The following is a 49764-nucleotide window of genomic DNA, read 5'->3' as shown; positions in this document are numbered from 1 at the left end:
GTAGACGGCTACGCTCGCGATCCCGGCGTCCCGGCATGCACGGGCAACGCGGACAGCGATCTCGCCTCGGTTGGCGATGAGCACCTTGCGCACGACGGGGCATCTCCTGACTGCTCGGAAATAGCGGTCACCCGTGCTCGGCTTTCGGGAGGAATTTCCTCCGGAACAGCGCGCCGGGCCGCTGAATCATGATTGGCCGGGCCCGTTCCCGCTTTCAAGATGATCGCATTCAGTCTTCGGTCAGGTTCTGCAGGGAGACTGCTGATTTGTTGGCCAACAGCCAGGCGAATGTCACAGCTCCGTCAGGTGCCACAGAAATGGAAAGGGGGTGAGCTCCGGTTCCCGGAACTCACCCCCAGCCGTCCGAGGGGACTGTGCGTGAAATCAGCCTCGCCCGAAGCGGAATCCCACGCCGCGGACCGTGATGATCCAGTCACTGCCTCCGAGTTTGTTGCGGAGGCTGCTGACATGTGTGTCGACGGTCCGCCGGGACCAGGAGTCCCCCCACACCTGCTCCATTATTCGTTTTCGAGAAACAACGGTGCCCGGATGGGACGCCAGGAGATGGAGCAGATCGAACTCCTTGCGCGTGAGATCGATGATCCGGCCGCCGAGGCAGACTTCCCGGGTCCCGGCATCGATGTGCAGGGGGCCGTGCGAGACGACCTTGGCGCTGTTCTGCTGCGGCCGCGCACGACGCATGACGGCCTCCATACGGGCCATGAGTTCACGGAAGCCGTAAGGCTTGACCAGGTAGTCGTCCGCGCCGGCCTGGAGACCGAGGACGCGATCCAGTTCGGTGCCCCACGCGGTGACGGCGATCATGGGGACGTCGCACATCGACCTGATGGAACGGCACACCTCCAGGCCGTCGAGATCGGGAAGTTCCAGGTCGAGCAGGATGATGTCGGCGCCCTCGCATGCCTGGAGAGCCGCTCCTCCCGTCGAGGCGCCGTCCACCTTGTGCCCGTGCCGCCGCAGCCCGTTGGCGAGGGGCTCCCTCTCGTCGGCGTTGCCCTCGACCACGAGGACGCGCCAGGTGGCAGTGGTGTGCTGTGCGGGTAACGACGTCTTTCGCGGTTCCAACGTGTCGGTCGAGTACTGACTCATTACTCTCCCCCTTGCGAGTAGTTCCAGCTCGACGTACATGGCAGGCCACTGCGAGCGAGGCTAAAAACCAGCGCATCAGTTTGTCAAAATAAATCTGGGTAAACTTGCCCGGACCAGGCGCATTGTGAAATCTTGTCCGAGTATGCCGACGTACGTACACACGCTCTTCAGGCCAACGTAGATCGGCCCGCCCGGTGTCCAATATGTAGACAGACCAATGTGCCCGTTCCGGCCACGGCCGCTTTCCGCCGGTAACCCGACCGTGTCGCTGTTCCGGGCGGCAGTTCTGACGTTTCTCTGTACTTGTCGGCCTCTGCGGATGCTTGACGGTGTGTCCGCACCCGGTGCCGTGAGGTTGATACCGTACCGGCCGGTCTGTAATGAGCGGCGGAGGGAAGATCGGCAGAGGGGGAGTGCGACAGCGATCACCGGCGATTTGTTAACGCGCGGCAAACATGCATCGAGCGGCTGTAGACCGAGGGGGGCGGTGTGAAAGAGCTCACGCCTGGGGTGTGGCTGCCGATCGCCATCCGTACGTATTCCGGACGCAGTTGGGATGGGGGGCCCGTGTTCGTATACGGCCGCCGCGTCACACCTGCCCGCTCTGACACCAGAAATGGGCACGAAACAGATGACACAGCAAGCGCGAGCGATCCGGACCCGTACGTCGATTCTGCTGGCAGCGGCAGCCGTGTTCGACGAGCGCGGCTACAGCTCGGCCACGATCACCGAGATCCTCGCGCGGGCCGGTGTGACCAAGGGTGCGCTCTACTTCCACTTCGCCTCGAAGGAGGAGCTTGCGCGCGAGGTGATGGAGGCCCAGTTCAGGGTCGGCCCGCTGCCGCCGCAGCGGACGAAGCTCCAGGAACTGGCGGACCAGGCGCTGCTCTTCGCCCACCAGTTACGCCATGACCCGCTGACGCGGGCGAGTGTCGGGCTCGCGATGGACCGGTGGGGCGAGGGCCTCGACCGGGCCGCACCGTTCCGCTCCTGGATCGACCGGCTCACGGATCTGCTGGCCGAGGCGAGGGCACAAGGGGAACTCCTGCCACACATCGACCCTGCCGACACGGCCGAGATGCTGGCCGGCGCCTTCTCCGGGATTCAGGAGATGTCCCACGTCCTGTGCGAGCGGGCGGATCTGACGCACCGGGTGCTCGTTCTGCTGTGTCATGTGCTGCCGAGCATCTCGCTCCCCGCCGTGCTTCCCACGCTCGACATCGCGGATGACCGGGCGGAACGGCTGCTCGCCTCGTACGAGACGAGCCGGTCCCAGGACCCGCCTTCCGGATCGGCCCCGCACGCTCCGGAGGACACGCCCTGATCCACGGGACGGGCCCTCATCCACGGGACGGGCCCTCATCCACGGGACGCGCCCTGACCGGCCGTTGGTGCTCAGCTCCCCGTCCCGTCGCCGAGCCGGTATCCGAGGCCGCGTACGGTGATGATCCAGTCGCCGTCACCGAGCTTGGTGCGCAGCGTGCTCACATGGGTGTCGACGGTGCGGCTGGAGATCGCCCACTCGTCCGCCCAGACCTTCGAGATCAGGTCCCTCCGGGACACGACCGCATCCGGGGACGAGGCAAGCAGGAAGAGCAGGTCGAACTCCTTGCGGGTCACGTCGATGATCCGCTCGCGCACGCGCACCTGCCGGCTGCGCGGATCGATGTGCAGGGCACCGCGTGACAGGACCGCCGTGCTCGTCCGTGCGGCGGCGCGGCGCATGACCGCATTCATCCGGGCCACGAGCTCGCGGTATCCGTACGGCTTGACCAGGCAGTCGTCCGCACCCGCCTGAAGGCTGAGGACACGGTCGAGTTCCGTGTCCTTGCTGGTGAAGGTGATGATCGGGGTGCCGCCTCTGGCGCGGATCTCCCCGCAGACCTCCACGCCGTCCAGATCGGGCAGGCCCAGGTCGAGGAGGATCAGATCGGCCTGGTCCCAGGTCCTGAGCGCCGCTCGGCCCGAACGGACACGGCTGGCCCGGTGTCCGTTCCTGATCAGTCGGGAGACCAGGGCTTCGGCGGCCTGATCATCGGAGTCGACCACGAGCACACGCATCATCACTCCACGCCCGGAGGCGGTCCGTCGGACACGAGCCGGCGGCACAACACGACTTCGTCATCCGGTCGGCGAACGGAAAGGACGGTGGCCCCAGGCGGAGCCGGCCGCCTGGGACCACCGTCGGGAACGTTCCTACTGACCCGCCGACCGGGAGTGCACGACCCGGTAGGTGTTCCAGTCGTGCGAGGTCGCCAGGGCGGCCACGCGGACGTCGGTCTTCTGCCGTGCGGCGGACCGCTCCGCCTCGGGCAGGTCACGGAAGCGGTCGTACGACTCCTTGTCGTCCCACTGGGAGTAGGAGACGACGAACGTGCCGTCGAGACCGCGGGCGCGCAGACCCCGCAGGACGGTGTGGGTCCGGTAGCCCGGCACCTCGAGCAGCCACTCCTGTGACGGGCCCAGGGCGTCGATCAGGTCGTCCTGGCCCTTCTCCGCCACACCGTAGATCTCGATGACGGTGTAGTCGTCGCGGTCGGGCGAGATCTCGGTCACGCCGCCCAGCGCCGGCGCCTGCTGGGTGAAGGCCACCTCGTTCTGCAGCAGCCGGATCGACGTCGTGATCTCTCGGAAGAGAGGGAGCGTACGGTGCTTGAACTCCTCGCCGGCGTAGCGGGCTTCGAGGTCCTCGGTGGAGCGCCACTGGATGAAGTTGGCCGTGCCGGGCTTGTCCTGGCCGCTGTGGACCGTGCTGGAGATCCAGCCGTCGAAGGCCGCGCTGTCGACGATCTCCCGCATCGCCCCGAGCAGGCTGTCCTGCTTCTCGGGGGCGTCGGTCGAGAACAGGTTGAGGACGGTCAGGTGCTTTCCGTCGGCTGCAATTTTCGGCATTCTCTCTTCTCTTCCGCTTGAGGACATGGAGGAACGGAGGGCCGTTTCCCGAACAGCATCACAAGAACGGATCGTGAGCTGAAGTGCGCTCTGTTCAAGAATTCCGGCAGGTTCGTCAACTCTTCGAGGGCGTCGTCAGATCTTCTGCAACTTCGTCAGATCTGTGACAAGCGGCCTTGGGTGCCCCTCGGAAAGGGCGCCATGCTCGGGCAATGAACTCAGGCCAGTCAACTCCCGGTTCCGGCACGGGCACGCTGCTGGACCGTTATCTGATCGCTCTCGACGACGACAAGCTCGACGACGCGTGGGCGCGAAGCCTGTTCACCGAGGACGCCCGTGTCGAGTTCCCGATGAGCCGGCACGAGGGCATCGTCGGGCTCGCCGATTACCACCGCGACGCACTGGCGGCATTCGAGCGGACGCAGCATCTGAATTCACCCGCGATTGTCGATGTCATGAGCGACGACCGGGCCGTACTGCGTGCCAATCTCGTGTCGACGCACGTCCACCACCCCGGCGCGGCCGCCGAACCGCTCTTCGTGACCGGCACGCTGGTGACCGGTGAGGCCCGGCGTACGCCCGAGGGCTGGCGGCTCGCCGCGCTGTCGTTCCGCGTGGTGTGGATGACCGGCAGCCCACCCGTCACCGGAGGCGCCCGATGACCGTCATGGCAGCCGGCACACCGGACATGAAGTTCGCGATCATGCTGGCCGACATCGCCGTCGTCCTGCTGGTGGGTCTCCTGCTGGGCCGGGCGGTACGGCGGTTGCGCCAGCCCGCGGTGATCGGCGAGATCGCGGCGGGCATCGCCCTCGGCCCGAGCGTGCTGGGCATGCTCCCCGGGGACCTGCCCCATCGGATCTTCCCGGCCGACGTACGCCCGTTTCTGTCGGCGGTCTCCCAAGTCGGCCTCGTCATCTTCATGTTCGTGGTGGGCTGGGAGTTCGAGAAGCGGCTGATCCGCCCGCACGCCGGCCTGGCGGCCGGGGTCTCACTCTCCTCCGTCGCGCTCGCCTTCGGCCTCGGCGTGGCCCTCGCGACCGTGCTCCACCCGCACCATGCGACGGTGGCAGGACATCACATCTCCTTCGTCGCCTTCGCCACCTTCATGGGTACGGCGATGTCGGTGACCGCGTTCCCCGTGCTGGCCCGGATCCTCGCCGACAACAAGCTGCTCGACACCCGGGTCGGCACCCTGTCCCTGGCCAGCGCGGCCATCGACGACGTGCTGGCCTGGTGTCTGCTGGCGTATGTGTCGGCCCTGGTCAGCGCGGACGGCGACTATACGGAGCTGGCACGGATCGGTGCGCTCGGCGTCGGCTACGTCGCGCTGATGCTGCTGGTGGTGCGGCCCCTGGTCGCCCGGCTGGTGTGGCGCTGGGCGAGCACCGAACGCTGGTCGTCGCTGCTGGTGGTCCTGTGCGCCGGTGCGTTCACCTCGGCCTGGCTGACCACCTGGATCGGTATCCACGCCATCTTCGGCGCCTTCCTGTTCGGCTTCGTGATGCCGCGTGAGCCGGTCCGTGTCCTCACCCAGCATCTGCGCAAGCCGCTGGACAACGTGAGCCTTGTGCTGTTGCCGGTGTTCTTCATCGTCACCGGGCTCGGTGTGGACCTCGGCGCCCTGACCGCCGGTGACTACCTCGCGCTGGCGCTGATCATCGCCGTCGCCTGCGCGGGCAAGCTGCTCGGCGCGATCGTACCGGCGCGTCTGTCCCGCCTGTCCTGGCGGGAGGCGAAGGACCTCGGGCTGCTCATGAACACCCGGGGTCTGACCGAACTCATCATCCTCAACGCGGCCGTCAGCCTGGGCGTCCTCGACGGGCGCATGTTCACCATGCTGGTGATCATGGCTCTCGTCACGACGGCGATGGCGGGGCCTCTGCTGTCCCGGCGCGAGGCTCTGACCACGGACCCGACTCCGGAACCCGCGGATCTCATCACCCCGCGTACCTGACGAGACGAGAGGGCTCTCGTGATTCCCGTACAGCACGCATCGCACCAGCAGAAGCCGGTGGACGGCAAGGCGCTGCGCAACGTGTGCGGCAACTTCGCCACCGGCGTCACGGTCATCACCACCGGCGGGCCCGGCAACTCCGCCGGAACCACGGTCAATTCCTTCACCTCCGTCTCGCTCGAACCGCCGCTCGTGCTGTTCTGCCTGCACGAGCGGTCCCGGCTGCGTCCGGTGCTGAAGGACTCGGGCGGGTTCGTCGTCAACTTCCTGACACGTCAACAGGAGCCACTCGCCTGGGCGTTCGCCGGCCGTGAGTCCGCGAAGGTCGAGGAGGTGCCGCACCACCGGTCCTCGGAGGGACTGCCGGTCCTCAGCGGGGCCCTGGCGTTCCTGGGCTGCCGGCTGATGGAGGAGTACGACGGAGGGGACCACTCCATCGTGCTGGGTGAGGTCGTCGAGCTCGGGGTTCCCGCCCGCGACGAGAACCCGCTCATCTTCTACCGGGGCTCCATGCGTGTGCTGGAGGCCCTGACCGCGGACGCAGGCGCAGGTGCGGGTACAAGTACGGGTGCGTCGCGGCGCTGAGCCGCGGTCGTGCCCGTCAGGCTCGCTGGTCCGCGGAGTCGAAGTCGCGGCGCGCCTGTTCGACCTTGGACAGGTTGGACTCGGACCACTCGGCGAGCGTCGCGAAGAGCGGCGCCAGGCTGCGTCCGAGATCGCTGATCTCGTACTCCACCCTGGGGGGAACCTCGGGGTGATAGGTGCGCAGGACGAGACCGTCGCGCTCCATCTGCCGCAGCCTCTGCGTCAGTACCTTCGGCGTGATCGTGGCGATGTTGCGCTGCAGCTCCACGAAGCGCTGCCGGCCGTACTCGTTGAGGGTCCACAGGATCGGCGTGGTCCAGCGGCTGAAGACGATGTCGAGTACCGGTGCGATCGGGCATGCCTGTTCGGACCGTGCCGGTGCCGTGCGCGCGCGGGTGCCGCTCTGGGTGGTCGTACCGCTCATGGGTCCTCCCGGAAGTCGCTTTCCTCTAGGTACCTACTATACCCAGGATGCTAGCGTCCTGACGCGCTCTCCGGTCCGGCTCCGGTTCCGTCCCGGCTCCGCCTCCGGTTCCTCCTGCGATCTCGCTTCCGATTCCGCGAATCCTCCTCATCCACCAGGAGCGACATGTCGATCCCAGAGTCCCTGCACAGCACCGGCCGGGCAGCGGCCACACCGCAGGTGCGCCGTCCCGGGCTCATCCTGGCGTTTCTCTGCCTCGCCGGATTCATGACGTTTCTCGATGTGTCGATCGTGAACGTCGCGCTTCCCACCATCGAGGACGAGCTCAACATCTCCCAGACCCAGCTGCAGTACGTCGTCACGACGTACGGAACGCTGCTCGGCGGGTTCCTTCTGCTCTGCGGCCGGCTCGCCGACACCTTCGGGCGACGCCGGATGCTGCAGACCGGACTGATCCTGTTCGCCCTGTCGTCCCTGCTCGCGGGGTTCGCACAGGACGCCGTCATGCTGGTCGTCGCCCGTGGCGCCCAGGGCCTCGGCGCGGCGTTCATCGCCACCGCCGCACTCAGCCTGCTGACGAACACCTTCGAGGAGGGCGCCGAGCGCAACAAGGCCCTCGGCGCCTGGGGTGCGCTGAGCGGTATCGCCGCGGTGGCCGGTGTCACCCTGGGCGGTCTGCTCACGGACGGCCCCGGCTGGCGCTGGGTCTTCTTCATCAACGTGCCGATCGGACTGGTGGGCGCGCTGGTGGCGCCGCTCATCGTGCCCGAGAGCCGTGCCACGCGGCGGCGTCAGGGATTCGACGTCACCGGGGCGGTCCTCCTCACCACCGGTCTGGTGCTGCTGATCTTCTCCCTCGGCCTCACCGTCGACGACTCGGACGTCCCCACGGCCCGGATCTACAGTGGGTTCGGCGTGGCGGCCGTGCTGCTGCTCGCCTTCCTGCTCATCGAACGGCGCGCCAAGGCGCCGCTGATCCCGCTCGGCATCTTCCGGCGCCCGGCGCTGCGGGCGGCGAACGCCGTCGCCGTGCTGCTGCTCGGTACCGCTGTGTCGCTGTTCTTCTTCGCCAGCCTGTTCATGCAGCAGGTCCTGGACTATTCGGCGGTCAAGACCGGCCTCGCCTATGTGCCGCTCGCCGTCATCACGGCGGTCGGTGCCGGTGTCGCCTCGCAGCTCGTCACCAAGGTCGCCACCAAGCCGGTCCTCATGGCCGGTCTCGCCCTCGCGGCGGGCGGCATGCTGCTGCTGTGGCGGGCGCCGTCCGACGCCTCGTACCTCACGGATCTGCTGCCCGCCTTCCTGCTCACGGGTCTCGGGCTCGGTCTGTCGTTCGTGCCCGTGCAGGTCTCCGCGTTCACGGGGGCCGAGGAGCAGGACTCCGGCCTGGCTGCCGGTCTCATCAACACCAGTCAGGAGGTCGGCGGCGCGGTCGGCCTGGCCGTCGCCGCCACCATCGCCTTCCGCAACATCCCCCAACTGGAGGCACAGGCCCGGGGCATCCCGGAACTCGTCAGGGAGGCGCGGACCAGCGTCTTCCACGACGCCTTCCTCGTCGGAGCGGGCTTCGCCGCCGCCGCGTTCGTCGTCACGCTGCTGCTCCTTCCCGTCATGAAGGCATCAGGGCAGCCCGGCGACGCGCCGAAGCACGCCGCGTAGAGAACGGGCGAACGCATGCCGCTGCGACTGCCGCTGTCCGCCTCGGCCGAGGACTTTCTCGCCGAGAACCACCTGGGCACCCTCGTCACCCATCGCCCCGACGGCACGCCGCACGTGACGCCCGTGCGGTTCACCTGGGACGGTGACGCCGGGCTGGCCCGGGTCATGACCGCCCGGACGCGCCGCAAGACCAGGAACGTGCTGGCCGGCCCCGGTGACCGGGTGGCGGTCTGTCAGGTGGCGGGTCCTCACTGGATCACTCTCGAAGGCACCGCGACCGTGTCGGACGACCCCCTACGGGTGAGGGAGGGCGTACGCCGTTACGCCAAGCGCTACTGGTCACCGCCGCCGGAGCCACCGGGGCTCGTGGTGATCGAGGTCGCGGTCGAACGCGTGATGGGCCTGTACTGAGCCCGTGCCGAAAGCCGGTAGGGCCGGCCGCCGAATCCGCGGGTGAGGGTGCCGGAAAGCGTCTTCCGGCACCCTCACGCCTTTACCCGTGACCGCTCCGGATCTGCCCCTGCAGCAGCTGCAGGAATTTGACGAACTTGTCGGAGTCCTGTACTCGCAGCCATTCATCTTCCCGGGCGCCCTCGGAATACTGGAAAGAAACAGCCGTCGGGAGAGGGAACATGGACAATTTCGATGCCGATGTGATTGTTGCGGGAGCGGGCCCTTCGGGGCTCATGCTCGCGGGTGAACTCCGCTTGGCGGGACTTTCGGTCGTCGTGGTCGACCGGCTGGTCGAACCCATGCAGCAGTCACGGGCCCTGGGGTTTTCCGCCCGTACTATCGAGGAGTTCGGCCAGCGTGGGCTTCTGGCGAAATTCGGTGAACTCGATACCATCCCCGTCGGGCATTTCGGCGGTCTGCCCATCGACTATCGCATTGTCGAAGGCGGGAACTTCGGGGTCCGCGGCGTTCCCCAGTCCCTGACGGAATCCATACTCAACGACTGGGCGGTCGGCCTCGGCGCCGACGTACGCCGGGGGCAGGAGCTCGTCGGCCTCACGGCCTCGGACGACGGCGTCGAGGTCGAACTCGCCACCGCCGAGGGCGACAAGCGGCTGCGCGCCGCGTACGTGGTGGGCTGCGACGGTGCCCGCAGTACCGTCCGCCGCCTGGCCGGCATCGACTTCCCGGGCACGGACGCGACCATCGAGATGAAGATGGCCGACGTCTCCGGTGTCCCACTGCGCATCCGCCCGACCGGCGAAGTCGGTGAAGCGGGCATGGTCGTGGTGCTCCCGCTGGGCCCGCACGCCACGCGCGTCGTCGTCTTCGAGCGGAACGCCGGGGTCAGGAAGGTGCAGGAACCGCCCACCTTCCCGGAGGTCGCCGACGCCTTCCAGCGCGTGACCGGCGAGGACATCCACGCCGCCGAGCCGGTGTGGACCAGCTACTTCACCGACGCGAGCCGCCAGGCCGGTTCCTACCGGAACGGACGGATCTTCCTGGCCGGGGACGCGGCGCACATCCATCTCCCCATCGGCGCCCAGGGCATCAGCGCCGGCCTGGGGGACGTGGTGAACCTCGGATGGAAGCTCGCTGCCGAGATCAAGGGCTACGCCCCGCCCGGGCTGCTCGACACCTACCACACCGAGCGGCACCCGGTCGGCGCCCGGATCGTGGCCAACACCCTGGTCCAGCGCTCCCTCTACCTCGGCGGCGCCGAGATGCAGCCGCTGCGCGACGTCTTCGCGGAACTGGTCACGATCGAAGCGGTCCAGCGCCACCTCGTCGGCCTGGTCACCGGACTGGACATCGCCTACGACGTCGGCGCAGGCGGCCATCCGTTGCTCGGCCGCCGCCTGCCCGACCAGGAACTGCTGATCGGCGACCGGAAGTCCACCACGTACCAGCTCCTGCACAAGGGGCACGCGCTGCTGCTCGACCTCCACGACAGTCCCGGACTGCGCGAGACGGCGCAGGCCTGGTCCGACCGGGTCGACATCGTCACCGCCACGCGCCACGACCCCGGGGCACCGGCCGCCGACCTGCTGGTGCGCCCGGACGGCTATGTCGCCTGGGCCGGTGCCGACGGCTCCGCCGACGGACTCGGCGAGGCGCTCACCCGCTGGTTCGGCGAGCCCCGACACCAGAACTGAGCACAGGCCGACGCGCGGCAGACGCGTCGTGGGAATCCGAAATCCGAGAAGAGGAGTGCGGTCTTGCCCACCAACGCTGGGGCAGTGACAGAGGCCCCCAAGGCAGACGAGTGGACCGAGTGCGACGTCGCGATCCTGGGTTCGGGCCTGGGAGGCTCGATCATCGGCGCGATCCTGGCCCGGCAGGGCGCCGACGTGGTGCTCATCGACGCGGGGCAGCATCCGCGGTTCGCGGTCGGTGAGTCCCAGAACCCGCAGCTGGTGGAGTGGCTGCACATTCTGGCGGTACGGTACGACGTCCCCGAGATCAAGCACATGCTGGACATCAAGGCGGTGACCGAGAACATCGGTCCGCACCACGGCAGGAAGCAGAGCTTCGGCTTTGTCACCCACCGGACGAACCGTGAGCCGGACCCGCGCGAGGCCACCATGTTCGTCATCCCCAAGATGCTGACCGAGGCCACGCATCTCTTCCGCCAGGACACCGACTCGTACTACGTGAACGTGGCCGCCAAGTACGGCTGCACGCTCCGTCAGAACTGGCGCGCGACCGACCTCGACTTCGACGAGAGCGGAGTCACGGTCACCGGCCAGAACGGCGAGGTGTTCCGCGCCAAGTACCTCATCGACGCCAGCGGATTCCGCTCGCCGCTGGCCCAGAAGTTCGACCTGCGCGAGAACCCGCCCCGGCACAAGCACCATGCGCGGTCCCTGTTCACGCACTACGTCGGCATCAAGCCGTACGACGATGTGTGCAACTACCCCGACGCCCTGCGCCCGCCGGCCGAGTCCCCCTTCCACGGCGGGACCCTGCACCATCTGATCGAGCGCGGCTGGTTCTGGATCATCCCCTTCGACAACTACAAGGACTCCAAGAACCCGGTGTGCAGCGTCGGACTCACCTTCGACGAGCGCGTCTACCCCAAGCCCAAGGACATGACTCCCGACGAGGAGTTCAACCACTACCTCGACATGTACCCGGCGGTGAAGAGGCAGTTCGAGGGCGCCAAGCGGGTACGTGAGTGGGTCTCCACCGATCGGCTCCAGTACTCGTCCAAGCGGACCATCGGCCACCGCTGGTGCCTGATGTCCCACGCCGCCGGCTTCATCGACCCGCTGTACTCGCGCGGTCTGTCCAACACCTTCGAGGTGGTGGACGCCCTCGCCTACCGCATCCTGGACGCGCTGCGCGACGACGACTTCTCCGTGGAGCGCTTCGAGTACGTCGAGCGGCTCGAGCAGGGCCTCCTCGAGTACAACGACATGATCGTGAACAGCTCGTACATCTCGTTCTCCCACTTCCGGCTGTGGAACGCCGTGTTCCGGGTGTGGGCGTGCTTCACGACGCCCGCGACCATGCGGCTGATCCAGGGCCGGCAGAACTTCTCCCTGGACGGCGACGACCGCCACTTCAAGGAGATGGAGAAGGCTCCTTACCCGGGGCTGTGGTGGCCTGACAGCCACGCCTTCAAGCATCTGCTCGACGTCACCAACGACACGTGTGAGAAGTACGAGGCCGGCGAGATCGACGGCGACAAGGCGGCCGACATCGTCTTCCAGGCCATCAACGACTGCGAGTCCGTCAACACGCCCTTCGGCTGGAAGGAAGGCGAGGACCGCCGCTTCTTCCGGGCGACGACCCCCACGATGATCAAGTTCATGTGGTGGGCGAGCACCAGCGGACCCAAGGAGATGCGCGACCTCGGCCGCTCCATGCTCAGCGGCGTCGTCAGGCAGGGCCTGCGCGGCCGCAAGGTGTCCTGAGCCGGGAGCCCCTTCCTCAACCTCTGCACCCCCGTCCCCACCCGACCACCCTCCCCAACACCCCCCACACCGAAGCCCGGTGCCGTCGCCACCGGCCCGTCCGCCCTTCCATCGGGCGGGCGGGCCGCTGTGCCGCCGGTGCCGTCGTCACAGCTACTCCGATCTTGGGACAACGTGTGATCACTCGAAGAACGCTCCTCGGCGCGGGAACATTCGCCGTAGGCCTCACCGTGCTGCCGTCCACCCCCGTCCTCGCGGGAGGGGGAATCCGCTGGGACCAGCTCGAGCGCAACCTCGAAGGACCGCTCGTGCTGCCGTCCGACGAGGCGTACACCGTCGCCAGGCAGCTCGAACTGGCGCAGTTCGACGCCACGAACCCCCAGGCCGTCGCCTACTGCGTCAGCTCGGCCGACGTGTCCGTCGCGCTTCGCTTCGCACAGGACAACTGTCTGCCCGCCGCGGTACGCAGTGGCGGGCACAGCTACGGGGGGTACTCGACCACCCCCGGCCTGATCGTCGACGTCTCGCGGCTGAACGCCGTGACGGTCGGGGAGGGCTCGGTGCGGATCGGCCCCGGCGCGCAGAACGTCGACATCCTCAACACACTCGCTCCGCACGGACTGGTGGTCAGCGAGGGCGGCTGCCCCACGGTCGCGGCCGGCGGCTTCCTGCAGGGCGGCGGCTTCGGCCTGCTGACGCGTCCTCTCGGGATGGCCTGTGACGCCGTGACCTCGGCCGAGGTGGTCCTGGCCGACGGGCGGATCGTCACCGCGTCGCCACGGCAGAACAGCGATCTGTACTGGGCGATACGCGGTGGTGGCGGCGGAAACTTCGGCGTCGTCACCAGGTTCACGGTCACCCCGCACACCGGTGACCAGATGGCTGTCACCATGCTGGCCTTCCCCTACGACGGCACGGTCGACGTCCTGGACGGCGTTGCCCGGTGGCTCCTGGACGCACCGCGCACCATCGGCGGCGGTGCGTACGTGGTCCAGCCCGATGCGGCGCCGGGCACGGTGCCCCAGACGAACGTCATGCTCGCCTCGCGCGGCACTCCTGCCGAACTCGCCACGGAAGCTGCCCGGTTGATCGCACTGACAGGCGCGCCCCAGCAACGTCAGGACGCCGTCATGACGTATCAGGCACTGATGATGATGGTCTTCGGGTGCGGCAACCTGACCCAGGAGCAGTGCCGGCGGTCCGAGAAGAATCCCCAGGGCGTACTCCCCAGACCCGCGTTCGGCCTGGAGCGAACCCGTCTGGGGAGCGAACCGCTCAGCCACAGTGGCTGGTCGGACGTGATGTCGGCCTTCGACGCCGACCGCAGGGCGGGCCAGGCGCGCTATCTCGATCTGCACATGTTCGGGGGAGCGGCCAACGACCCGGCCCGCACCGACACGGCGTACGTCCACCGCGACGCCCTGTTCTCCGTCAACTACCGCGTCCTGATCAACGATCCGGCGCAGAACACGGCCGAGAACCGGGCGGTCGCGACACGCTGGGTGGACAACGGATTCGCCACGATCGACCCGCTGTCGAACGGCGAGAGCTACCAGAACTGGATGGACCCGGCGCTGCGGGACTGGAAGCAGTCGTACTACGCCGAGAACTACTCACGGCTGGCGACGGTCAAGGCCAAGTACGACCCCAACCGCTTCTTCACGTTCGCCCAGGGCATCTGAACGGGGGTGTGGGGGACTTCGTCCCCCACACCGTCACGGGCGGCGGCCGTACCAGCCGACGAGCCGGTCGATGTCCGGGGCATCGCCGGGCACCTCCACGACCGGGCCGAAAGGCACCTGGCCGCCACGCGGCTCGGCCGGGACGGCACGGTGCATGGAGGCCAGCGGCGCCGCGAGGACCTCAGGGTCCCATTCGGGGCTCTGGCCGATCGCGGTGGCCACGTCCCAGGTGTGCAGGACGAACTCGTTGGTGTAGATCACCGCGGCCGCCGCACCCGGCACCGGGCCCCAGGGCAGGCCGATCTGCCGTCCGAGGACAGCGGGATCGGACCAGACGGCCTCGACGTCCTTGGCGGCGGCGGCCCACGCGGCCGGCCACTCGCCGTCGGTCACGTCCTCGGCGAAGTGCGGAACGCTGAAGAAGTCGCCGCCGCCGCCGATCACGGCCACCCTGCGCAGGACGGAGACGAGGTGGTTGCAGAGGTCACGCACGGTGTACTCGGGACAGGGCGTGGACCCGTCGTACTGGTCGGGCCGTACGGCGGCGACGGTGCGTCCTGCGAGGTCGATGGCCTTGGTGAGGCCGAGACGCGGATCGCTCATGGCTTCGGTCTTCGCTTCAGTCATGGCTTCAGTCTTCAGGTCAAACCGGTCATCCTCCGGCCTGTTTACGGGGGAAGGGCGATCAGTCCTGAAAGCCGGACGCCATGACGCCGCCGGGAAGTCGCTTTCCTCTAGGTACCTACTATACGAAGGATGCTAGCGTCCCGAATCGCAGCAGAGGACACACAGAGCGCAGTGAACGCAGAGGACAGAGGCCCGACGACGTCCCGCAACGACAGCGCCGCCTCGACTGCAGGAATTGCCACGATGACCACCGGTTATGGGAGCTGTTCATGATCGTAGTTACGGGAGCGACCGGGAACGTGGGCCGACCGCTCATCGCGTCACTCGCCTCGGCCGGCGAACAGGTGACAGCCGTCTCACGGCGCCCACTGAGCTTCGAGGCCCCGCAGGGCGTACGACACCACCAAGCCGACCTGGCGCATCCCGAGAGCCTGCGGCCCGGGCTCGACGGGGCCGAAGCCCTGTTCATCCTCCTCGCCGGGCCGCTCCTCGTGTCCGGCGGGAGTCCGAGCAAGCTGCTCGACGTCGCGGCGTCCAGTGGCGTGCGACGGGTCGTCCTGCTCTCGTCGCAGATCGTCGGGACACGGCCCGAGGTCCTCTCGCACGGCCCCCTCCGCGCATTCGAGGAGGCCGTCCAAGAGTCCGGCCTCGACTGGACGTTGCTGCGGCCGGGAGGCTTCGCCTCCAACGCGTTCGCCTGGGCCGAGTCGGTCCGCGCGGAACGGACCGTCGTCGCGCCGTTCGGGGACATCGCGCTGCCGGTCGTCGACCCCGCCGACATCGCCGACGTCGCGGCCGTGACCCTGCGGGAACATGGCCACGCCGGCCGCACTTACGAACTGACCGGACCGGCACCGATCTCCCCGCGCGGGCAGGCCGAGGCGCTCGGTGACGCACTGGGGACTCCGGTGCAGTTCACCGAATTCACCCGGGAGCAGGCGCGCACCCACATGCTGCAGTTCATGCCCGAGACCGTCGTGGACGGGACTCTCGACATCCTCGGCGAGCCGCTGGCCACCGAGCAGCGGGTGAGCCCCGACGTCGAGCAGCTCCTCGGCCGCCCGCCCCGCACCTTCGGTGAGTGGGCGGAACGCAACATCGCAGCCTTCAAGTGACGTGACCTGACGGGACCTGACGTGACCGGACGGGAATCCGCCCGTCCTGCTTCCGCGCGGACCGTGCCTGCGCAGACCGTCTCTGCGCAGGCTGTCCGAGCGGAAGCAGGACATGGCCCAGCCGCTGGTGCGCCGTCACTTGCTGACGCGGCCAGAGCTCTCACGGACGCCGCACACAACGTGCCCACACCGGACCCTGAAGAACTCAGCGCATGGCTCACGACCGCAACCGTGGAGATGAGAGATGCGTTCAGCTGTCTCGCCGGCATGTGCGAGATGCTTCGTGACTCGGCACCGGAGAGCTTTCATGCCTCCCAGCTGAACCAGTCAGCCGTTCAGCTGCGCCTGCTGGAACGAATCTGGGGCCGCATACAACGTGACAGCTCATGCCCCGGTGTGATGTGACGGCCTCGACAGACCGCCGCCGCGAATCCCTGAAACCGACCGGTAGGTTACTTGTTCCCTGGTGTCCGAGCTGATCGCTCGTATCACCCGTTCTGATGCGCATCTCGGGCAGGGTTACGGCCATGATGTCCAGAATTGGCCCCACGAAGAGTTGCGTCTCCTCACAGGGGTGAAAGACGGATGCCGACGTATGTCACGCTGCTGAACTGGACCGATCAGGGGATGCGGGCCTACAAGGACACTGCGCAGCGCGCCGAGGCCTTCGCCGCAGCGGCGCAGAAACTCGGGGCGAAGCTCCTGAATATTTACTGGACCGTCGGTGCGTACGACCTCGTCGCCGTCGTCGAGGCGCCCGACGACGAGACCGCCACTGCGGCGCTCCTGCAGCTCGGTGGTGTGGGCAACGTCCGTACCACGACCCTGAGGGCCTTCGGCCGGGAGGAAATGGACCGCATCATCGCCAAGGCCACTGGCTGAGGACCTCGCCGACTGCGGCAGGCGGCCTCGACCGGCGTGGCCCGGTCGACGAGAGTTCGCAGTCACCCGGACCCGGCCGGCGTGCCGACGAATAGAATCGGCTTTCATGTCGAACGCTGACGAGCTGCTTGTTGACGTCGCCGCCATGGTGGAGACCGAGCAGAGCAATCAGATGTCCATGACCGTGGTCACCGGCGGCGCTGTCATCACCGGACGGCTGGCTCCCGAAGCCGTGTGGAGGCAGCGTGTGGCGGAGGTCCTGAGGGACTCGGACCGCCTCGGCCCGTTCTCCGGCGTCTTCACCGCCGACCGGACGAGGGACCGGCCTGACCGTGTCGGGCCGCCCACGCATCTGCACTTCCACGTCGCCCGGATCCTGCAAGGCAACATCGGGATCCCCGAGACGGGAGGGATGTACCGCGTCGCGATCAAGGACGTCAGCGGCTGGACCGTCGGCGACTTCAGCTACTCCGATCGCTGAGCCACCGCGGTGGTCGGGGCGGCGGGTCGGGACAGCCGTGGGCGCTGCCCCCTGCAAGGACCGCCGCACGTTGAACCGGTGACGCACGGGACGCGAGATTCACCGATGTCAAGAACGAAAGGTATCCGTATGGACCTGAAACTCGAAGTCATCGTGCTGCCCGTTTCCGACGTCGATCGGGCCAAGAGTTTCTACGAGGCGGCGGGATTCCGGATGGATATCGACAACGTCGCCAGTGAGGACTACCGGTGTGTGCAGTTCACACCGCCCGGCTCCGAGGGCTCGATCATCTTCGGTAAGGGGGTCACCTCCGCCGTGCCCGGCTCGGTCCAGGGCCTGTACCTCATCGTCTTCGACATCGAGGAGGCCCGTGCAGAGCTCATCGGCCGCGGCATCGAGGTGAGCGAGGTGTTCCACGATGCCGGAGGGCTTTTCCACCACGGCCACGACGCGGGAGAGGTCGTCCATCCCGCCGGGGACGAGGGGCGGCTGGCCGGCCCGCACCCCGCCCGTGCCGACTACGGTTCCTACGCCACCTTCAGTGACCCGGACGGCAACGGCTGGGTGCTCCAGGAGGTCAGGAAGAGGGCCCCCGGCCGTTGACACCCCGTCTGCTTCCCAGGCTGCGGCGGCAGTGACCAGCCTGATCGACGCAAGGGGCGGACCCCTGCCGGGCCCGCCCCTACGAGCCAGGTCAGCCGGTCAGGGTAGCCACGGAGCGCATGGCGAGGAAGTTGCTGCGGTAAGCGTCGTGGGTCGCGGCGCCCTCGACGCGCAGGAGGGCCTCGTCGTTCTCCCGCAGGGAGGAGACGTCGAGGTTGTGGGATCCGGTGAAGGTCCACTTGGTGTCCGGGTGCCCGGCGTAATTACCCTCGACCAGAAGGTACTTGGAGTGGACGAAGAGGTCGTCCCCCTCGCTCGTGGGCGTACCGTTGTCGAGATGGAGTTTGTACGGCTTGATCCGTGCATGGTTGCCGAGGGCCGTCAGCTCATCGGTCTCGTTGTAGACGACCTCGACCCAGCAGTCCTGATCGGCCAGCGCCCGCAGCTTGGTGGCCACCTCCTCGCGGTAGAAGGCGTAGGCAGCGACGCGGATGACGGTCTTGTGGGAGGCGGACCCGACCGTCGTATTACCCGTGCATGACACGTTGTTCAGCACGTCGACGATGAGGTCGCCGCTGCTCTGCGGGAAGAAGTAGTACTTCTCGCCCCCGGCGGTGGCTCCCTGCCGGAAGTAGTCCGCATTGCGGTTCTCGGCGGCGAGGTCGTTGAAGTACCCCGTGTACGCCGTGTAGAGCTCGGTGTTGCCCACGGACGTATAGGCGTTGTTCCAGAACCGGGAGGTGTTCGCGGCGGTCTGGTTGGCGGATGTCTGGATCACCACGTCCTCGGCAACTCCCGGGTCGCCCACCCGGGAGAAGAGGAAGAACTTGTTGTGGTTGATGTGGTTCTTGGCGGCGTTGAACGTCGCGTCGGCGATGCACGCGCGGTCCGCGGGACAGATGTGCACCCAGGACGCCTGGGTCATGTCCGTACCGAGGGCGGACTTGAGCTGTGTCGCGGCCGTGGAGGTGGAGTAGGAGTGGTCCAGGACGACACGCACCTGAACCCCACGCTCGTGAGCGCGTCCGAGCGCGTCGCTGTACCCGGTGTCGGTCAGGGCGTACATGGCGGCGCGCAGCGTACGGCCGCTCTGGGTGTCGTCGATCGCCTTGATGATGTGGTTCTTGACCGCATCCTGTTCAGCGGGGGTGCCGAGGGGGTTGTTGAAGACCGCACCCGTGGTGAGTGCGGGGCCCGTGTCCGCCGCCAACGCGGTGGGGGACGGGACCAGAAGCGCAGCCAGAAGGGACCCTGTGAACAGGGCCGTCGCCCATATACGTCTGATGTCTCTCACTCCTCGACACTGATCGTTTCCTGCTGTGAGCAGGTGCACGATAGCCCTTGCCGATGGCCCCGCCGCCACGAGGCCCGGCGAAGTCGTGTCGGGTCCAGGTGACTCAGATCACTTGAGCGCGGCCTGGGGCACGGGCACGCCAACGCCTCGGCCGCGCACACCCTGCCGAGGACAGCGCGAAGTATGGCTCGCGAAGCAAGGCGATTGTCAGCTCCGCCGGCGGCCTCGACGACATCAGGAGCGGCTTCCGTATCACCCTCGTCGGCCACTGGGCGTTAGCCTGCCCGCCCCCGCACCGCGAGTCCGTCCCCGGCCTGAGCCTCGCCACACCGCGAGGCCGGTCAACCGTTGCTTCGTGACGGCGAATTCGCACCCTCACCGGCGAGGAGCGGTGCGGTCGGAGGGGGCGGGGCCCGGCTGCAATGGTGGCTCTGGAATCCTTGCCCCGTGTCCCTCACACCACTCGCCCCGGAACCGGAACCCATAACGGCTGATCCGCCCCACTCTGCAGCAAGCCCTCTGCTCACCCAGTCCTGGCTCGACCTGGCCTTCATCCACTGGGCCGCCGACCCTGCGGACGTCGCTCCGCTGCTGCCGACCGGGACCGTCCCGGACACCCTGAACGGGGCGACGTACGTCGGCCTCGTCGCCTTCCGGATGCACCGCGTCGGATGGTTCCGCCTCCCCGGCATCCCCTACCTGGGCACGTTCCCCGAGACCAACGTCCGCCTCTACTCGGTGGATGCGCACGGGCGCCGCGGCGTGGTCTTCCGCTCGCTCGACGCCTCCCGCCTCATACCGGTGGCGGTAGGGCGAACCGCCTTCCGGCTCCCGTACCTCTGGTCGCGGATGGCCATCCGCTACGACGGCACCACCATCACGTACACCAGCACCCGACGCTGGCCCGGACCTCGGGGCGCGCACAGCAGGATCGCCGTACGGGTCGGCGAACGCGTCCAGGACCCCACCGAGCTCGAGCACTTCCTGACCGCCCGCTGGGGCATGCACAGCGCCTTCATCGGCCGGCCGCTGTACCTCCCGAACACCCACCCGCGCTGGCCGCTGCACCGCGCCGACCTCCTCGAGTGCGACGAGGACCTCGTGGCCGCGGCAGGACTGCCCCGGCCGGTCGGTGAACCCGTGAGCGTGCTGTACTCGCCGGGAGTCCCCGTGGAATTCGGGCGCCCGGCCCGCCGCCCCGGCGGCATCCCCACCCCCTGACGAGCAATGCTCGAGGGTGGGGGCGCAGGGTCGGGTCAGGGGATGCGGATGCTGGTGACAAGCTGCTGATGCACCTGGTCAGGGTGTCGGCGTGCGGTGTCGCCGGGGTGGCGAATGCACTGCCGGGCATGGACACGCCCCCTGCAGCCATAGCGGCCGAGGCGGCCGGGTTGGCCGCGGCGCTGCCCGTCTTGCCGTTGCGGTTACGCGTTCGCCGGTGTGGCGAGTGGCTGCGGGGACCGGCGAGCGTTGAAGGCGGAGCGGTACGCCTGCGGGGTGGTGCCCACGACTCGGCGGAAGCGTTCCCGAAAGGCTGTCGCTGATCCGAATCCGGCCTGGTGGGCGATGCGTTCGATGGGATGGTCGCTGTTCTCCAGGAGGTATTGCGCACGCCGTACGCGGGCCCGCAGCAGCCACTGCAGAGGAGTGGTGCCCATCTGTTCGCGGAAGCGGCGGCTGAACGTGCGACCGCTCATTGGGGCATGACCCAGATACGCCAGAAACCCGCCACGGGATGATCTTGACCGCCTGAGCGGGTCCGCCCGTCACCCGTTCGGCTCGGCGTCGTTGGTGGTGACGTTGGATGTCGTCCGGGGCGGGGTGGGTTGTGACCTCGATCGAGAGGACCGCGTATCCGCGGTTCAAGCGGCTGATCACCGCGCATGAGCTGCATCTGTTCTTCGCGCCGAGCCGTGACGAGGTCGAGTGGGCTACTACCCGTACCGACTGCGATGAGCATCTGCTGGCCCAGATGCTGATGTTGAATTCGTACCAGCGAATGGGGTGCTTCCCGAAGCTGGACGAGATCCCCGACACGGTCGTCGACTTCGTCCGCCGGGCGTTGGACCTGCCGGAGGGCACCATGCCGGGAGCCGCGAACCGTACGGCGGAGCGGCAGCGGACCGCCGTACGGCAGCGCACGGGCCTGTCGTACGACAAGGCGAGGGCCCGGAAGATCGCCGAGGCGGTGATGCGGAGCGAGGCCGTCTCGGAAGAACCGCCCGGCGGGTGAAGCGGCTCGCGCTGATGGTGTGTCTCGTGCACAAGGCGCGGATGCGGGCCCGCGACGACCTCACCACGATGTTCTGCAAGCGGGTCGCGTTGCAGGTCAAGCGGGCCAAGGCGGAGCTGGAGAGCATCCGGGAGCAACAGCAGGCCATCGTTGAGGTGTTGATCGGGAACTACCGCACCGTGCTCCAGCACATCGACGCCGACAGTCCCGTCCAGGCCGCCCGGGAGAAGGCGGCTGTCATGACGGCCGAGATCCTGTCGGCGGTCGGGGAACTCGACCAGGACACGAAGGCCGACTCCGTCGCCGCGCGGCTCGGCGAAGGGCTCGGGCCCGCCCTGAACATGATGGTGCAGGCCCTGCGCGTGCAGGCCGGCGCCCTGGGAGTGCCCGCGGCGGCGGTGGACGACTTCGGCGGGTTCGCGGGCCAGTACGAGCAGATCGAGAAGGTCGCAGCCCACCACGGCAACTACTGGGAGGTGCTGCTGTACGGGCACCTGCTCAAGGACCGCTCCACGATGTACGACCTGACCAGCCGCCTGGAGCTGCGGGCAACCTCCGAGGACAACCGCGTCCTGAACGCGCTCGCGCACGCCCGCCGGTACAAGACCTCCCGCGACTACATCCCGGAGCGGCACGAGGACGGCCGCCCGGTCGACATCTCCTTCGCCACGCTGAACTGGCAGAAGGCCGTACGGGACAAGAACCGGCCCGGTGTCTTCGTGCGCAAGCACTTCGAGGCGATGGTGTTCGCCGCGCTCGCTGAGGAACTGCGCACCGGTGACGTCGCGGTGGCCGGGTCGGAGGAGTACGCCGACTGGAGCGAGCAACTCCTGCCGTGGGAGGACGTCGAGGCGAAGCTGGGCGACTACCTGGTGGAGGTCGGCCCCGCCTCCGGCAACGAGCCGAAGCTGAAGGACCCCTTCGGCCGGTACGTCATCACTACCTTCGTGAAGGGCACCAACATGGGCCCCTACGAGGCCGCCCGCCACATCCCCGGCGTCACCGGACACGAGCTGTCGCTGGCCGCGAACCGGCACTTCTCCATCCCGACGCTCAACGAGGCGATCGCCGACCTGGTCAATGCGCACGCCCGCCTGGACATCTCCCAGGCGTGGGGCGACGGCTCCTCGGTCGCCGCGGACGGCACCCACATGGACACCTACCTCAACAATCTGCTGTCTGAGACGTCCGTGCGGTACGGCAAACCGGGCGGCATCGCCTACCACCACATCTCCGACACCTACATCGCGCTGTTCACGCACTTCATCCCGTGCGGGGTGTGGGAGGCCGTCTACATCATCGAGGGCCTGCTCAAGAACACCTCCGAGCTGAAACCGACCACCGTGCACGCGGATACGCAGGGCCAGAGCTTCCCTGTCTTCGCGCTCGCGCACCTGCTGGGCTTCGACCTGATGCCCAGGATCAGGAACTGGAAGGACCTGACCTTCTACCGGCCCACGAAGAGAGCCGAGTACGTGCACATCGACGCCCTGTTCGGGGAGCCGGGCCGCAACGTCATCGACTTCGACCTGATCGAGTCCCAGTTCCGGCACCTGATGCGGGTGGCCGTCTCCGTGCGCGAGGGCGCCATCTCCTCCACGCTGCTGCTGCGGCGCCTGCGGGCGGGCTCACGCAAGAACGCGACATACACGGCCTTCCGCGAGGTCGGCCGCGTCATCCGCACCGTCCAGCTGCTGCGCTACCTCTCGGACGCCCCGCTGCGCCGGCGGGTGACCGCCGCCACAAACAAGGTCGAAGCATTCAACGGCTTCTCCCAGTGGATCGGCTTCGGCAACGGCGGCGTCATCACCGACAACGACCCCGTCGAGCAGGAGAAGACCGTGAAGTTCAACGCCCTGCTCACGAACGCGGTGATCTTCCACAACGCCCTGGACATCGCCAAGATCGTGCGCCAGCTCCAGGAGGAGGGCTACATCATCGCCCCTGAGGACCTCGCCCACATCTCGCCGTACTTGACCGAGCACATCCGCCGCTTCGGCGAGTACTCCACCCACGAACTCGGCATCCAGCCCGAGGCGTACGACCCGCACCTGGAAGTCGACTTCAGCCCGCTCCGAGGCAACGACCCGCCCGCCCCGGACGGCTACGGCCAGGCGGCATGACCAGGAGAGTCGGCCCTGGAGTCCCACTGGCTCAGACACCAGGGGACACCTGACCCGCCGGTAGGTTGGCGGGGCCCTACCGCCGTTCGGCTTCTGTTTGGTGCTGGCCCTGGGTGCGTGCCAGGACTCGATGGACGGTGGCCCGGCTGACGGAGAAGAACTCGGCGATGGTGTGCTCGCGGGTGGCGTGCTCCTTGACGAGGCCGGCCCGGCCAGCCCCGCAGGACTTGCCGCACAGGGTTGTAACAAGTATAGTTACGACTAGACCCGAGGGGTGAGGAAGGTGGAGTCCGGCGTGAGCGCCAACAGTAGGCTGACCATCGCGGCGCACACCTTGACATGGATCGGGCTGTATCAGCGGCGTGGCCACGAGGTCGCCACATCCGAGCAGATCGCGACGAGCGTCAACACCAACCCGGTGGTGATCCGCCGCCTGCTGGGCGAGCTGCGCAAGGCCGGCCTGGCCGATTCACGGCGGGGTGCGGGGGCGGGCTGGATGCTCGCGCGGGACCTGGCGGCGATCACCCTGCTCGACGTCTACCAGGCGATCGAACCGGGACCGGTCTTCGCCCTGCATCGCGCGGCACCGGACCCTGAGTGCGTCGTGGGCCACGGCATCGGGCCGACGATGGCCGCCGTGTACGACGATGTGGAGGCCGCCCTGTGCAGGGAGCTGGCCAAGACCACGCTGGAGGACGTGCTGCGGGACGTCTTGAAAGCCGCCTGACCTCGGACCGCGCACTTCCCCTGATCGAGGGTCGCATTCCGCGAGTGCCGATGTAACCAAAATGGTTACATCGAGAAATTGGAGAGTCTCATGGGACAACTGGACGACAAGACCGCCCTCGTCACCGGCGCCTCCAGCGGCATCGGCCTGGCGATCGCCCGCCGTTTCGCCGCCGAGGGCGCGACCGTCTACCTGACCGGTCGCCGCAAGGCCGCGCTGGACGCCGCCGTCGCGCAGGTCGGCGCCCGCGGTATCGCCATCCAGGGCGATGCCTCGGACCTCGGCGACCTCGACCGGCTCTTCGCCGAGATCGCGAACCGCAGCGGCCGCCTGGACATCGTGGTGGCCAACGCCGGGGTCGGGGACTACGCCCCGCTCGGCGCGATCACCGAGGAGGAGTACGACCGCACTGCCTCGATCAATCTCAAGGGCACGGTCTTCACTGTCCAAAAGGCGCTGCCGCTGCTGACGGCCGGCGCCTCGGTGATGCTGCTCTCCTCCAGCGCGGCCCTGCGGGCCGCCCCGGGCCTGGGCGTCTACGCCGCCACCAAGGCCGCGATCCGCAGCCTCGCCCGCACCTGGGCCGCGGAACTGGCCGGCCGCGGAATCCGTGTCAACGCCCTCACCCCCGGTCCTGTCGAGACCCCGGGCCTGGACGAGCTTCTCGCCGCTTTCCCGCACGGCGATCGGCCCACCGCGGGCGAGCCCGCCCCACCGACCCCGCTCGGCCGCGCCGGCCATCCCGACGAGGTCGCCGCCACCGCCCTCTACCTGGCCGGCGACCAAAGCAGTTTCACCACCGGCGCGGAACTGCTCGTCGACGGCGGCGCCACACAGCTCTAGGCGCCAAACCGGCGACGCGGGACGCATTCGACGCTCCAGGGCGTCTGAGCCGCGCACTTGCGACCGTCGTCAGGGCAACGGCTTCGACACAACAAGGTTCGACACAACAAGGAGTGAGTCATGAAGAGCGTGGTCCACTACCGGGCGGGCGATGCGGCAGCCGTCGCACACATCGAGGACCGACCGGAGGCGCCCGCCCCTCGGGCCGGCGAAATCCAAGTGCGTGTCAGCGTCTCCCCGGTCCACCGCGGCGATCTGGTCGCGACGGAGACCGGCCTGCCGGACGGATCCGCGGGGCGCAGGCTGGGCACCGAGGCGGCGGGCGTGGTGACTGCGGTGGGTCCATCGGTGCCGGCGCTCCGTGTCGGCGATCGGGTAGCGGTCTTTCCGGCCCCGGGCGCATGGTCCGAGCACATCACCGTGCCGGCCGAGGCCGCCGTAGCCGTCCCGGACTCCCTCAGCGACGAAACGGCGAGCGTCCTGCTCGTCAACACCATCACCTCTCGTGACGTGCTCCGTGCGGTCGATGAGCTGAGGGCCGCCGCGGCAGCGCCGAGCGATTCCCCACTCCTCGTGTCGGGGGCCGCGTCCGCGGTCGGCAAGCTCATCGTTGAGCAGGCCCGCGACCGTGGCTGGCTCGTTGTCGCCATCGTCCGCAGTGACCGTTCTGCGTCAACGGTCCGCACAAACTGGCCGGACGTGCCCGTCGTGGTCTCCGGAAGCGGCGGCTGGCAGCGCGAGCTGGAGCGGGCCGTCCGCGGGAGGCCGGTGCCGGTCATCGCCGATGCGCACGGCGGTCCCTTCGTACGGGAGATCCTGCCCTTTCTCGACGATGGTGGGACGCTGGTCGTCTGGGGCGATCTAGCCGCGCAGCCGTGGACGCTCTCGACGTTGGAGCTGCTCATGCGGGAACTGAAGATCCGCGCGGTGAGCATCACGCGCTGGGCAACCCGCCCTGGGGATGTCCGGGCCGCCGATCGGCGAGCCGCCCTCCAGATCGCCGCGCAGCATCCAGACCTTCTCACCGTTCGTGCCGCCTACCCGCTCGACGAGCTGCCGAGCGCCATCTCGGCGGCGCGGACCAGCGGCACCGGCACCGTATTGCTCAAGCTGAACTGACCAAACCTGGACCGCAGGGGAGCAGTGACCTCATGGAATTCAAGACCATCGGCACCATCGGTGCGGGAGCACCAGCACAAGCCGTGGCCGCCCACGCGGCACGCGCCGGGCACCCGGTGCTGGTCAGCAACAGCCGCGGCCCCAGCACACTCGGCGACGCCGTCGCCGCCATCGGGCCCGGCGCCTCGGCGGCCACGTTCGAAGAAGCGGCGGCGGCCGACCTGGTCCTGCTCGCCGTCCCGTTCGGCGCGGTCCCCGCGGTCGGGCGGCGGCTCGGGGACTGGACGGGCCGAGTGGTGGTCGACATGACCAACCAGTTCGCCCGGTCCGACCCCTACCGCGGCTTCGCCGACGTCTCGCCGCTTACCGGCAGCGAGTGGGTCGCCCAGCAACTGCCCGGCGTCACGCTGATCAAAGCCTTCAACGCCATGTTCGCCACCTATATGGCTCCCGATCCCCGGCACCAGGACGGCAACCAGGTCGTCTTCCTCGCCGGTGACGACGAGAGCGCCAAGGCCCCCTTCACACGGCTGCTGACCGAATTCGGGTTCGCGCCGGTCGACCTTGGCGCGCTGCGCGAAGGCGGGGCGCTCATGCAGCTCGGCGGGCCGCTGAGCGGCAAGCACTTCCTGTTCCAGGGCTGAGGCCCGACCGACACCTCAAGAGACGAAGAGACAAAGGACAAGGACGATGGCAACAGATACTCAGACCTCGCGGACCGTGGCCGAGAAGTTCCTGGAGCGCCTCGGCAGGCAGGACCCCGACGGCATCCAGGAACTGTTCTCCGAGGAGATCGACTGGCACGTCCCCGGCAGTGACGCACTGCCCTGGACCGGGCGCCGTACCCGCCAGGAGGAGGTCGCGCCGTACTTCACCACCATGTGGCCGCACTTCGCGGAAGGCCAGAGCAAGGTCGTGCTGGAGCGCTTCATCGTCGACGGTGGTGACGTGGTGCTGCTGGCGGTCTTCACACACACCGCCGCACCCACCGGCAAGGAGTTCACCACACCGGTGGCCATGCACCTGGCGGTCGAGGACGGCCGAATCGTTCGCATGCACCTGTACGAGGACACACTGACCGTCGCCGAGGCGTTCAACGTCGGCTGAGCGGAGGGCACTCAGGGACCCCGCGGCCCGGGGCGGCCCGGCCGGGCATGTACGCATAGGGTCAGCCGAGACACGGCCGAAGCCGAAACGGAGAGCAGAACTCGCCCCCGGCCAATCGCTGCGGTCAGCACGTTGGGGCGGTCGGCCTTCGGCGATGACTGCCGATCAGGTCCCCCAGCGTCGCCAGGCCATCGGCCGGTGTCGCCATGTCGACCAGCGTGCCGCCCGCCGGGCCTGCCGCGCTGGGGACTTGACCGGCGCCCACGAACTTTCGCCCCCCACCGTGTTCCGCCGGTCTCCGGCCTCCTCGCCCGGCTGAATGGTATTCGCAAACGATCGTTTGCCGACAGGCAGGCGACGCGTCCAATGAACCCGTGCAATCCGGGGGTTCACGGCAGCGCGAATCCAATCAGATCCCAATGATGCCACCGGCGAACGCGAGAAGTGCAAGTGCTGTGCGGCGACCGTCTCCAGGGGAGGATGACGCATGGGCGCACCGGCATTCGCTGACGGGTGCCCGGCAGCTCACCGTGGCCGCTCGCTTCTGCGGCAACTTCGGAATCTGCTCGAACGGGCTCGACCTCGGACGGGTTCGTCGCCCGTCGTCGGCGGATACCTCCTCGGCTTCGAGCACGCGTAGGCCGGTGGGGCCGACTGCCCAGGCTGGTTGGCCAGGTGCGCGGAGATCGTTTCTGAGGACCGCCGAGCGGGATTCCGCATCGCTGATGCCTACGATCGCGCGGGGGCGGTGCGGTGGTATGCGGCCAGGGTGAAGAGCGGACCGATCGCCAGCAGTGCGGCGAGGGCGGCGAATCCGTAGGTGAGAGTGGATGCCGTGGCGACGGCGGCGACCAGGAGGGGGCCTCCGGCGTCGCCGAGTTCGCGGCCGAGTTCGGCGGATCCCATGGTCTGGCCGAGCCGTTCCTGAGGGGTGGAGGCGGCGAGGGCGGCGAAGCCGAGCGGGGTGATCAGGCCGGTTCCGGCGCCGATCAGGGCCGCACCCATCAGGATGCCGAGGAGACCGGGGATCATGGCACAGCCGAGACCTGCGGCGGTGACGGCGAGTCCGGCCGCCAGGCCGGTGCGCGTGGTGATGCGACCGGCGTCCAGGGCCCGCCCTGCGTGTGGCTGGGCGAGGGCAGCGCAGGCGGCGAGGACCGAGACGGCTGCACCGGTGGCAACCGTGCCCAGCCCGGCGGTGGCCCCCGAGACGGGCAGGAAGCCGACACCGACGGAGAGTGCGGCGGTCGCGCCCGCAAGGGCCGCGGTGGGGGCGAGGAAGGTCCGGGAGGTGAGCCGGCGCACCAGATCGAGCACGGTCTGCCGGGGCTTGGGCAGCGGCGCCAGGGCGGGGACGGCCGCCACGGCCCAGGCAGCGACGGCCGTGGCCAGGACGGCCATGACGGCGAAGAGGAGGCGCAGTCCGCCGGCCCAGACCAGTACGCCGCCCAGGAGCGGGCCGAGGGTGTAGCCGATGGACTTGTAGAAGCCGTAACTGCCGAACGCCCGGCCGTGCTTGGCGGCCGGATTGAGCCGGGCGACCAGCGCGGAGGCCGAGGGCGAGAACGCCGACGCGGCCGCGCCCTGACCGAGGCGTGCCGCCCACAGCCAGCCGGGGCTGTCCGCGACCGCATACAGCGCGGAGGCGGCGGCGAAGGCGACCAGCCCGCCCAGCAGCACGGGTTTGGCACCGATCTTGTCGGCGAGCGTGCCGAAGAGCGGCTTGAGGAGCACCTCGGCGCCGTCGTACAGGGCGAGCAGCCCGCCCAGGACCAGCAGGGAGGTCACTGCGTCCTCGGAGAAGCCGCCGAGGTTGGCTGCGATGCCGTGTGCGCCGAATGCGGTGGTGAACCCGGCCGCGTACAGCGGCCACATCGTCCCGCCTCGTCCGGCGTCGGTGGTGCCGTCGGCGGTCATTCGCCCGCCCCCTCACTCTGGTGCAGGGCGGCGAAGACCTGCTCCGCGTAGTCCTCGCAGACGGCGGTGCACTCCTTGAGGCGCTCGGCGGCCCGGGCCGCCTCGGGGGCGCCGAAGACGTCGCGGGCCATCAGGTCACGGTGCCAACGCCGCAGGCGCTCCAGGCTCTGCTCCTCTTCCTCCAGCTCGGCCAGCGTGAACTTGGCGATCCGGATCTCCTTGGCGATCTCGGCCTCGAACTTGGCGCAGTCCGCGAGGAATTCAGCCCAGTCCTCCGAGCGCGCGGCGGTGAACATCGCCTCGAAGCGGGCGGCGTCCTCGGGCCCACGCCCGGACGCGTGCAGCGTCACGACCTGACCCTCGGCCCGCTCCGTCAGCTCGATCGCCCGGTGGACGCCGTCGGCGAAGACCGGCACGTCCGGCACAGCCCACACTCCCTGGCCCAGCGAGAGCGCGCCGACCTTGCGCAGCTCACGCCAGACCGCCACCCGGTGCCGCGAAGGGTCGGCGGGCAGCTTGATGACGAGGACAACCCACCGTATCCCTGCTCCATTATCCGTCACACAGTCGAATGTAGCAGGCGTTACAAGACCGGGCTGCCGGCTGGGCGCGGATCAGCCCGATCGTCGCCCTCGTCGGCACCACCGTCACGGCCGGCGGCGGTGGTGGCGAGCACGGCCGGTGCCGACCGTCCCACCGCGTGAAAGGGGTCGGGTGTCCTGGCGATACAGAGTCGCCTTGATGTCCGCACAATGGATGACGAGAGAGCGTCGCTGCGTCCGGGCGTCCCGTGGCCGGGCTCAGGCATTGCGGCCCTCGGGCGGAAGGGGATAGTCGGTGCCATCAGATCGGCCGGGGGGCGAGAAGGCTCCGGGTCCGTTCTGGTCCGAGCCGGGGCCGATGCTGGAACGCGTGCCCGTTGCGGTCTTCGGTATCGACGAGGACGACCGGATCTGCTACTGGGGGCCCGGCGCGCAGGACCTCTTCGGGCACGACCCCGCGGCGGTGCTGTCCAACCCCGTCGGCGTCCTCCTTGCAGAACCGCCACGGGGCGCCGCCGACGCATCGATCCGGCTGGCGGAGCGGGGCCGCACCCTGGGGTACTGGCGCGGTCGGCTACGGGCACGGCATCGGGACGGCGCGGCCTTCGACTGCGGCTTCCGGGTCTTTCCCATGACCGGGCCCGACGGGGCGTCCGTGGTCATGGCCCTGGCCAGCCGAAGTGACGCGCTCGACCGGGTGAAGACCAATCTGGCGTTCCTCGATTCGCTTTTCGAGACCTGCCCCATCGGCTTGGTCATGCTCGACGAGGGCTTGCGCTACGTCCACCTCAACCAGGCGCTCGCCGACATGGACGGACTCCCCATCGAGGAGCACCTCGGACGGCGCATGGAAGACATCATGATCACGTCCGATGGAGGTGAGTACCAGCGGACACTGCGAGCAGTCGCCGAGCAGGGGCAGCCCGTGGTGGGCGCTCTGGTGGGTGTGCGCACACCAGGTCACCCGGACCGTGATCAGGTGCGGTCGGTGAGCTTCTTCCCTCTCAGCCAGGCGGTCGGCAGCCGGCCCGGACTGGGCGGGCTGATGGTCGACGTGACCGACCGGGAGGAGGCGATCATGGAGGTGAGCGCGGGACGTCAGCGGCTGGCTCTGCTGAACCGGGCCGCGGCCTCGATCGGCACCACCCTGGACGTGTACGTCACCGCCCAGGAACTGGTTGACGCCGCGGTTCCCGACTTCTCCGACGCCTCCGTCGTGGAACTCGTGGAGTGGATGGACGAGTCCCTCGAGTTCGATCCGGATCTGCCGCTGTTCACCCGGCGGATCGCCTCCGGCACGATCCTGCCCCCACCCGCCACTGAACTGGTGAGCGGACTGGAAAGCGTGACCTACCCGCCCGGTTCCGCGATCCATCAGATGCTGCGCACGGGCCGCGTCGTCCCTGTACTGGTGAACGACGAGTTCGTGACCCGGACAATCATCGACCAGGCCCGCGCCCAGCTGCTGAGAGACAGCGGCCTGAACTGCATCCTCATCGCCCCGCTCGTCGCCCGCGGCACGGTCCAGGGCCTCGCCATGTTCGGACGCTCCGCAGCCAGGCCCGTCTTCACCGACGAGGACCACGGCCTGGCCGGTGAGCTCGCCTCCCGCGCCGCGCTCTGCCTGGACAACGCCCGTCTCTACAGCCGAGTCCAGGACATCGCGCTCACCCTCCAGCGCGAGCTGCTCCCCAGCGCCCTGGCGACCAGCCCCTACGTGCAGGTTGCCCACCGCTATGTACCCGGCAGCCGCATCACCGAGGTGGGCGGCGACTGGTACGACGTGATCAACCTGTCCGGCGACCGGGTCGCCCTGGTCGTCGGTGACGTGATGGGACACGGGGTGCCGGCCGCCGCGGCCATGGGACGACTGCGCATCACGGCCAAGACGATTGCCCGGCACAGCCAGGAACCCGACGATCTGCTCGCCGAGCTCGATGCCTGTGCCCAGGAGGCGGGAATCGAGATGGCGACCTGCCTCTACATCCTCTACGACCCCGCCACCGGGCGCGCCCGCATCGCCAGCGCCGGCCACCCCCCGCCCCTGGTGCGCCACCCGGACGGCACGGTCGAGACGATCAGCGACGTCCTCGGCATCCCCCTCGGGGTTGGCGGTCACGCCTTCAGAACGATCGAGATCGACCTCCCTGAGGACGCCGTACTCGCCCTCTACACCGACGGCCTCATCGAGGCACGCGGCCGGGACATCGAAGCGGGCCTGGACGCAGTGCGAAATGAACTGCGCCGGGAGTCCGACCAGCTGGAAGCGACGGCGGACCGCATTCTCTCGAGCCTGCTGCCCGATCCACCGAACGACGACACAGTGCTGGTCCTCGCCCGTGTCCGCCGTTCCCCTCCGCGCAGCCCGTAGTTCGCCGGCGGGCGACGTGCGACTCCTGTCGAGCCGGGCGGAGCGGCACAGGTTTCCGTATTGCCGACCGTCCCAACTGACGCCCTGCCAGGCTCCACAGGCGTGATCCATAAGAGCGGCCCTGGTCCGGTCCTGTCCGGTCCGGGGAAGCAGGGATTCCGGACAGCTTGGTGATCATTTGAGGCGTGGGGCTCTTGGCTGGGGCGCGCGGTGCCCCTAGCGTCCCCTTGACCGCACTCATCAGGCACTTCTCAGGGGGAAGCATGTCCACCGCCCCGGCGCGCCCGGCGCCGCCCGCCCGTTCCGGATCCGCCGCCGCACTCGGCTGGATCCTGACCATCGGCCTCAACGTCGTTGCGCCGATCCTCACGTACAACGCGCTCGTCGACCATGGTTGGAGCGAATTCTCGGCACTGCTGGTCAGCGGCGCATGGCCTGTCCTCGACAGCGCCGTCCACGTGGCCTGGCGCCGCAAGCTCGACGAGTTCGCCGTCGTCACCCTGGTCTTCCTGGTGATCACGGCCGTGGTCTCGCTGGTCGGCACGCACTCCGCCCGCGCCCTGCTGATCAAGGACTCCGCCGTGACCGGGCTGTTCGGGCTGCTCTGCCTGGCCACCCTGCTCGCCGCGCGGCCGCTGATGTTCTACTTCGGCCGCAAGTTCGCCACCGATGGCACTCCGGAGAGCACTGCCTGGTGGAACGGCCTGTGGCAGTACGACGGCTTCCGCCGGACCATGAACGTGATGACCACGGTCTGGGGCGTGGCGTACCTCGCCGAGGCAGGGGCGCGGATCGCACTGGCGTACATCCTGCCCACCAGCACCATGGTGGTGGTCAGCCCCGTCATGATCTACGGGGTGCTCGGCCTGCTGGGCGTGTGGACCGCCATGTACGCCAAGCGCTCACAGGCCGCGGGCGAGCGCCGGGCGGCCGAGGCCGCCGCTGCCGAGGCGGCCGCCGCCCACGCCGCGACTCCCTGAGCCGAAAACCCGGTAGCCCGGCGGGCAGCCCGCGAACCGGGCCACCGGTCTCCTGCCCGTCGGGACCTCGTCGTTGAACCTGAAGCCGGCCCCTGATCAGAGGGCAGCGGCCGCCTGACCAGTGAACGTGCGCGGGCAGGGCCTGTTCCGGATCGAGCCGCTGCCGACGAGCCCAGCATCGCCGTGGCCCGGCGGCTCGGGATGACGAGAGACGGCGTGCTGAGGGAGAGCTACCTGTACCGGGGGAAGCGGCTGCGGGGTGTGTCGTTCCCGCCCTCGGAGCCCCCGTGCTCGGAGGCTCAGGGGACCCGGACGACATGGCGCGCTGGTGTACGGATCCGCCGACCATGGAGGCCCATCTCCCGAGCGGCGGTCTGCCGTCGGCCCACGGGCCTCGCGAGGTCGGCGGAGGTGCCCGAGTCGCGCGAAAGGGCCCCCCTTGGGCAGCCGATCATTGATCTTGTGCTCGGTCAGGGGCAAGGTGCATGAGAGGCGCGTGCGCCCGGCGCACCCGGCTCCCTCACGCACTCCGGCGTACCTGTTCCCGTCGGTGAAACGGGGTGCCCGTTCACCCGTCGAGCCGTTAGTTCGGTTATGGATACATCTGGTTCGGGCGGACGGGCCATCGTCCGCGCGGTCGCATCATTCCTGCTCCTCGCCGCCACAGCCGTGACCGGTCCCACCGCCATTGCCACCGACGGCAGCCAACCGGCGCCATCGGCGGACCCCGCGGCGATCCGCGAGTGGAACGCCATCGCCACCGACACCATCTCCACCAACCTCGGCGTCGCCCGCCCCTCCGGGCAGGCAGTCATCTGGCACGGGTTCGTCTCGGCCGCCGTCTACAACGCCGTGGTCGGTATCGAGGGGCGCTACGCCCCGTACAAGTGGCATACGCACGGGCCCTCCACCGCATCCCCCGAGGCAGCGGCCGTGACCGCCGCGCACCACGTACTGCTCACCTACTTCCCCGCGTCCCGGGACCCGCTCGATGCCGCGTACGCCGATTCGCTCGCCAAGATCCCCGAGGGCAGGGCGAAACGGCAGGGCGTGGCCTTCGGGGAACGCGCCGCCGACCATCTCATCGAACTGCGCGAAGGGGACGGCCGGTTCGAGCCGGTGGAGTTCACCGCTTCGCCCGCGCCCGGCGTCTGGCGGCCCACCCCGCCCGCCCACATGCCCTTCATCGACACCTGGCTCGGCAGGCTGCGCCCGCTGCTGCTCAATTCCCCGGATCAGTTCCGTCCGGGCGAGCCGCCCGCTCTTTCCTCGGCCCGTTACGCCGAGGACGTGAACGAGGTGAAGCTCATGGGGGCGAAGAGCGGCTCGTCCCGCACTGCCCTTCAGACCGAAACCGCCCTGTTCTTCGGGGGCGGTCTGGTGGTGCAGCTCCAAGAGGCGTTCCGGGACTACACCGCCCGGCACCATCTGGGCATCGTCGAGACAGCGCGGCTGTTCGTCGCAGGGAACGCGTCGGCGACCGATGCCGTCGTCACCGCTTGGGACGCCAAACTCCACTACGGATTCTGGCGGCCGATCACGGCTGTTCATCTGGCCGACACGGACGGCAACCCCGCGACCGAAGCGGACCCGCAGTGGCAGCCGTTGCTCGTCACACCACCGCACCCCGACTACATCAGCGGTCACGCCGCCGTCGCCGGCGCCGTGACCCAGACCCTGGCCGGGATCCTCGGGACCACACGCCTCGACCTCAACGTCCCCTCCGAGATCACCGGCACCACACGGCACTACGAATACGCCGACCAGTTCAACGAGGACATGATCAACGCCCGCGTCTGGGCCGGAATCCACTCCCGCACGGCCGACACCGCCGGCTGCCGGGCCGGCAACCGGATCGGCGTCTGGACACTCACCCACTACTTCCAACCGCTGGGCTCACCACGCCTGCAGGCCACGCCGCCGTTCCAGCCGACGTGCCCGGACGACAGCGCGGTGCGGCGCGGCCAGCGACCGTACATCGGTCCGCGCGACCCGGCGCTGTGGGCGGACGAGCTGGACCTCGTGGCGCGGCTGTGCCGCTGAGCGCGCCGCCGGGGCGTGGTTCCGGCCTCTTGTGCGTTCACCGCCTCAGGAGTTGAGCGAAGCGGTCCAGCGCCTGATCGACGCGGCGGCGATCGCCGGCCGGCCGAGCGGTCGAGCAGAAGGCCCCGGACAACGGCGACGACCAGCGTGGGAATGGCGGTGTCGGGGCACTGCGCCGGCCGGCGCCGATCGGTGCGGGATCCGGGTGGGATCCCCGACGGTTGGCGGGTGATCGCGGGGGTGGTGCGGGCGATGGACCCGCAGCCGCCGCGTGCGTGCGACCTACGGCACCACTGGAAGGCCGGCACCGTGACGCCCGCAGGCGCGCGATTGAGCGTTCGGGGCCGGTCCGCAGGCGAACGTCTCATGGCACATCGGCCGTATCAGCGGGCGGACCGTATCGACCGCGGCCCGCTCGCCGGCCAGCATCGCCACGAGCCGCCCGGTCTCCGCCGGCACGCGCGAGCCGGAGACAGGCGCTTCGACATAGCTGCCGCCGACCGCGCGGACATCGGCTTCGAGTCGTTGTGAGTAGTCGGGCGACGTCGTCCCCATAGGGACGATCGTGTGCCCCGCGACGTTCACGGCGAAGCATGACGCAGTCGTCGCCCATCAGGGCGACCGGAGCCGCCTCGCCGGCCTTGCCAGCCTCGCCGCCGCGCCGGAGAGCGGTCCGGCGGAAGCCGTGCTCGGCGTGCTCGTCGCGGACGCCTGGCAGCGGCGGGGGCTGGGTACGGCCCTGGTCGACGCCCTACTCGCCCGCGCCGGAGAACGCGGCGTCGAGCGCGTGTCGGCCTGCGTGCTGCCGGGCAGGTCCGGGCTGCTCACCGCACTGGCCCGCCGCGTGAAGATGGAGAGCTCGACACGTGATCAGGACGGCCTGACCGGCGTATATAGGCTGACCTGATCCGTGGGGTGAGAGATGGTGCGCGCGCCGGTCGGTTGGAGGTCAGTGATGGCGGGTTCGGAGCGGGGGCCGCGTGAGCGGATGGTCTTCAGTGCGGCCCAGCTCATTCGGCGCGACGGCGTCACGGCGACAGGGATGAGGGACGTCGTCGCCCACGCGGAAGCGCCACGCGGCTCCCTCCAGCACTACTTTCCGGGCGGCAAGCAGCAGCTCGTCGACGAAGCCGTCGACTGGGCCGGGAAGTACGCCGCCAAGCGCGTCGGCCGGTTCCTCGCCGAGATGCCCCACCCGTCGCCCAGCGGGCTGTTCGACGCCATGGTGCACCAGTGGATCGAGGAGTACCGGACAGCCGGGTTCGCTTCGGGCTGCCCTGTCGCCGCGGCGACGGTGGACTGTACGGCCTCCACCGAATCCACCAGGACCGCTGCCGCCGCCGCGTTCGCGTGCTGGACCCGGCCGGTGACCCAGGCCCTCGGGGAGATGGGCGTACCGGCCGAGCGTGCCGATGGACTCGCGACGCTCAGGATCAGTGCGCTGGAGGGAGCGATCCTGATCGCGTGCGCGGAACGGGATGTACACGCTTTGACGACCGTGGCGCGAGAGCTCGGCCCCCTCCTGGATGCCTGTGTGGCTCAAGGGAAAGGGAAAGCAGGACGGTGAGCGTATTGACGGCGCCCCCCTCAGGATGAACTGACCAGCCTGCACTTCCCTCCACGAACTTCCGCTGAGCAGCACGGTTAACGGCCGCGGCCTGCGGTGGTTGAATTCGGGGATGGACTCCAGTGGAGAACCGCCGCCGCGGCAGGTCAGCCTCACCAAGGGCGGCCAGGCCCGGATATCCCTCGACAAGGAAGACCGTGGCCTGACGGTCACGGCGTCGCTGCAATGGGACGGCGGCAGCGCCGAGCGCCGAGCGCGGGGCGCAGATCTCGACCTGTACGCGCTGTTCGTGCCGGTCGACGCGGCCGTACGCAGCGCGGACCATGCGCCCGGCCATGTCTTTCCGCAGATTCAGCGTGGACTGTTCCGCAACAAGAACAGGGACGAGGCCAAGGCCCTGCAAGCGGAGCTCGCGACCCGTACCGATGCGGGCCGGGCCGTCTACTACAAGAACCTCGGCTCCCTGAAGGAGCCGCCGTACATGCAGTTGAGCGGCGACGCGAAAACCCCGGGCGAGGAGACGATCAGCATCGTCCGCCCGGACCAGCAGGGGTACGCCCTGATCTGCGCGTACAGCGCAGTGAGCAACGGCGCAGGCAGCTTCCGCAGTTACGGTGCGCGGGTCGTCGTCACGGACGGGCTCGGCTCGATGGTGACGGTGCCGCTCTACGAGGACACCAACACGTCGTACTGGGTGGCCATCGCCTTCGTCGACTTCACGGATCCGCAGGGGGTGGCCATCCGCCATGTCGAGCGCTACAGCAAGCGGTTCACGGAGAGGCGGCCGGTGCTGCACACCGACGGCACGGTGCTGATGGACGCCGGGCCGGTGGAGTTCAAGCGCAGTTGATCAGCCGCGTTCTCGCGATTGCAGGCTCCGCGATTCGGTCGAGTGCCCGGATCGCGAGTTCCCGTAGACCGGCCGGAAGCGGGGGAAGCCGGCACGCCCCGGGCAGGTCGATGCGGGGCAGGAGCCAGTTCCAGGGGTCTCGGGGGAGCGTTGTCAGTCCTCGAAGGCACACTGGTGCCCATGAGCGCCTCCGCATCCACCGCAGCCGGTTCAGCCGACCCCTCCCGCACCTGGGTGGAGTCGATGGGCGGCCCGCTGATCGCCGTCCCCGTTTCCGCGTTGGACTCATGGGGCGGCTGTACAGAGTCGGGGATGGTCCTCGGCGAGGGGGACACCGCGGACGACTACGACCGCGCCTGCGAAGTGGACGCTCTGGCCGCCGTAATAGCCGTCGGGGCCCGCGGCGCGCGGGCCCTGGTGCTCGGGGACGAGCCCGCCAGCAGCTGCTACCTCATTGAGCACCAGGCCTTCCTCCGGTGGCTGGCTGCCGACTCCGAGAGCGGCCTGATTGCCGAGGCCGAGGCCGTCGTCGCCGATCCCGCCACCGAGTGGCAGGACTGCGGCATCTGGGAGACGGACGGCCCGGCCGTGCTCATGGACTCCGTCATCGCCGGTGACGAGCTGGGTGTCGAGTACCCCGGCGGCGGACTGCCGGACCAGGCCCCTGTGCCGCTGCCGCCCGGCCGCTGGGCCGTCCGCGCAGTCCACTCCTGGGCAGACGACCGCGCCTGGGTGGGTCTGGTCCAGCTCCGCCCAGCCGTCGGCGGATAGGTCTCAAGGACCGCCGGCAGCACGCGGGGGGACAGACGTCGCCGAGTCCGGCGAAGTGTTCCTCACGAGGTCCCGCCGACCGATCAGCGGGGGAGCCGAAACCCCCCTGATGGCGTCTACGCCAACGTCCCCTTGCCCTGCAGGTAGCTACTGAGTACCACCCCGGTGCCGCCCTTGAACATCATCTGCACGAATCCGACAGATGGCATCGCGGTTCGGTGGATCAGTAGCGGTGGCCGGGCCACTGCGGGTCGTCCCAGCGGTCGATGCCGGTGAGGCCAAGCAGCCGTATCCGGTGCAGCAGTTCTTCGGACACGCCGTGGGCGCGGAGCCGGGCAGGGGCATGGCGGACCAGCCAGACTGTCAGCTCGGCGCACATCGCTTCCTCGTTGTCCCAGGTGCGCCACGGGAGTTGACCTCCGAGCAGGTCGTACTCCCACTGGTCCACCGCCTCGGCCAGGTGCTGGTCGGCCGGGGTGCCGGTCAGCGTTTCCCAGGTGGTGAGCCACGGGCCGAGCGTGGCAGAGGCCTCGGCGGTCAGCACGAAGACCTTGTGGGCGGGTACGGCGGGACGGGGATCGGTGAGCGTGTCGGCCCACCAGGCGTGGAGGAATTCCCAGACCGCCGCGGCTTGCTCGGCAGGCCACTGCTGCCAGCGGCCACGAGCGAACGACCGTCCGGCGTCCTGCATGCCGAGAACACTCTCGACGCGGCCGCTGACGAGGGCCGTGGCGAACTGGGGCAGGATCCGGCGCAGCACGGATGCGTGGTCGCTCCAGTCGGGGGCCTGCCAGGTGCGCCGCAGAAGGTCGGGATCCAGCTCCGTGTCCGGCGACTTGAGCTGCGCGAGCTCTTCCGCGCTTCCCCAGTGGCACTCGCAGTTGTGTTCGTCGGGGTGGGCGGTCATCCCGCGGAAGGCGGCGGCCAGGCCGTCGAGCGCGGCGTCGAGGCGACGTCGTGCGGTGGGTCGGTCGAGGTTGATCATGGCGTTCGCCTTCAAGGACTCCGGAGCCTGCGCCGGCCGAAGGTCGCGACCTTACCGGAGCCGGATGGCCATCGGTACGGCGGCACCGCCCGCAGTCGCTTGCGATCGCCCGGGGATGTCACAGGATCTGCGACAGTGCCGGCGCAGGTGCTCTGATACGGGCTCCTGAGACGGGACCGGGACCGTAGGGGTTGCTGTTCCGGTCCGCGAGCTACGGGTGCCGGTTTGTCTCATCGCGTTGCTCGTAGCGGTGCACCTGGTCGATCAGGCGGTGCAGCAGGCTTCGGGCGGCAGTGATCTCGGCCAGGGGGAGTTCCGCGGTCAGTGTCCGGTGAACCCGGGTCGCGCGGGTGGTGATCCTTTCCAGCGTCTGCTGTCCGGCGGGGGTGAGGGTCAGCAGCGGTGATGCACGATGGTCCGGGTTGGGCCGGAAGACGGCCAGCTCCTCCCGTACGAGGTCGTTGGCGACGCGCTGGACTCCCTGGCGGGCGATCCCGAGGCGACGGGCGGCTTTCGCCACAGTGAGCCCCTTCTCGCCGGCCACGCTCAGCAGCTGCCAGCGCGCCTGTGTCTGCCCTTCGGTCGCAGCGATGGCCTCGCCCGTCTTGCGGAGCAGACCCGCCGCTTCGAAGACGTCGGCGACCAGCAGGGCCATCTCGTCAGCCATGCCACACTCCCAAACACATTGACAACATGATGACGGTTTGGAAACCTGTTGCCATCCTACCGTGGCGCACTCCCGCACGGGCAAGCCCCCACTACGTCCGGAGAAACCGATGAGCAGCGCGATCACCACCCTGCAGGCCGCCCTTGAGCGGGCGGCCGCCGTCAGGCCGAAGGTCGGCGGGTTTCCCTACCTCGCCGAAGCACTCCGCCAGGCAGGCGTCAGCCGCTGCCGCATGGCGGTGCCCTCGAACGCCTTCGTCTACCTCACCGACGCCGGTCCCGTCGCCGTCCAGGGCGAGCCGCTCTGCAGCGGCATGGTCGACATTGCGCCGTTCGACCGCGAGGCCCTGATCGCGGCCCTGCGGACCGACCAGGCCGGTGAGTCCACCTTCCCCGAGTTCGTCCAGGGCTGCTGGAAGGCCGGGGTGCTCTGGTACGACGTCGACCTGAGCGCACGCACCTGCACCTACTACGGGGCCGACGGCGATCACTACACCGAGTCCTACACCGCCGTCGAGATCTGAGTGACGCCCACGACCCGCAGCGCCGCCCCCGGGCGCGTTCGCCGGCCGTGCGCGAACGGTTGGAGGCCATCGGCCGGTCCTCCCTCAGGACACGTCAAGGGGTCATGTCGTAGCCGGCTCGGCACAGCGGCTTGCGCGCACTGTCGTCTCATCAGGTTCGATGCCCAGCATGGCCGTCATCTCCTGTGCGGTGGTGCGCTCGCTGGACAGTGCGAAGCAGACGTACTGATCAAGAGGCATCTGCGGAGAGTGCCCGTGCCGGCCGAGGCGTTCCGGGTCCGCGATCACAGCTGTCCGGCAGGAATGCAAAGTGTCAGAAGTGTGCGCTTGGATGTGCGCATGACCGTTCATGACGTTGCTCGGCGGCTGCCCGCGACAGCAGTCCTCCGAGACCACTGCCGCTCCATGGCCATGCTGGAGGCGGTGCTGAGTCCCGAGTGGGCCGACCGCTGCTATTCCTTCGACGCCCACTGGTCCGCGACGGAGGCGATGGCCTCGATGCGCAACGGGTCGGGCGACGAGCACTCGATCGTCTTCTCGGCCGCCGGTGCGTACGTCCGTGGGTTCGCGCATGAATCACCCATGAGCCCCTACGCAGAGGACGGACCATGGCCCGGCGTGCTCGACGAGGTTCCCGAAGTCTTTCGGCCGTATGTTGAAGAACCCGCATTCTCGGACGAGCACGGGATGCCTGTCATCACCGCATGCATGTGGCGGGAGACGGGAGATGATGTCTGGAAGACGGGGACGATCGACTTCCCCGAGGGCACGGCGGGAGACCCGGACGGTGCAGGGCACCTGTTCCAGCTGCTGGCGGATCGCTCTGCGGAGGCATTTCAGGAGTGGGCCGAGGACTATTACGAGGTCCCGGTCGATGTCGAGGCCGTCCGCCACGTCTTTGCCTCGCGTCCGTTGGCCGACGCAGTGGTCGCTGCGTTGAACCCTGAGGTCACCGTTGCCGGTCTTGCGGAGGACATCGCAGAGACCGGCTATTCGCAGTACTGAAGACCTTCGGCAAGGGCCGATGGTTTCGGTGTGGGCGGCGCGTCATTCGTCGAGGGCGACGGTGGCGCCGTGCCCTGACCAGCTCGGCCGCGTCCGGCGAGTTCTTCGCGTAGGGCCGCGTTGTCGAGGTGCAGTGCGGCGATGAGGGTGGCCGCCGCGTCGACGCGGCCTTGGAGCTGGGTCCGCTCTCTTACCAGCTCATTCAACTGGCCGCTCAGATGGTGGAGTTCAGCGTTCCGACAGTCCCGGCGGGCCTCACCGGATCGCGGGCGCCGGTGGCGGCAGTAGCCCGTCGGAGGTTCGGGTTCGCCGCGACGCAGGCCCCGGGGTGCTGACCTCGCCGCGTCCCGCCGGGCGACGCAGGGCCATTGACGAGATGTGGGCCCTCGCCCAGCAGGCCACCCTCAGCCGCCGCCGTGAAACCTACGTCGGGCCATGGCTGCCTGAACCGCTCGTCAGCCCCCTCACCGACGCCCCCGTCCCCGACGATGCCGCTGATGCGGCAGTGCGCGCCGAATCGGTGCACGTGACACGCTTTCCGCCTCGGGCCTTCCGGCGCCGGCCGGGAGGCCCGGGCAGGTGCCATGCGGGTTCCGCAACGCCGACCCCGCCCCGTACCCGCTCAGCGCCCGCCGAGGACCACGCTGAACCGCTGCCTTCCACTTCCACCCGGTCGTCGCGCGCTCGCCGAAGCGATGGACACCCACCTCGCGCTGATGCGGGAGAGGGGCGGGGACTGCGACAGGGTCGAAGTCTTCGCAAGGAGGACCCCTGACACTGGCGCTGACCGGCCGCGCATCCCCGTACACCCCGTGCGCCCTGTACGCCTCACCCCAAGCGCCCCAAGGGCTCCAGGCGCCCCAGAGGCTCCAGGGAATCCTGGGATCCGGGGGGATCCCCCCTCGTGAAACCAATCACATTTTGATCTCTTTTTGCCTGTTTTGCCGGATCGTTTTGGGCGAATCCACGTACATCGGGCTGTTCTGGCGTCCCCAAGCGCCTGTCCGGCCGGCCGGCGCTACAGGGAGATACATGGGACGCGCACCCCGCACAACGGGCACCTGGCGGATTGCTCTGCCTGCCACAGGGAACGCTCTGCCCGCCGCAGGCGGGGCTGTCCTGCTGGCCCTCGGCGGCATCTACACCGCAGGGCTGGCGACCAGCGACATCCCCGAGGGCACTCAGGTGCGAGGGGTCGACGTCGGCCGCATGAGCCGAGCGGAGGCCCAGCGGGTCCTGGACGAAAAGCTCGCGCCGGCCTTCGCGGCGCCGGTCGCGATGAAGATCGGGGACCGCGTCGAGAAGGCCGATCCCGCCGCGCTCGGACTGTCCCTGGACACCGCAGCGACCGCCGACCGCGCCGCTCGCGCGGGCTCCGACCCCCTCACCGTGGCCGGCAGGCTCCTCACCTCCGGCGGTCGGGACATCGAGCCGGTGATCCGCGTGGACGAGCGCAAGAGCCGGGCCGCGGTCGAGCGCATGGCGGCGGCCACCGAGCGCCAGGCCGGCGACGGGGCGATCTCGTTCGAGGGCGGCCGGGCAAGGGCGATCGCCCCGGTCACCGGTATCTCCCTGATCACCGACCAGGCCCTTCACACCCTCCGCGACGCCTACCTCCGCACGACGGACGCCGGCCGCGGTCCCGGCCCCGTCGTGATGCCGGTGAAGCAGACGAAGCCGCGGATCGGCCCGCAGGAGACGGAGCGAGCCATGAATCAGTTCGCCCGGCCCGCACTCTCCGGCCCGCTCACCCTCACCCTCGCCGGCGAGCGCATCTCCATCGGCCCCTCCACGCTCGGCAAGCACCTGGCGATGAAGCCCGACAGTCAGGGCCGCCTCGTGCTGGCCCTCGACTCCAAGGGCCTGCTCGCCGACCCCGCTGTGGCCGGGCCGCTGCAGGAAGCCGCCCAGGGCCCCTCGGACGCCGCGCTTCGCCTTGACAGCAACGACCGCGTGGTGGTCGCGAAGGAGGCCCGCGTGGGGCGGAAGGTCACCGACACCGCGCTCGGCGAGGCCGTCCTGCCCCTGCTGACCCGCACCGGCGCGGCCCGCACCGGCGAGATCGCCGCCCCGGCCCTCCAGCCCAAGTTCACGAGCGCCACGGCGCAGCGGCTCGGCATCAAGGAGAAGGTCTCCTCCTTCACCGTGAACTTCCCGGCCGCTCCCTACCGCATCACCAACATCGCCCGCGCCGTGGAACTCATCAACGGCTCCGTCGTCCTGCCCGGACAGGAATGGAGCTTCAACAAGACCGTCGGCGAGCGCACGAAGGAGAACGGCTTCGTCGACGGCATCATGATCAACAACGGTCAGTACGAGAAGTCTCCCGGCGGTGGCGTGTCCGCCGTCGCCACCACGATGTTCAACGCCATGTTCTTCGCGGGCGTCAAACCCCTCGAGTACGGCGCCCACTCCTTCTACATCGAACGCTATCCAGAAGGCCGTGAGGCCACCGTCGCGTGGGGCACCCTCGATCTGCGCTTCACCAACGACCTGGACCACGCCCTCTACATCAAGGCCGAATCCACTGACACCTCGGTGACCATCACCTTCCTCGGCACCAAGAAGTACGACGAGATACGCGCGACCCAGGGACCGCGTACCAACATCACACCGCCGGGCACACGCACCGGCAGCGGTCCCACGTGCGAGGTCCAGACCCCCCTCGAAGGCTTCGACGTCGCCGTCGACCGCGTCTTCGTCCAGGACGGCCGGGAAGTCAAGCGGGAGAACTTCCAGACGCACTACACGCCCCGTGACAAGGTCACCTGCACTCCGGAGAAGACAACCCCCGCTCCGGCAGCTGAACCGGCTCCGGCAGCGGACCGGCCGGAAAGCCCGCCCGCGCCGGCACCGAGCGACAGCCCCAGCGCCGGCTGATCCGAAATGCCTTGTCTCCGCAGACAGACGCGCCACCCGCCCCGAGCCACGGCTCGGGGCGGGTGGTTGTCTTGTGGCCCTGCCATCGAGTGCGCGAAGCGGTATCGACTCAGGTGCAGTCAGGTGACGGGTGGAGCAGCCGCTGCCCGGGGCTTAGCGTCAGAAGACAGGAGTCCTCCACATCCGCTCGCAGAGAGGGGTGATCATGGACATCAAAGGTTCGGTAGCTCTTGTGACGGGAGCCAACCGTGGCATCGGGCTGGCCTTCACCCAGGCACTGCTCGCTCACGGCGCCGCCAAGGTTTACGCCGGTGTCCGGGAGCCGGAGAGCGTCAGGGACCCCGGGCTCGTTCCGCTGCGACTGGACGTCACCGACGAGGAACAGGTCGCCGCAGCCGCACGTGCCGCCGGCGATGTCAGCATCGTCATCAACAACGCCGGGGTCGCCGGTGGCCCGTCCCTCCTGGAGGGGTCGTTCGACGGTGCCAGGCGCGAGATGGAGGTCAACTACTTCGGCACCTGGGCCGTCTCGCGTGCGTTCGCGCCCGTACTGGCCGCCAACGGCGGGGGAGCGCTGGTCAGCATGCTGTCCGTCGCGTCGTGGGTGGCCAACAGGCGGCTTCCGAGCTACGCGGCCTCCAAGTCCGCTCAGTGGTCGCTGACGAACGCCTTCCGACTGGCGCTGCGGGAGCAGGGCACGCTGGTGGTCGGCGTGCATGCCGGATATGTCGACACCGACTTGGCGGCGGACATCGACTCCCCGAAGATCCTTGCCGGCGACGTGGCCGAGAAGACGATGGCGGCGCTGCTCAATGACGACCCCGAAGTGCTGGCCGACGAGGTCACCCGCCACGTACGCGCCGCGCTCTCGGGGGAACTGGAGGCGCTGTACGCCGATCGGTGACCGGCTCGGGTCCGCTGTCAGTGAACCCGACTCGACGCTCGGTGTTCGCGGTGCTTGGGTGCCGGGATGGAGATCTTGGTTCTGGGCGGAACAGCATGGGTGGGCCGGGAGTTGTCGCGGCAGGCTGTTGAGCGCGGCCATCGGGTGACGTGCCTCGCTCGCGGCGAAAGCGGAGACGTCGCGGACGGAGCGAGGCTGGTGGCCGCCGACCGGCGCGATCCTTCGGCGTACCGACCGCTGCTCGACCGCGAATGGGATGCGGTCGTCGAGGTGTCGTGGCAGCCAGGTTTCGTTCGTGAGGCGCTCCGCGCACTGGGCGGCAGGGCCAGGCACTGGACCTATGTCTCCTCCATCAGCGCCTACGCCTCCCATGCGACCCCGGACGCGGACGAGTTCGCGGCCCTCCATGCTCCGACCGACCGGAGCGAGGTCGACCGCGCGTTGTACGGCGAGGCGAAGGTCGCCTGCGAGCAGGCGTCGACGGCCGTCGTGGGCGATCGCCTCCTCATCGCACGCGCTGGTCTCATCGGCGGCCCGGGTGATCACAGCGGGCGCTCCGGCTACTGGGTGGCCCGTGCCGCACGCGATCCGCAAGGGCCGATGCTGGTTCCCGATGCATTGGCCATGCCCACCCAGGCAGTTGACGCGCGGGACCTCACCTCCTGGCTGCTCGACGCCGCGGAGACGGGCAGCATCGGCACATACGACGCTGTCGGTCCGGTCGTTCCGTTCGGAGAGTGGATCGAGCTGTCCCGCGCCATCGGCGGGCACACCGGGCCGGTGGTGACCGCCGACTCGGCGTGGCTGCTCGCGAACGGCGTGGGGGAGTACATGGGCACCCAGTCGCTGCCGATGTGGCTGGTCGATCCAGGCTGGAAAGGCTGGTCGGACCGGAACGGGTCCGCGGCGCGCGCCGCGGGGCTCCGGCATCGGCCCAGGACGGAGCTGCTGGCCGACACACTGCTCTGGGAACGCGAGCAGGGGCTGGAACGGGCCAGGCGAGCCGGCCTCAGCGCCCAGCGCGAACGCGAGTTGCTCGACGCTCTCGTCTGAGTCCGACGGCTTTGGCCATGAGCATCACGGATGTGAGCGAGCCTTCTGGTTCGCTACCTGACGGAGCACGCTCAAGGCCGGCCTGATGCAGTGTCCCGTGTCCGGAATCATGTGCCGCAGCTCCTCAGGCATGTCGGGCGGCTAGGCCGTGTCCCGGGCCGGTGCGCAGGCCACTCCGGTGCTCCCGTCAGTCTCGGTGCGGGCCCAAGTTCCCCAGGACCTCGTCGAGTTGGGCCGCGGTGAGCGGGGGCTCGGGCAGGCGGCCGGCGGTGGGGGAGGCGCGCAGGCCGTCGAGGAGCAGGGCGAGAGGGCGGCGCCAGGCGTCCGGGGCCGTGGCGGTGAGGGCCGGGACGGCGCGGCCGAGCGCCGCCAGCGCGAAGAGGAGATCCTCGGTGCTGAGATCGTCGCGAATGGTGCCCTGTTCGCGGCCGCGACGCAGAAGCAGATCCACGGTCTCGCGGTTGTGGGCGTGGACGGCGTCCAGGGAGCCGACGCCGTCCAGGCGCGTGGTCATCAAGTCGTTCGCACCGCGGTCGGCGGCCAGGCCCGCGAAGACCGTTTCGACGTAGGCCAGCAGGCCTGACCAGCCGTCCTCAGCGGCCCGGGCCCGCTCCCCGGCGGCCATGGTCTCCGCCAGGGCATCCCGGAAGACCTCGTCGACGAGCGCGGCGCGGCTGGGGAAATGCCGGTACAGGGTGGCGTTTCCCACGCCCGCCCGGCGGGCGATCACGTCGAGTGGCGCGTCCAGCCCCTGCTCGGCGAACACCTCGCGGGCCGCCTCCACCAGCAGCTCACGGTTGCGCCGCGCATCGCGCCGCCGTACCGGATCCGGCCCTTGTGCGCCGACCGTCATGACTTCACCCCTCGACAGTACTGGGGACTACTCCCCGGTACCGATGCTATCGTCGGTTTCTCAAATGGGGAGCAGTCCCCATTTAACTGGGAGGAACGGGGCCATGGCGGACACGGCACTGGTGCTGGGCGGGGGCGGGGCGGTCGGCGGTGCCTGGGCGGCCGGTGCGCTCGCCGGGCTCTGCGAGGCGGGGATCGACGTGGCGCGCGCCGACGTCGTCATCGGCACCTCCGCGGGCGCCGTCCTGGGCTCCCGGCTCGCCTCGGGAATCAGCGCGGCCGAACTCTACGAGCGCCAGCTCAGCGGAGCCGACGCGATAGACATCGCAGTCACTCTGGGGCAGACGGCCCGCTTCCTGTGGGCGGCACTCGGCTCCCGGAACCCGCAGCGTTCCGTCGAGCGCCTCGGCCGGGCCGCGCTGGCGGCTCGTACCGGCCCCGAGTCGGACGTCTTCGCCGCCGTCGGCACCCTGCTGGGCGACGTACGGGACTGGCCCGAGCGCGAGTTGCGGATCACGGCGGTCGACGCGCGGACCGGGAGTCTCGAGGTGTTCGACGCAGGCTCGGGCCCGACCCTTCTCGAAGCGGTCGCGGCAAGCTGTGCGGTGCCCGTGGTCTGGCCGCCCGTGACCGTCGCGGGCCGCCGCTGGATGGACGGCGGCAGCCGCTCGACCACCAACATCCGCCTCGCCCGCGGCCACCGTCGCATCGTGGCGCTCTCGCCGATACCCGACGCCGTCGGTCCGCACCCGAGCGCTCAACAGGAGGCCGCCGCCCTGGCTGCGGACGGTGCCCGCATCACCGTCCTCGCCCCGGATCGCACCGCCCGCCGCGTGATGGGCCGCAACATGGTGGACGACTCCCGCCGCTCGGCTGCCGCCCGCGCCGGACACGCCCAGGCCGCCGCACTCGCAGAGACCGTGGCCGAGGTGTGGCACGGCTGATGCGACCACGGTGCGGCGCCCGCCGAGAAGAGGAGCCCCGGCGGCGACCATGGTCATCAGCCCTGATCGTGGCCCGAGGAAAGGTTCCGAGCGCGGGCCAGGCGTCGCGGGCCAGGCGGGACTCTCGCAACACGCCCCGGCGCCCTGGGAGCGCGGGCGTTCAGGAGCGTTTTGCGGTGAACGGTCCGACGGTGCCGAAGGCCAGGGCGGCGAAGCGTTCGCCGATGCGGCGGTGTGCGGCGGCGTCCGGGTGGAGCTGGTCGGGCAGTGGCAGCTCGGCGAAGTCCGCCTCGCCATAGAGGTCGCGGCCGTCGAGGTGGTGCAGGTTCGGGTCGTCGGCTGCCCGCTGCTTCACGATGCGGGCCAGTTCTTCCCGGATGACGTTGAGCGTCAGCTTCCCGCTGCGCCGTTCCGCGGGGTCGCCCGCGGCCCGGAACTGTAGCTTCCCTGCGCTGAGGTTGCTGAAGTCCGGGGCGCTGGGGCCGGGGGTGTCCTCGTGGATGGGGCACAGGATGGGCGAGACGACCAGCAGCGGCGTGGTGGGATGCCCCTCGCGGATGGTGTCGAGGAAGCCGTGCACGGCCGGAGTGAAGGCGCGCAGACGCATCACGTCGGTGTTGACCAGGTTGATGCCGATCTTGACGCTGATCAGGTCCGCAGGCGTGTCCCGCAGGGCACGGGCGGTGAACGCGTCGAGCAGGGCGCTGCCGCCCAGACCGAGGTTGATCAGCTCCACGCCGCCGAGAGAGGCGGCCAGCGCCGGCCAAGTCGTGGTGGGGCTTGCGGCGTCGGAGCCGTGGCTGATCGAACTGCCGTGATGCAGCCACACACTGTGACCGTTTTCCGGCACGGTCTCGACGGCGGCGTCGGTGCGGAGGGCGACCAGCTGGGTGATCTCGTTGTGGGGCAGCCAGATCTCGAGGTCCTTCACACGGTCGGGCAGACCGGTGAACCGGACCGTGCCGACCGGGCCGGGCCGGGTTTCCGCAGACCCGGTGGACATGTCAACCAGCAGTACGTTGCCGCCGGTCACGCTTGCCTGCCCGGCCAGGCGGCCATCGACAAGCAGGTCGTACACACCGTCCGGACGGGGCGGCGCGCCCTGGTAGGCCATCTTGGTGCGGAGCGTGTCCAGCTCGACGGCGGTGGCCCGGCTACGGAACACCAGCCGTACACCGGAGGGCTGGGCCTCCGCCATGGCCAACTGCCCATCGGCGCACTGTGTGCGGGCCTGGACGGGCAGCCGGTGCGGCAGCACACCGTGCTCGGTGCGCTCCAGGTCGAGCGCGCCGCGCAGCAGGTCGGCGGCGACGGGTGTGGTGACCCAGTCCGTCGCCCGGGGCGTGGTGGAGGAGCCGGGGACGGGGTCTGGGTGAGCGCTCATGATCTCAGCCTGTCAACCGGGTTCCTGCGTCCGCAAATGACTTTCCGGCCCACCCCGTGGGCGGTGCCGTCACTATGCCGTGACTGTCCGTGACGGTGTGGCGTGTGACACGCCTGTGACAGTCGGCGGACACCGTCATGAAGTCCTCCCGGCAGCCTTTTGAAAGAGGGCAAAACGCAGTATTCGGGCAT

47 protein-coding genes and 3 pseudogenes are annotated in these 49764 nt (G+C 69.2%); 35 read left to right on the top strand and 15 right to left on the bottom strand.

Translation table 11 applies throughout. The features are described from left to right. Positions 1–93, bottom strand: a 93-nt coding sequence (locus ACZ6ZQ_RS34900) for a biotin carboxylase N-terminal domain-containing protein (protein WP_280842533.1), incomplete at its 3' end; no start/stop codon positions are given. A 291-nt stretch (positions 94–384) separates the two neighbouring features. Continuing rightward, a complete protein-coding gene (locus tag ACZ6ZQ_RS34895; protein ID WP_469772536.1) occupies positions 385–1110 on the bottom strand; it encodes a response regulator transcription factor in 726 nt (241 codons plus the stop codon). A 631-nt stretch (positions 1111–1741) separates the two neighbouring features. On the opposite strand from ACZ6ZQ_RS34895, the gene ACZ6ZQ_RS34890 reads away from it, so the two are divergent. Beyond that, entirely contained in the window at positions 1742–2434 is a 693-nt protein-coding gene (locus ACZ6ZQ_RS34890; protein WP_469772535.1) for a ScbR family autoregulator-binding transcription factor, read from the top strand. A gap of 71 nt (positions 2435–2505) precedes the next feature. On the opposite strand, the gene ACZ6ZQ_RS34885 is transcribed toward ACZ6ZQ_RS34890, so the two are convergent. Together ACZ6ZQ_RS34885 and ACZ6ZQ_RS34880 are read right to left on the bottom strand one after the other, a co-directional pair. Then, positions 2506–3171, bottom strand: coding sequence for a response regulator transcription factor (locus ACZ6ZQ_RS34885; protein ID WP_469772534.1), 666 nt, complete (start codon positions 3169–3171; stop codon positions 2506–2508). Between the two features lie 135 nt (positions 3172–3306). Next, positions 3307–4002 carry an antibiotic biosynthesis monooxygenase gene (locus ACZ6ZQ_RS34880; RefSeq protein WP_469772533.1) on the bottom strand — a complete coding sequence of 232 codons (696 nt, stop codon included), beginning with the start codon at positions 4000–4002 and terminating at the stop codon, positions 3307–3309. 212 nt (positions 4003–4214) lie between these two features. On the opposite strand from ACZ6ZQ_RS34880, the gene ACZ6ZQ_RS34875 reads away from it, so the two are divergent. Genes ACZ6ZQ_RS34875 through ACZ6ZQ_RS34865 form a run of 3 tightly spaced genes read left to right on the top strand, consistent with a single transcriptional unit; the run spans position 4215 to position 6544 of the window. Beyond that, positions 4215–4664: a nuclear transport factor 2 family protein gene (locus ACZ6ZQ_RS34875; RefSeq protein ID WP_469772532.1), complete on the top strand. Its 450-nt coding sequence runs from the start codon at positions 4215–4217 to the stop codon at positions 4662–4664. Next, on the top strand, positions 4661–5959 hold the full coding sequence (locus tag ACZ6ZQ_RS34870) for a cation:proton antiporter domain-containing protein (RefSeq protein WP_469772531.1): 1299 nt from the start codon (positions 4661–4663) through the stop codon (positions 5957–5959). The genes ACZ6ZQ_RS34875 and ACZ6ZQ_RS34870 overlap by 4 nt, the downstream gene beginning before the upstream one ends. 18 nt (positions 5960–5977) lie before the next feature. Then, a complete protein-coding gene (locus ACZ6ZQ_RS34865; RefSeq protein ID WP_469772530.1) occupies positions 5978–6544 on the top strand; it encodes a flavin reductase family protein in 567 nt (188 codons plus the stop codon). Positions 6545–6560: 16 nt separating this feature from the next. Here ACZ6ZQ_RS34865 and ACZ6ZQ_RS34860 read toward each other — a convergent pair whose 3' ends face one another. Further along, complete coding sequence (locus ACZ6ZQ_RS34860; protein WP_453664825.1) at positions 6561–6968, bottom strand: winged helix-turn-helix transcriptional regulator; 408 nt, start codon at positions 6966–6968, stop codon at positions 6561–6563. A 165-nt stretch (positions 6969–7133) separates the two neighbouring features. Between ACZ6ZQ_RS34860 and ACZ6ZQ_RS34855 the strand changes: the two genes are divergently transcribed. The 5 genes from ACZ6ZQ_RS34855 to ACZ6ZQ_RS34835 all read left to right on the top strand — a co-directional run bounded on the left by ACZ6ZQ_RS34855 (position 7134) and on the right by ACZ6ZQ_RS34835 (position 14181). Continuing rightward, positions 7134–8627 (top strand): MFS transporter, encoded by a 1494-nt coding sequence (locus ACZ6ZQ_RS34855; RefSeq protein ID WP_469772529.1) that lies wholly within the window; start codon positions 7134–7136, stop codon positions 8625–8627. Between the two features lie 15 nt (positions 8628–8642). Continuing rightward, positions 8643–9038, top strand: coding sequence for a pyridoxamine 5'-phosphate oxidase family protein (locus ACZ6ZQ_RS34850; RefSeq protein WP_469772528.1), 396 nt, complete (start codon positions 8643–8645; stop codon positions 9036–9038). A 221-nt stretch (positions 9039–9259) separates the two neighbouring features. Then, positions 9260–10735 (top strand): FAD-dependent monooxygenase, encoded by a 1476-nt coding sequence (locus ACZ6ZQ_RS34845; protein WP_469772527.1) that lies wholly within the window; start codon positions 9260–9262, stop codon positions 10733–10735. An 84-nt stretch (positions 10736–10819) separates the two neighbouring features. Further along, the gene (locus tag ACZ6ZQ_RS34840) at positions 10820–12499 is read left to right on the top strand and encodes an NAD(P)/FAD-dependent oxidoreductase (protein ID WP_469772526.1); all 1680 of its coding nucleotides are present in this window, start codon (positions 10820–10822) and stop codon (positions 12497–12499) included. A gap of 176 nt (positions 12500–12675) precedes the next feature. After that, positions 12676–14181 carry an FAD-binding oxidoreductase gene (locus ACZ6ZQ_RS34835; protein WP_469772525.1) on the top strand — a complete coding sequence of 502 codons (1506 nt, stop codon included), beginning with the start codon at positions 12676–12678 and terminating at the stop codon, positions 14179–14181. A 33-nt stretch (positions 14182–14214) separates the two neighbouring features. Here the strand turns inward: ACZ6ZQ_RS34835 and ACZ6ZQ_RS34830 are convergent, their stop codons facing one another. Continuing rightward, positions 14215–14808, bottom strand: a complete 594-nt coding sequence (locus tag ACZ6ZQ_RS34830; protein WP_469772524.1) for a TIGR03086 family metal-binding protein — start codon at positions 14806–14808, stop codon at positions 14215–14217. A gap of 269 nt (positions 14809–15077) precedes the next feature. Here ACZ6ZQ_RS34830 and ACZ6ZQ_RS34825 point away from each other — a divergent pair, with 269 nt between their 5' ends. From ACZ6ZQ_RS34825 to ACZ6ZQ_RS34810, 4 genes are all read left to right on the top strand, one after another. Then, the gene (locus tag ACZ6ZQ_RS34825; protein ID WP_469772523.1) at positions 15078–15923 is read left to right on the top strand and encodes an NAD(P)H-binding protein; all 846 of its coding nucleotides are present in this window, start codon (positions 15078–15080) and stop codon (positions 15921–15923) included. Between the two features lie 585 nt (positions 15924–16508). After that, positions 16509–16805 (top strand): GYD domain-containing protein, encoded by a 297-nt coding sequence (locus ACZ6ZQ_RS34820; RefSeq protein WP_469772522.1) that lies wholly within the window; start codon positions 16509–16511, stop codon positions 16803–16805. Between the two features lie 106 nt (positions 16806–16911). Beyond that, positions 16912–17286: a hypothetical protein gene (locus ACZ6ZQ_RS34815; protein ID WP_469772521.1), complete on the top strand. Its 375-nt coding sequence runs from the start codon at positions 16912–16914 to the stop codon at positions 17284–17286. A 129-nt stretch (positions 17287–17415) separates the two neighbouring features. Then, positions 17416–17889, top strand: coding sequence for a VOC family protein (locus ACZ6ZQ_RS34810; RefSeq protein ID WP_469772520.1), 474 nt, complete (start codon positions 17416–17418; stop codon positions 17887–17889). 91 nt (positions 17890–17980) lie between these two features. Here the strand turns inward: ACZ6ZQ_RS34810 and ACZ6ZQ_RS34805 are convergent, their stop codons facing one another. After that, entirely contained in the window at positions 17981–19183 is a 1203-nt protein-coding gene (locus ACZ6ZQ_RS34805) for a phospholipase D-like domain-containing protein (RefSeq protein ID WP_469772519.1), read from the bottom strand. A gap of 447 nt (positions 19184–19630) precedes the next feature. Between ACZ6ZQ_RS34805 and ACZ6ZQ_RS34800 the strand changes: the two genes are divergently transcribed. Beyond that, entirely contained in the window at positions 19631–20404 is a 774-nt protein-coding gene (locus ACZ6ZQ_RS34800; protein WP_469772518.1) for a YqjF family protein, read from the top strand. A gap of 203 nt (positions 20405–20607) precedes the next feature. Here the strand turns inward: ACZ6ZQ_RS34800 and ACZ6ZQ_RS34795 are convergent. Beyond that, a pseudogene (locus tag ACZ6ZQ_RS34795) lies at positions 20608–20880 on the bottom strand (helix-turn-helix domain-containing protein); the annotation flags it as partial. A gap of 131 nt (positions 20881–21011) precedes the next feature. On the opposite strand from ACZ6ZQ_RS34795, the gene ACZ6ZQ_RS34790 reads away from it, so the two are divergent. From ACZ6ZQ_RS34790 to ACZ6ZQ_RS34760, 7 genes are all read left to right on the top strand, one after another. After that, entirely contained in the window at positions 21012–21416 is a 405-nt protein-coding gene (locus ACZ6ZQ_RS34790) for a DUF4158 domain-containing protein (protein WP_469772517.1), read from the top strand. Beyond that, positions 21413–23539 (top strand): transposase, encoded by a 2127-nt coding sequence (locus tag ACZ6ZQ_RS34785; protein ID WP_469772516.1) that lies wholly within the window; start codon positions 21413–21415, stop codon positions 23537–23539. The genes ACZ6ZQ_RS34790 and ACZ6ZQ_RS34785 overlap by 4 nt, the downstream gene beginning before the upstream one ends. Before the next feature lie 295 nt (positions 23540–23834). Continuing rightward, a complete protein-coding gene (locus tag ACZ6ZQ_RS34780; RefSeq protein WP_469772515.1) occupies positions 23835–24266 on the top strand; it encodes an Rrf2 family transcriptional regulator in 432 nt (143 codons plus the stop codon). 90 nt (positions 24267–24356) lie between these two features. Next, positions 24357–25109, top strand: coding sequence for an SDR family NAD(P)-dependent oxidoreductase (locus ACZ6ZQ_RS34775; RefSeq protein WP_469772514.1), 753 nt, complete (start codon positions 24357–24359; stop codon positions 25107–25109). 120 nt (positions 25110–25229) lie between these two features. Then, the gene (locus ACZ6ZQ_RS34770; protein ID WP_469772513.1) at positions 25230–26228 is read left to right on the top strand and encodes an alcohol dehydrogenase catalytic domain-containing protein; all 999 of its coding nucleotides are present in this window, start codon (positions 25230–25232) and stop codon (positions 26226–26228) included. A gap of 32 nt (positions 26229–26260) precedes the next feature. Continuing rightward, positions 26261–26872, top strand: a complete 612-nt coding sequence (locus tag ACZ6ZQ_RS34765) for an NADPH-dependent F420 reductase (RefSeq protein ID WP_109383692.1) — start codon at positions 26261–26263, stop codon at positions 26870–26872. Positions 26873–26918: 46 nt separating this feature from the next. Beyond that, the gene (locus ACZ6ZQ_RS34760) at positions 26919–27335 is read left to right on the top strand and encodes a nuclear transport factor 2 family protein (RefSeq protein WP_469772512.1); all 417 of its coding nucleotides are present in this window, start codon (positions 26919–26921) and stop codon (positions 27333–27335) included. A 729-nt stretch (positions 27336–28064) separates the two neighbouring features. Here the strand turns inward: ACZ6ZQ_RS34760 and ACZ6ZQ_RS34755 are convergent. Beyond that, a complete protein-coding gene (locus tag ACZ6ZQ_RS34755) occupies positions 28065–29252 on the bottom strand; it encodes an MFS transporter (protein ID WP_469772511.1) in 1188 nt (395 codons plus the stop codon). Then, the gene (locus ACZ6ZQ_RS34750) at positions 29249–29815 is read right to left on the bottom strand and encodes a Chromate resistance protein ChrB (protein WP_469772510.1); all 567 of its coding nucleotides are present in this window, start codon (positions 29813–29815) and stop codon (positions 29249–29251) included. Before ACZ6ZQ_RS34750 ends, ACZ6ZQ_RS34755 begins: the two co-directional genes overlap by 4 nt. A gap of 349 nt (positions 29816–30164) precedes the next feature. Between ACZ6ZQ_RS34750 and ACZ6ZQ_RS34745 the strand changes: the two genes are divergently transcribed. The 4 genes and pseudogenes from ACZ6ZQ_RS34745 to ACZ6ZQ_RS34730 all read left to right on the top strand — a co-directional run bounded on the left by ACZ6ZQ_RS34745 (position 30165) and on the right by ACZ6ZQ_RS34730 (position 35188). After that, positions 30165–32165 (top strand): SpoIIE family protein phosphatase, encoded by a 2001-nt coding sequence (locus tag ACZ6ZQ_RS34745; protein ID WP_469772509.1) that lies wholly within the window; start codon positions 30165–30167, stop codon positions 32163–32165. A 263-nt stretch (positions 32166–32428) separates the two neighbouring features. After that, positions 32429–33145, top strand: a complete 717-nt coding sequence (locus ACZ6ZQ_RS34740; protein WP_469772508.1) for a VC0807 family protein — start codon at positions 32429–32431, stop codon at positions 33143–33145. 156 nt (positions 33146–33301) lie between these two features. Beyond that, a pseudogene (locus ACZ6ZQ_RS34735) lies at positions 33302–33397 on the top strand (GNAT family N-acetyltransferase); the annotation flags it as partial. 342 nt (positions 33398–33739) lie between these two features. Beyond that, entirely contained in the window at positions 33740–35188 is a 1449-nt protein-coding gene (locus tag ACZ6ZQ_RS34730; RefSeq protein ID WP_469772507.1) for a vanadium-dependent haloperoxidase, read from the top strand. 333 nt (positions 35189–35521) lie between these two features. On the opposite strand, the pseudogene ACZ6ZQ_RS34725 reads toward ACZ6ZQ_RS34730, so the two are convergent. After that, positions 35522–35779, bottom strand: a pseudogene (locus ACZ6ZQ_RS34725) (NAD(P)-binding domain-containing protein); the annotation flags it as partial. Between ACZ6ZQ_RS34725 and ACZ6ZQ_RS34720 the strand changes: the two are divergent. From ACZ6ZQ_RS34720 to ACZ6ZQ_RS34705, 4 genes are all read left to right on the top strand, one after another. Then, entirely contained in the window at positions 35754–36095 is a 342-nt protein-coding gene (locus tag ACZ6ZQ_RS34720) for a GNAT family N-acetyltransferase (RefSeq protein WP_469772506.1), read from the top strand. The pseudogene ACZ6ZQ_RS34725 and the gene ACZ6ZQ_RS34720 sit on opposite strands and share 26 nt — an antisense overlap. A 48-nt stretch (positions 36096–36143) precedes the next feature. After that, on the top strand, positions 36144–36755 hold the full coding sequence (locus tag ACZ6ZQ_RS34715) for a TetR/AcrR family transcriptional regulator (protein ID WP_469772505.1): 612 nt from the start codon (positions 36144–36146) through the stop codon (positions 36753–36755). 112 nt (positions 36756–36867) lie between these two features. Next, positions 36868–37605, top strand: coding sequence for a hypothetical protein (locus tag ACZ6ZQ_RS34710; protein ID WP_469772504.1), 738 nt, complete (start codon positions 36868–36870; stop codon positions 37603–37605). Positions 37606–37785: 180 nt separating this feature from the next. Further along, a complete protein-coding gene (locus ACZ6ZQ_RS34705; protein WP_469772503.1) occupies positions 37786–38376 on the top strand; it encodes an Imm21 family immunity protein in 591 nt (196 codons plus the stop codon). 223 nt (positions 38377–38599) lie between these two features. Here ACZ6ZQ_RS34705 and ACZ6ZQ_RS34700 read toward each other — a convergent pair whose 3' ends face one another. Together ACZ6ZQ_RS34700 and ACZ6ZQ_RS34695 are read right to left on the bottom strand one after the other, a co-directional pair. Further along, entirely contained in the window at positions 38600–39361 is a 762-nt protein-coding gene (locus ACZ6ZQ_RS34700; protein WP_469772502.1) for a hypothetical protein, read from the bottom strand. A 211-nt stretch (positions 39362–39572) separates the two neighbouring features. Further along, positions 39573–40028, bottom strand: a complete 456-nt coding sequence (locus ACZ6ZQ_RS34695; protein ID WP_469772501.1) for a MarR family winged helix-turn-helix transcriptional regulator — start codon at positions 40026–40028, stop codon at positions 39573–39575. A gap of 109 nt (positions 40029–40137) precedes the next feature. Between ACZ6ZQ_RS34695 and ACZ6ZQ_RS34690 the strand changes: the two genes are divergently transcribed. The 5 genes from ACZ6ZQ_RS34690 (at position 40138) to ACZ6ZQ_RS34670 (ending at position 46393) form a co-directional block, all read left to right on the top strand. Next, positions 40138–40551, top strand: a complete 414-nt coding sequence (locus ACZ6ZQ_RS34690; protein WP_469772500.1) for a DUF1398 domain-containing protein — start codon at positions 40138–40140, stop codon at positions 40549–40551. A gap of 339 nt (positions 40552–40890) precedes the next feature. Next, complete coding sequence (locus ACZ6ZQ_RS34685) at positions 40891–41556, top strand: hypothetical protein (RefSeq protein WP_469772499.1); 666 nt, start codon at positions 40891–40893, stop codon at positions 41554–41556. Positions 41557–42588: 1032 nt separating this feature from the next. Further along, positions 42589–44436 carry a VanW family protein gene (locus ACZ6ZQ_RS34680; protein WP_469772498.1) on the top strand — a complete coding sequence of 616 codons (1848 nt, stop codon included), beginning with the start codon at positions 42589–42591 and terminating at the stop codon, positions 44434–44436. A gap of 205 nt (positions 44437–44641) precedes the next feature. Further along, positions 44642–45340: an SDR family oxidoreductase gene (locus ACZ6ZQ_RS34675; RefSeq protein WP_469772497.1), complete on the top strand. Its 699-nt coding sequence runs from the start codon at positions 44642–44644 to the stop codon at positions 45338–45340. Between the two features lie 66 nt (positions 45341–45406). After that, positions 45407–46393, top strand: a complete 987-nt coding sequence (locus tag ACZ6ZQ_RS34670) for an NAD-dependent epimerase/dehydratase family protein (RefSeq protein ID WP_469772496.1) — start codon at positions 45407–45409, stop codon at positions 46391–46393. 187 nt (positions 46394–46580) lie between these two features. Here the strand turns inward: ACZ6ZQ_RS34670 and ACZ6ZQ_RS34665 are convergent, their stop codons facing one another. After that, positions 46581–47246, bottom strand: a complete 666-nt coding sequence (locus tag ACZ6ZQ_RS34665) for a TetR/AcrR family transcriptional regulator (protein WP_469772495.1) — start codon at positions 47244–47246, stop codon at positions 46581–46583. A gap of 103 nt (positions 47247–47349) precedes the next feature. Here ACZ6ZQ_RS34665 and ACZ6ZQ_RS34660 point away from each other — a divergent pair, with 103 nt between their 5' ends. Then, a complete protein-coding gene (locus ACZ6ZQ_RS34660) occupies positions 47350–48189 on the top strand; it encodes a patatin-like phospholipase family protein (protein WP_469772494.1) in 840 nt (279 codons plus the stop codon). A 160-nt stretch (positions 48190–48349) separates the two neighbouring features. Here the strand turns inward: ACZ6ZQ_RS34660 and ACZ6ZQ_RS34655 are convergent, their stop codons facing one another. After that, positions 48350–49573 carry a GDSL-type esterase/lipase family protein gene (locus tag ACZ6ZQ_RS34655; RefSeq protein WP_469772493.1) on the bottom strand — a complete coding sequence of 408 codons (1224 nt, stop codon included), beginning with the start codon at positions 49571–49573 and terminating at the stop codon, positions 48350–48352. Between the last annotated feature and the right edge of the window lie 191 nt (positions 49574–49764).

This window comes from Streptomyces sp. NPDC053673 (genome assembly GCF_055585225.1).
The sequence above is the reverse complement of the archived record's forward strand: the minus strand, read 5'-3'. Positions and strand labels throughout refer to the sequence as shown.

Coding starts and splice junctions, on each gene's coding strand:
- ACZ6ZQ_RS34740 (WP_469772508.1), top strand. CDS start 32,429: ATGTCCACCGCCCCGGCGCGCCCGGCGCCGCCCGCCCGTTCCGGATCC.
- ACZ6ZQ_RS34895 (WP_469772536.1), bottom strand. CDS start 1,110: ATGAGTCAGTACTCGACCGACACGTTGGAACCGCGAAAGACGTCGTTA.
- ACZ6ZQ_RS34845 (WP_469772527.1), top strand. CDS start 9,260: ATGGACAATTTCGATGCCGATGTGATTGTTGCGGGAGCGGGCCCTTCG.
- ACZ6ZQ_RS34870 (WP_469772531.1), top strand. CDS start 4,661: ATGACCGTCATGGCAGCCGGCACACCGGACATGAAGTTCGCGATCATG.
- ACZ6ZQ_RS34675 (WP_469772497.1), top strand. CDS start 44,642: ATGGACATCAAAGGTTCGGTAGCTCTTGTGACGGGAGCCAACCGTGGC.
- ACZ6ZQ_RS34730 (WP_469772507.1), top strand. CDS start 33,740: ATGGATACATCTGGTTCGGGCGGACGGGCCATCGTCCGCGCGGTCGCA.
- ACZ6ZQ_RS34690 (WP_469772500.1), top strand. CDS start 40,138: ATGAGCAGCGCGATCACCACCCTGCAGGCCGCCCTTGAGCGGGCGGCC.
- ACZ6ZQ_RS34830 (WP_469772524.1), bottom strand. CDS start 14,808: ATGACTGAAGCGAAGACCGAAGCCATGAGCGATCCGCGTCTCGGCCTC.
- ACZ6ZQ_RS34760 (WP_469772512.1), top strand. CDS start 26,919: ATGGCAACAGATACTCAGACCTCGCGGACCGTGGCCGAGAAGTTCCTG.
- ACZ6ZQ_RS34860 (WP_453664825.1), bottom strand. CDS start 6,968: ATGAGCGGTACGACCACCCAGAGCGGCACCCGCGCGCGCACGGCACCG.
- ACZ6ZQ_RS34815 (WP_469772521.1), top strand. CDS start 16,912: ATGTCGAACGCTGACGAGCTGCTTGTTGACGTCGCCGCCATGGTGGAG.
- ACZ6ZQ_RS34825 (WP_469772523.1), top strand. CDS start 15,078: ATGATCGTAGTTACGGGAGCGACCGGGAACGTGGGCCGACCGCTCATC.
- ACZ6ZQ_RS34775 (WP_469772514.1), top strand. CDS start 24,357: ATGGGACAACTGGACGACAAGACCGCCCTCGTCACCGGCGCCTCCAGC.
- ACZ6ZQ_RS34890 (WP_469772535.1), top strand. CDS start 1,742: ATGACACAGCAAGCGCGAGCGATCCGGACCCGTACGTCGATTCTGCTG.
- ACZ6ZQ_RS34710 (WP_469772504.1), top strand. CDS start 36,868: ATGGACTCCAGTGGAGAACCGCCGCCGCGGCAGGTCAGCCTCACCAAG.
- ACZ6ZQ_RS34820 (WP_469772522.1), top strand. CDS start 16,509: ATGCCGACGTATGTCACGCTGCTGAACTGGACCGATCAGGGGATGCGG.
- ACZ6ZQ_RS34715 (WP_469772505.1), top strand. CDS start 36,144: ATGGCGGGTTCGGAGCGGGGGCCGCGTGAGCGGATGGTCTTCAGTGCG.
- ACZ6ZQ_RS34695 (WP_469772501.1), bottom strand. CDS start 40,028: ATGGCTGACGAGATGGCCCTGCTGGTCGCCGACGTCTTCGAAGCGGCG.
- ACZ6ZQ_RS34705 (WP_469772503.1), top strand. CDS start 37,786: ATGAGCGCCTCCGCATCCACCGCAGCCGGTTCAGCCGACCCCTCCCGC.
- ACZ6ZQ_RS34810 (WP_469772520.1), top strand. CDS start 17,416: ATGGACCTGAAACTCGAAGTCATCGTGCTGCCCGTTTCCGACGTCGAT.
- ACZ6ZQ_RS34700 (WP_469772502.1), bottom strand. CDS start 39,361: ATGATCAACCTCGACCGACCCACCGCACGACGTCGCCTCGACGCCGCG.
- ACZ6ZQ_RS34670 (WP_469772496.1), top strand. CDS start 45,407: ATGGAGATCTTGGTTCTGGGCGGAACAGCATGGGTGGGCCGGGAGTTG.
- ACZ6ZQ_RS34680 (WP_469772498.1), top strand. CDS start 42,589: ATGGGACGCGCACCCCGCACAACGGGCACCTGGCGGATTGCTCTGCCT.
- ACZ6ZQ_RS34755 (WP_469772511.1), bottom strand. CDS start 29,252: ATGACCGCCGACGGCACCACCGACGCCGGACGAGGCGGGACGATGTGG.
- ACZ6ZQ_RS34850 (WP_469772528.1), top strand. CDS start 8,643: ATGCCGCTGCGACTGCCGCTGTCCGCCTCGGCCGAGGACTTTCTCGCC.
- ACZ6ZQ_RS34660 (WP_469772494.1), top strand. CDS start 47,350: ATGGCGGACACGGCACTGGTGCTGGGCGGGGGCGGGGCGGTCGGCGGT.
- ACZ6ZQ_RS34880 (WP_469772533.1), bottom strand. CDS start 4,002: ATGCCGAAAATTGCAGCCGACGGAAAGCACCTGACCGTCCTCAACCTG.
- ACZ6ZQ_RS34665 (WP_469772495.1), bottom strand. CDS start 47,246: ATGACGGTCGGCGCACAAGGGCCGGATCCGGTACGGCGGCGCGATGCG.
- ACZ6ZQ_RS34685 (WP_469772499.1), top strand. CDS start 40,891: ATGACCGTTCATGACGTTGCTCGGCGGCTGCCCGCGACAGCAGTCCTC.
- ACZ6ZQ_RS34655 (WP_469772493.1), bottom strand. CDS start 49,573: ATGAGCGCTCACCCAGACCCCGTCCCCGGCTCCTCCACCACGCCCCGG.
- ACZ6ZQ_RS34885 (WP_469772534.1), bottom strand. CDS start 3,171: ATGCGTGTGCTCGTGGTCGACTCCGATGATCAGGCCGCCGAAGCCCTG.
- ACZ6ZQ_RS34855 (WP_469772529.1), top strand. CDS start 7,134: ATGTCGATCCCAGAGTCCCTGCACAGCACCGGCCGGGCAGCGGCCACA.
- ACZ6ZQ_RS34765 (WP_109383692.1), top strand. CDS start 26,261: ATGGAATTCAAGACCATCGGCACCATCGGTGCGGGAGCACCAGCACAA.
- ACZ6ZQ_RS34875 (WP_469772532.1), top strand. CDS start 4,215: ATGAACTCAGGCCAGTCAACTCCCGGTTCCGGCACGGGCACGCTGCTG.
- ACZ6ZQ_RS34770 (WP_469772513.1), top strand. CDS start 25,230: ATGAAGAGCGTGGTCCACTACCGGGCGGGCGATGCGGCAGCCGTCGCA.